Origin of the sequence: Pseudomonas sp. RIT-PI-S, assembly GCF_025642975.1 — a bacterium.
In the GTDB taxonomy this organism is placed as follows: Bacteria; Pseudomonadota; Gammaproteobacteria; order Pseudomonadales; family Pseudomonadaceae; genus Aquipseudomonas.
On record NZ_JANZKJ010000002.1, the window covers coordinates 171721 to 229391 of the forward strand.

Here is a 57671-nt window from a genome sequence, read left to right on the forward strand (position 1 = left end):
ACGTGCCGCAAGAGCTGCTCGACGCCGGCAAGGCCTTCGGTTGCTCACGGCGCCAGCTGCTTTCGCGCATCGAGCTACCTCACGCCATGCCCAGCATCGCCGCCGGCGTTACGCAATGCATCATGCTGTCGCTGTCGATGGTGGTGATCGCTGCCTTGGTGGGCGCCGACGGGCTGGGCAAACCGGTGGTCAACGCATTGAACACCGCGGACATCGCCCTAGGGTTCGAAGCGGGCCTTGCGATCGTGTTGCTGGCGATCATGCTGGACCGCATCTGCAAACAACCCGATATCAAGATCGGAGGTGACGCATGAGCATCATTCGCTTCGAAGACGTCGACGTCATCTTTTCGCGCCAGCCCAAGGAAGCCCTCAGGCTATTGGACGAAGGCCTGCACAGGTCGGAAATCCTCAAGCGCACTGGCCAGGTGGTAGGGGTCGAAAAAGCCAACCTGGAAGTCAACAAGGGGGAAATCTGCGTGCTGATGGGCTTGTCCGGCTCGGGCAAGTCCAGCCTGCTGCGCTGCATTAACGGCCTGAACACCGTCAGCCGCGGCAAGTTGTTCGTCGAGCACGAAGGCAGCCAGATCGACATCGCCTCGTGCACCGCGGCGGAGCTCAAGATGATGCGCACCAAGCGCATCGCCATGGTGTTCCAGAAGTTCGCCCTCATGCCCTGGCTGACCGTGCGGGAAAACATCAGCTTCGGCCTGGAAATGCAAGGCCGGCCCGCTGAGGAACGGCGCCGGCTGGTGGATGAGAAGCTGGAGCTGGTGGGCCTGACCCAATGGCGCAACAAAAAACCCGACGAGCTCTCCGGCGGCATGCAGCAGCGGGTAGGCCTGGCCCGGGCACTGGCGATGGATGCGGACATCCTGCTGATGGACGAACCCTTCTCTGCCCTCGACCCGTTGATTCGCCAGGGCCTGCAGGATGAGCTGCTAGATCTGCAGCGCAAGCTGCAAAAGACCATCGTGTTCGTCAGCCACGACCTGGACGAAGCGCTCAAGCTGGGCAGCCGTATCGCCATCATGAAAGACGGCAAGATCATCCAGTATTCCCGCCCGGAAGAGATCGTGCTCAACCCGGCCGACGACTACGTGCGCACCTTCGTGGCCCACACCAACCCGCTGAACGTGTTGTGCGGGCGCAGCCTGATGCGGCCGTTGTCAGCGTGCAAGCGGCTCGACGGTGAGGTCTGCCTGGACCCAGGCAGCGGCGCCTGGCTCAAGCTCAGCGACCAGGACAGCCTCAAGAGCGCCCGGCTGGGCGAGGTGCCGCTGGACCTGCAAAGCTGGCAACCCGGCCAGCCCGTGGAAAGCCTGGGGCGGCGGCCGACCCTGGTAGGCGCCGCCATCGGCATGCGCGAAGCACTGGAAATCCGTTATCACACCGGCCACAAGCTGGTGCTGCACGAGCAGAACCGCATCGTCGGCGTGCTGGGCGATACCGAGCTGTACCACGCCTTGCTGGGCAAGAGCCTGGGCCACCCCGCCGAAGCCGTGCCAAGCAACGAAGCCGTGGTGCCGCTGCGTAAGGCCAATTGATATCCGCAGCGCTCACGTTGTCGTAGGGGGCCGGTGCTAGCCTGCGAATCTGGAGGTGGTCCAGTTCGCGGGCTTCACTCGCTCCCACGTGGCGTCTTTTTTGTTATTTGAACGATCAATCAAAATAAACTAGACTCCTTCGGCCGGTGTCGATCACTTACCCGCCGCGCCAGGAGAACACGCCGATGCCAAAGGTCGGAATGCAGCCCATTCGCCGTCAGCAGCTGATCGAAGCCACCTTGCAGGCGGTCGATCAAGTGGGCATGGCCGACGCCAGCATCGGGGTCATCGCCAAGACCGCCGGCGTTTCCAACGGCATCATCAGCCACTATTTCCAAGACAAGAACGGTTTGATCCAGGCCACCATGGGTTATCTCATGCGTGCCCTGGCCAGCAGCGTCGCCGAACGCCGCCGTTCATTGGCCGACACCAGCGCGCGGGCGCATCTGCGGGTGATCATCGAAGGGAACTTCGACGCCAGCCAGGTAAACGGCCCGGCCATGAAAACCTGGCTGGCCTTCTGGGCCGCGAGCATGCATCAGCGCTCGCTGCATCGGCTGCAGCGCATCAACGACCACCGGCTGTACTCGAACCTGTGCTGCCAGTTCCGCCGAGTGCTGCCGCTGGCCCAGGCGCGTAACGCCGCCCGCGGCCTGGCAGCCTTGATCGACGGCCTTTGGCTGCGCGGCGCGCTCTCCGGCGACGCCTTCGATACCGAACAGGCGCTGCGCATCGCCTACGAATACCTGGACATGCAATTGGCGAAACAAACGCCTGCCGCCTGAGTTGGGGCTGTTTCGCCTTCAATCCGGCGCCTGGGTCTACCCGCGGCGCCCACGACTTCGCGAGGAATGCTATGGCCCGTTTTGGCTTGCAAAAACTCTACATCGACGGCGGCTATGTCAGCGCCAGCGGTGACGGCGTGTTCGACGCCATCAACCCCGCCACCGGTGAAGTGCTGGCGCAGGTTCAGCGCGCCACCCAGGCCGACGTGGAAAAAGCCGTCGCCAGCGCGGAAAAAGGCCAGAAGGTCTGGGCGGCGATGACCGCCATGGAACGCTCGCGCATCCTGCGCCGCGCGGTGGACCTGCTGCGCGAGCGCAATGACGAACTGGCCCGGCTGGAAACGCTCGACACCGGCAAGGCGTACTCGGAAACCCGCTACGTCGACATCGTCACCGGTGCCGACGTGCTGGAGTACTACGCAGGCCTGGTGCCGGCCATCGAAGGGGAACAGATTCCCCTGCGCGACACCTCGTTCGTGTATACCCGCCGCGAGCCGCTCGGGGTGACCGCGGGCATCGGCGCCTGGAACTACCCGATCCAGATCGCCCTATGGAAATGCGCCCCGGCCCTCGCCGCCGGCAACGCGATGATCTTCAAGCCTAGCGAAGTGACCTCGCTGACCACGCTGAAGCTGGCGGAGATCTTCACCGAAGCGGGCCTGCCCGCCGGCGTATTCAACGTACTCACCGGCAGCGGCCGCGAGGTCGGCACCTGGCTGACCGAGCATCCGCGCATTGAAAAAGTGTCCTTCACCGGCGGCACGGACACGGGCAAAAAAGTCATGGCCAGCGCCTCCAGCTCCTCGCTCAAGGAAGTGACCATGGAGTTGGGCGGCAAATCGCCCTTGATCGTCTGCGCCGACGCAGACCTGGACAAGGCCGCCGACATCGCCATGATGGCGAACTTCTACAGCTCCGGGCAGGTATGCACCAACGGCACTCGGGTGTTCGTACCGGCTGCGCGCAAAGCCGAATTCGAGGCCAAGGTGCTCGAGCGTGTGCAGCGCATCCGCGTGGGCGACCCGCTCGCGGAGGCCACCAACTTCGGCCCACTGGTGAGTTTTGCGCACATGGAGAACGTGCTGGGTTATATCGCCAAGGGCAAAGCCGAGGGCGCGCGCCTGCTCTGCGGCGGCGAGCGGCTGGTAGAAGGTGCACTGGCTCAAGGTGCCTACGTGGCGCCCACGGTGTTCACCGACTGCTCCGATGAAATGACCATCGTGCGCGAAGAGATCTTCGGCCCAGTGATGAGCATCCTCAGCTATGAGAGCGAAGACGAAGTGGTGCGTCGCGCCAACGCGACCGACTACGGCCTTGCCGCAGGCGTGGTGACCCCAGACCTGAACCGCGCGCACCGGCTCATCCACAAGCTGGAAGCAGGCATCTGCTGGATCAATGCCTGGGGCGAATCCCCGGCGCAAATGCCGGTCGGTGGTTACAAGCAGTCGGGCGTGGGCCGCGAAAACGGCATCAGCTCCCTGGCGCAATACACCCGGATCAAATCCGTGCAGGTGGAACTGGGCGACTACAGCTCGGTGTTTTGAGCCTGGCAGCAGAGAGGTTTAAACATGAAAGACTACGACTACATCATCATCGGCGCCGGCTCGGCCGGTAACGTGCTGGCGACCCGCCTCACCGAAGACGCCGGTGTGACCGTGCTGCTGCTCGAAGCCGGCGGCCCGGACTACCGTCTTGATTTTCGCACCCAGATGCCGGCGGCCCTGGCGTTCCCTCTGCAGGGGCGGCGCTATAACTGGGCCTACGAAACCGACCCCGAACCCCACATGAACAACCGCCGCATGGAATGCGGGCGCGGCAAGGGCCTGGGCGGCTCGTCGCTGATCAACGGCATGTGCTATATCCGCGGCAACGCGCTGGATTACGACGGCTGGGCCAAGCTGCCCGGCCTGGAGGGCTGGTCCTACCTGGATTGCCTGCCGTACTTCCGGAAAGCCGAAACCCGCGACATCGGCCCCAACGCCTACCATGGCGGTGACGGCCCGGTGAGCGTGACCACCCCCAAAGCGGGCAATAACCCCTTGTTTGCGGCGATGGTCGAGGCAGGCGTGCAAGCAGGCTACCCGCGCACCGAAGACCTCAACGGCTATCAGCAGGAAGGCTTCGGGCCGATGGACCGCACCGTGACCCCCAAGGGCCGGCGCGCCAGCACCGCCAGGGGCTACCTGGATCAAGCCCGGGCCCGCGGCAACCTGACCATCGTTACCCATGCCCTGACCGATCGCATTCTGTTCGACGGCAAGCGCGCCTCGGGCGTGGCCTACCTGCAAGGCGACAGCCACGCGCCGGTCGAGGCACGGGCCCGCAAGGAAGTGCTGCTGTGCGCCGGGGCCATTGCCTCGCCACAGATCCTCCAGCGCTCGGGCGTGGGCCCGGCCCAGTTGCTCGAGGCTTTGGATGTGCCGGTGGTGCACGACCTTCCCGGCGTAGGCGAAAACCTGCAGGACCACCTGGAGATGTACCTGCAATACGCCTGCACCCAGCCGGTGTCGCTCTACCCTTCGCTGTTGTGGTGGAACCAGCCGGCGATTGGCGCCGAATGGATGTTCAACGGCACCGGCATCGGCGCCAGCAACCAGTTCGAAGCCGGCGGGTTCATTCGTACCCGCGAGGAGTTCGCCTGGCCCAACATTCAGTATCACTTCTTGCCGGTGGCCATTAACTACAACGGCAGCAATGGGGTGAAGGAGCACGGCTTCCAGGCGCATGTGGGTTCGATGCGCTCGCCTAGCCGCGGGCGGGTGCAGATCAAGTCACGCGATCCACGTGAGCACCCGAGCATCCTGTTCAACTACATGGCCACCGAACAGGACTGGCAGGAGTTCCGCGATGGCATACGCCTGACCCGGGAGATCATGGCGCAGCCGGCGCTGGACCCATACCGGGGGCGGGAGATCTCGCCCGGGGCACACCTGCAAACCGACGAAGAGCTCGATGCGTTCATCCGTGAGCACGCCGAAACGGCCTTCCACCCGTCCTGCTCCTGCAAGATGGGCAGCGACGACATGGCCGTTGTGGATAACCAGGGGCGAGTACATGGCCTGGAAGGCCTGCGCGTCGTGGATGCGTCGATCATGCCGATCATCACCACCGGCAACCTCAACGCACCGACCATCATGATCGCCGAGAAGATCGCCGACCGGATTCGGGGCCACGAACCATTGCCGCGCAGCGATGCCAGCTACTACGTTGCCGGCGACACCCCAGTACGCGGCAAGCCGATGCGACATGTGCTGCCGGCCGTGGCGGGCAAGGTGGCGTAACCCTGCCCGGCCCCACAAGGTAGGGCCCACAGCAGAGCGCCCCTCCTCGTGTGAATACCCCTGTGGGGCCAGGCTAAGCCCGGGAACCTGGTGAGCCAATCCCAGGGCGCCAGGTTCGCTCCCGGGCTTTGCCCGGCCCCACAGGCATAGCGCCGGCGTTACAGCAGGCGCTCTTCTACGCCAAGCAGGTACAGCACCCCTTCCAGCCCCAAGGTGGAAATGGCATGTCGCGCCGAAGCCTTGACCAGCGGCTTGGCACGGAAGGCCACGCCCAGGCCGGCAATCCCCAGCATGGGCAGGTCGTTGGCACCGTCGCCCACCGCGATGGTTTGCTCGAGGCTCAGGCCCTCGCGGGCAGCCAGCTCACGCAACAGCTCGGCCTTGCGCTGGGCATCGACGATCGGCTCCACCGCTACGCCCGTGCATTTGCCGTCCTCGACCTGCAGTTCGTTGGCAAACACATAGTCAATCCCCAGCCGTGCCTGCACCTGCTTGGCGAAGTAAGTGAAGCCGCCGGAGAGAATCGCCGTCTTGTAGCCCAGGCGCTTGAGCCCGGCGAACAACTCTTCGGCACCGTCGGTCAGGCGCAGGGCGGCCCCGATCTCGTCGAGCACGCTGACATCCAGGCCCTTGAGCAGCGCCATGCGCTCCTTGAAGCTGGCGCGGAAATCCAGCTCGCCGCGCATGGCTCGCTCGGTGATTTCCGATACGCGCTCGCCTACCCCAGCCGCCTTGGCCAGCTCGTCGATGACTTCGGCCTGGATCAATGTCGAATCCATGTCGAACACCGCCAGGCGGCGGTGGCGGCGGTAGAGATCGTCCAGTTGCAAGGCGATATCCACGTCCAGTTCGCGGGCTGCCTCTAGTAGCTCGGCGCGCAACGCTTGCGGGTCCACCGGAGCGCCTTGCAGGCGAATGTCCACGCAACCGTGCGGAACGTGGGCGGGGTTGCCATCCAGCCTAACGGGCGCCGACAGGCGGTCAATACGTTCAACTTCCAAGCCGTACCCACTGGCGATGCTGCTTACCCGGTGCAATTGCGCGGCCGTCAGGCCATGGGTCAGCAGGCTGAGCAGGTAGCGTGGCGTGGCCTGGGCATGGGCCCAGCCTTCGTAGGCCTGTCGATCCAGGCGCTGCACGTCGCCCTGGACCCCCAGGTGCTCGCAGGCCTGCACCAGCCGCTCAGCCAGCGACTCGGCCGAGCTACCGGCCGCCGGCTCTACCAGCGCGGTAAGCGTCAGCGCGCCATGGGCCACCGCCTGGGCGATGTCCAACAGGCTCGCGCCGCCCTCGGCCAGCGCCTCGACCAGCGCGGCACTCAGCCCCGGCCGGTCACGGCCGGTGATGTTGATCAGGACGAATTCGCGCAAGGCCCACCTCGGTATTGGCAAAAAAAGCGCATTCTAACCAGTTTCCATGCGCGGCGGCGCTTTGAACCCCAAGGGGCCCTCGCTATACTGCGCAGCACTTCCAGCCTCAAGAGCCGAGCGCAGTGAACCGGCCCACGCCTGTCAAAAACGATAACTTCTTTCTGCTGATCTTTCGGGCCCTGCGTCATCGCCGCGTACCGATCGCACTGCGCATTGCCACCCACAACGTGATTCTGGTCGCCGTGGCGCTGGTGATCTACGCGTGCGTCATGGGGCTGCAGTTCAAGCAAGCCATGCACGAGCAAGCCGACGCGCTGGGGCAGAGCCTGACCACCCAGACCGCCGTTTCGGCCACCGAGCTGCTGGTGTCCAATGACATCCTCAGCCTCAACGTGCTGCTCAACAACCTGGTGAAGAACCCGCTGGTGGCCCACGCGGCCATCTTCAGCGGGGATAACCGCGTGATCGCCGAGGCCGGGCAAAAGCCCAAGCCGGGGCTGATGACCATGTCTGGCGGGGTATACGAAACCCGTCTGGCGTTCCAGGACGTGACCACCGGCACGCTGCGGGTCAGCCTGAACATGGAGCAGTTCCAACAGCCGATGACCATTAGCCTGCAGAGCATGGGCATTCTCAGCGCCATACTGCTGGCCTTGGCCTTGGCGTTCAGCCTGCGTATCGGCCGTCACCTCACCACGCCCTTGCTGCAACTGCGGGTGTGGCTGAGGGATATCACCCCCTATACCCCCGCCACCGATCGCCAGGATGAAATCGGCGACGTGGCTCGCGACCTTCACGCCAAATACGCTCCGGAGCCACCGCCCGAGCCTGAGCCGGAAGAAGAGCCCGAGGCGGCACCGGCACCGGCCTTCGCCCCGTTCACCGGCGCTGCCGGCGCGCCTGCCAAGCCTGCCCCGGCTGGCCGGCGCGTGCTGGCCGACGAAGACGAAGAAGATGACGATGCCTTCGCTGACCTGGGTGACCTTTCGGTGCCAGGCCCGGCCGAAGCGGCCGCCGCCCCTGCCGCGCCCGCCGTGCCGCAACACAGTGCCGTGCTGGCCGTCCAATTGGGCTCGCAAGAGCAATTGCGCCGCCTGCCCCGGGCTCGCCTGCTGGAGCTGCTCGAGCGCTACAGGGAATGCCTGGCCCAAGCCGCCTCGCTGTACCAGGGCCATGTGAATACGCTTACCGATGGCAGCAGCCTGGTGCTGTTCCACAGCAACGACGGCGGCGATGACTACCTGACCAACGCCATTTGCTGTGGCGAGCTGTTGCGTGCGTTGGGCCACGAATTACAGATCGAGGTCGCCGACAGCGGCATCACTTTGCAACTGCAATTGGGCCTAGCGCTGGCGGACGAGCTATACGGCATGGACCAATCCGAGCTGCTGGCCACGGAACCCGCGCGAGCGGCGTTGGCGCTGTCGCAGCACAGCCGCAACCTGCTGTTGGTGGAGCGCAAGGTCAATGAGGATGCACTGGTTCGCCAGCGCGCGCGCATCCGCTCGATCGCCAGCCCGGAGGGCGCGTCTTGCGTCGAGCGGCTGCTGGAACCGTACCCTTCGCTGCTCGAACGTCAACTGGCGCGGATGGCGGATCGCCGGGTGAAGGGCTAGGCCCTTTCACAGGCTTGCCCGTTACACGCCAAAGCCGTAGCAACCGGGCTTGCCCGCGATCAGGCGCAGCTCCGCGTAACGCCTGCCGCCGGCAAGCCGCGCGGCTACGAGTCGGGGCTCGCGGGCAACCATAAAATCTCCTACGGGAGGTTGAAGCCTGCGAGCTGAAGTTGTCGGATCAGAACCGAAACACTTCCATACCCGTCCGCACCGGCGTTGCCAGTGGGATCTTCTGTTTTTCCGGCTCGTCTTTCTTTACCTGGGTGCTGCTGGCCTTGCGTGGCTCTTCCGCCAGCGCGGGTTGGCCAGCGAGCGGCTTGACCGCGGCACTCAGCTGTTCGGCCAGGCGTTGCAGCAGTACCCCCTGGGCCTGGACCTGCGCAGCGGTGTCGCCAGCATGTTTTTCTTCCAGGTGGACCAGGCGGCTGTCGCGAACCTGACCGCGCCGGTCCAGCACCCGCCATTGGGCGTCCAGCACCGCGGGCTGGGCGCCACCCGAATCCAGGCGGGTGATCGACAGCAATACCTGCACGTCTGGGGTGAAGTTAGCCGTGGTCGGCGCCAGTACCACGCGCTGGGTGTCCAGGCGCCATGCCAGCTGCCGCAGCAGCAACTGGTCGATGTCTGCGGTCAGGCTACCGGCCCAACGCCCGTCGGTGGCGGCAGTCAGGCTGCCGTCCTTCTGCCGCTGCAGGAGGGTTTCACGTTGCAGATAGTCGGCAACCGACACCGGCCCCAGCAAAACCGACATGCCGCTGGTTTGCTTGGGTTGGCCCGGGTTGCCGCTGTCGAGTTGATACAAGGCCACCGGCTGATGAACGCTGCAGCCGGCAAGGCCGAGCACACCGGTCAGGAGAACAGCGAAAGGTAGGCGCAGAAAATTCATGATTCCGTCCAGGCGGCCTGGCTTGGCCGGGCCGCAGTGATACCGATACCAAAGGGCGCCGATCGAGCAGGCGCCAGTGGGGACATATCATCCGTGAATACCGCGCCGGACTCCAGCCTCCAGTGCTCGCTTGTCTGAAAACGACCACCGGCGCCTGGCGAATCAGACGGAGGGTTCGACCAGCAATGCATCCACGCGCTGGAAGCCGCGCGGGAGCTTGTTGCCGCGCCGGCCGCGCTCGCCCTTGTAGTGCTCCAGGTCGTCGGCCTTGAGTGACAGCGTGCGCTTGCCGGCCTGGAGCACAAGGGTCGCACCATCGCTGACAACCGCAAGGTCCGTCACATACTCCTCACGACTGGCGACCCGATCACCCGGCACGCCGATGATCTTGTTGCCCTTGCCCTTGCCCAGCTGTGGCAAGTCCGCCACCTTGAACACCAGCAAGCGCCCTTCCGTGGTGACCGCCGCGACCCACTGCCGCTCACGATCGGCCAGCGGCCGCGGAGCCATTACCCGCGCACCGTTGGGCAGGCTGAGCAGGGCCTTACCGGCCTTGTTCTTGGCTTGCAGGTCTTCCCCCTTCACCACGAAGCCGTAGCCGGCGTCCGAGGCAATCACATAAAGGGCATCGTCGTCAGGCAGCAGCAGGCACTCGAATTGCGCGCCAGGGGGCGGCGTCAGGCGGCCAGTCAGTGGCTCACCCTGGCCACGGGCCGACGGTAGGCTATGCGCAGGCAGCGAATAGCTGCGCCCGGTGGAATCGATGAACACCGCGTATTGGTTCGAGCGGCCCGGCGCGGCGGCCTTGAAACCGTCACCGGCTTTGTAGGACAGCGCCGTGGCGTCGATGTCATGGCCTTTGGCGCAGCGCACCCAGCCCTTCTCCGACAGCACCACCGTGACCGGCTCGGTAGGCATCAGCTCGTTTTCCGACAGGGCGCGGGCTTCGGCGCGCTCGACGATCGGCGAGCGTCGCGCGTCGCCGTAAGTCTTGGCGTCGGCCAGCAGTTCACTGCGCACCAGCTTCTTCAGCTTGCTTTCGCTCGCCAGCAGCGCGAGGAGTTTTTCGCGCTCTTCGGCCAAGGCGTTCTGCTCGTCGCGGATTTTCATTTCTTCGAGGCGCGCCAACTGGCGCAGGCGCGTGTCGAGGATGTAGTCGGCCTGAATCTCCGACAGCGCGAAGCGCTCGATCAACTTGGCCTTGGGATGGTCCTCGGTGCGGATGATCTCGATCACTTCGTCGAGGTTAAGGAAGGCCACCAGCAAGCCTTCAAGCAGATGCAAGCGGCGCTCGACCTTGTCCAGGCGGAACTGCAAACGGCGGCGCACCGTACGCACGCGGAACTCCAGCCACTCTTGCAGCAGGGTGCGCAGGTTCTTCAGCTGTGGCCTGCCGTCCAGGCCAATGATGTTCATGTTGACCCGGTAGGTGGTTTCCAGGTCGGTGGTCGCGAACAGGTGTTGCATCAGCTCGCCGGCGTCCACACGGTTCGAGCGCGGGATGATCACGATGCGGCAAGGGTTTTCGTGGTCCGACTCATCGCGCAGGTCTGCCACCATCGGCAGCTTTTTCGCCTGCATCTGCGCGGCGATCTGTTCCAGCACCTTGGCGCCGGAGACCTGGTGTGGCAGCGCGGTAACGACCACGTCGCCGTCCTCCACCCGGTAAACCGCGCGCATGCGCACCGAGCCCTTGCCGTTTTCGTACATCTTCAGCAATTCATGCCGCGGCGTGACGATCTCGGCCTCGGTAGGGTAGTCCGGCCCTGGTAGGTGCTCGCAGAGCTGCTCGATGCTCGCGCCTGGCTCGTCGAGCAGGCGCACACAGGCCGTGGCGACTTCGCGCAGGTTATGCGGTGGCACATCCGTGGCCATGCCCACGGCGATGCCGGTGGTGCCGTTGAGCAGGATATTGGGCAAGCGCGCCGGGAGCACCGCGGGTTCGTCCAGGGTGCCGTCGAAGTTCGGCACCCAGTCTGCCGTGCCCTGCCCCAGCTCACTGAGCAGCACCTCGGAATAGCGCGACAGCCGCGCCTCGGTATAGCGCATGGCGGCGAAGGACTTAGGATCGTCCGGCGCGCCCCAGTTACCCTGGCCGTCGATCAGCGTGTAGCGATAGCTGAAGGGCTGCGCCATCAACACCATGGCTTCGTAACAGGCCGAGTCTCCGTGGGGATGGAACTTGCCGAGCACGTCACCCACCGTTCGGGCGGATTTCTTATGCTTGGAGTCGGCATCCAGGCCCAGCTCGCTCATGGCATAGACGATGCGACGCTGCACTGGCTTGAGGCCGTCGCCGATATGCGGCAGCGCGCGGTCCATGATCACGTACATGGAATAGTTGAGGTAGGCCTGTTCGGTGAAGTCAGCCAGGGACCGGCGCTCTACGCCCTCCAGGCTGAGATCGGTGGATTCGCTCATGCAAGCCTCATCGGTTGGTGTTCTGGCGCAACAGCATGTTGCCGTCGCGCAGGGTGAATTCAAGACGTTTCAAGGCACTCATGCCTAGGAGTATCTGCTCGCCCGGCAACCCCGGCACTACCACGGCGCTGACTTGCGACAGGCGAATATCGCCCAGTTCCAGGCTGGCGAGCCGCGTGCGGTAGCCCTGGGCGGCGCCATTGGCAGTGTTGAGCATCACCGGGGCGCCTTTTTCCAGGCTCAGCTGGCTCGCCACATCTGCGGGGATCGAGACTTCGGTGGCACCGGTGTCGAGCATAAAGCTCACCGCCTGACCATTGACCCGGCCATCGGCCACGAAATGCCCCTGGCGGTTGCCCTGCAGGCGGACCTCCACGAAACCCGCGCCATGGGTAGAGCTCAGCTCGCGGTTGGGGTTTTCCTGACGCTGCTCCCACTCCCCGAAGAACCGTGAGGCCAGGAACAGCCCGGCAACCCAGGCCAGCGCCAGCAGCCACCGGCCCGCCTGGCGGCCGGGCGGTGAACTCGAGGGGGGCGAGCTCATGGTGCCGCCTCCCAGCCGCCCGGCGGCGCGGCGAAGCGCCAGACGACCGGGCGACGCTCGCCATCGGCACGGGCCCAATCGTTGTTGTCCGTGCCAATCCACGCGCCCGTGTCATCCAGGGCCAACGCTTCGGTCAGCCCATAGGGCTTGTCATAGCGTCTCGATGGTTGCAGCCCCGCCTCGGCGAATGACCAGCAGCGTTCCACGGCGGCGGTCGTCGGGTCACGGCGGCATACCTTGTAGGCATTGCGCTCGAGGGTGAACAACTTGCCCTTGAAATAGGTGAGGTCGGAAAAATCCTTGGCGTAGCTCAGGCCGATGCGCATTGGAACGGGCACCTCCTCCGAGCCGCCTTCGCTGAGTAGCACGCAGGGGCCGTTACAGTCCCAACTGTCCGCGCGACGCTGCACTGCCAGAAGGCCGCGCTGCTCTCGTTCGGCGGCCAGCCACAAGCGCTGGGCCTCGGGGTCGATTGCCAGCCCTTCGAACAAGGCGTTGAAATGATGCAGCAGGCCGTTTTCCCGAGCCTCGGCAACCAATCGCATCGGCAGCGGCAACCATTGCGCCCCGCTTGGGCTGATGCGCAGTACGCTGGCCTTGGCTTCGCTGACCAGGTAGATCCGTTGCTGGGCATCGCAGGCGATGCCTTCGAAATCCAGGCTGCCGCCGCGCACCAGGCCGGCAGCGGCAGCACGGGCGACCAGGCTCCAGGGCAGGCCAACGTCAGGCGCGGGCGGGGCCTCGAAGGTCAGCGCACGGCTTTGCCACACCCCCCCGGTGCGGTCCATCCGGTACACCTGGTCGTCGTCCCGGTCAGAGACTGCCCACAGCTCACCGGCGCATAGCGCCAGCCCCGAGAGGTTGCCGCCGCGCATGCCTTCGACCGGGTATTCACCCTCCAAGGGAAGCTCGGGGACTTGAGCCGAGCCTTGAGCGAAGGCGACATTTGCGAGCAACAGCCACGCCGCGAGCGCGGCACGGATCAACTAAGCACCTCGGCAAGGTTGCCTTTGGCCTCGAGCCAACTTTTGCGGTCACCGGCGCGCTTCTTGGCCAATAGCATGTCCATCATTTCACTGGTTTGAGCGAAGTCGTCCAGCGTGAGCTGCACCAGCCGGCGTGTGTTCGGGTCCATGGTGGTTTCGCGCAGCTGCGGCGGGTTCATCTCGCCCAGCCCCTTGAAGCGGGTGACCTGCGGCTTGCCGCGTTTCTTCTCGGCCACCAGGCGGTCAAGAATGCCGTCCCGCTCGGCTTCGTCCAGGGCGTAGTAGATCTCCTTGCCAAGGTCGATGCGGTACAACGGCGGCATCGCCACATAAACGTGACCGGCGTCGACCAGCGGGCGGAAGTGCTGAACGAACAGCGCGCACAGCAGGGTGGCGATGTGCAAGCCGTCCGAGTCGGCGTCAGCGAGGATGCAGATCTTGCCGTAGCGCAGCTGGCTCATGTCGCTGGCGCCGGGGTCTACCCCAATGGCCACGGCAATGTTGTGCACCTCTTGGCTGGCCAGCACTTCGTTGCCGTCCACTTCCCACGTGTTCAGGATTTTCCCGCGCAGCGGGAGGATCGCCTGGAATTCTTTGTCGCGCGCCTGCTTGGCCGAGCCGCCGGCGGAATCGCCTTCCACCAGGAACAGCTCGGCGCGGGCGGGGTCCTGCCCGGCGCAGTCGGCCAGCTTGCCCGGCAACGCCGGGCCTTGGGTGATGCGCTTGCGCTCCACCTTCTTGCTCGCCTTCAGGCGGCGGCCGGCGTTACTGATCGCCAGCTCCGCCAACTGCAGGCCCAACTCCGGATGGGCATTGAGCCACAGGCTGAAGGCATCCTTGACCACCCCAGACACGAAGGCCGCGGCTTCGCGCGATGACAGCCGCTCCTTGGTCTGCCCGGAGAATTGCGCATCCTGCATTTTCATCGAGAGCACGAAGGCGATCCGCTCCCACACGTCTTCGGGGGCAAGCTTGAGCCCACGGGGGAGCAGGTTGCGGAACTCGCAGAATTCGCGCATGGCGTCGAGCAGCCCCTGGCGCAGCCCATTCACGTGAGTGCCACCCTGGGCGGTAGGAATCAGGTTGACGTAGCTTTCCTGAACGCTGTCGCCGCCGTCGGGAAGCCACAGCAGGGCCCAGTCCACCGCTTCCTTGTTGCCGGCGAGGCTGCCGCAGAAGGGTTCCACCGGCAGGCGCTGGAATTCGCTGACCGCGTCGGCGAGGTAGGAGCGGAGGCCGTCTTCGTAGTGCCACTCGGTTTTCTCGCCGCTGGCTTTGTCTTCGAAGGTGACCGACAAGCCGGGGCACAGCACAGCCTTGGCCTTGAGCACATGCTTGAGGCGGCTGATGGAGAATTTGGGGGAATCGAAATACTTAGGGTCCGGCGCGAAGTACACGCTGGTGCCGGTGTTGCGCTTGCCGACGCTGCCGATGACCTTCAGCTCGCTGGCCTTGAAGCCGTCGGCGAAGGTCATTTCATATTCCTGGCCGTCGCGCTTGACCCGCACCCGCACCAGGGTCGAGAGAGCGTTCACCACGGAAATGCCTACGCCGTGCAGGCCGCCGGAGAATTGGTAGTTCTTGTTGGAGAACTTGCCGCCGGCATGCAGCTTGGTGAGGATCAGCTCCACCCCGGGTACGCCCTCCTCTGGGTGGATGTCCACCGGCATGCCGCGGCCGTCGTCGATCACTTCGAGCGAATGGTCCGCGTGCAGGATCACTTGGATCGCACTGGCATGGCCAGCCAGGGCTTCGTCGACGCTGTTGTCGATGACTTCCTGGGCAAGATGGTTGGGCCGCTGGGTGTCGGTGTACATGCCCGGGCGTTTACGCACCGGGTCGAGGCCCGAGAGGACTTCGATGGCGTCGGCGTTATAGGAGCTAGCGCTGGGAGTGGCCATGGGTTCTCTTCGTCAATCGTTATAAAAAGTCACAGGGCGCCGAGGTCGATCAGGGCGCAGCGAGCAGGCGCTACGCCGGCCAGTTTCAGCAGCTCGGGTATACGCTCGGCGAAACCTTGATAGCTGTGGTCGCCGCCTTGGCGTACTTCAACCCTGCAGCCCTGGTAGAACGCTTCGGCATGGCGATAGTCGAGGGTTTCATCCGCCGTTTGCAGCCACACCTGAATGCGCTCGCCAGCTTGTGGCGGTGCCACTTCAAGGTCGGCCAGCGCCTGCACATGGCCCTCGGTGAGCTGCCACTCTTCCTGGGTATAGAGGTTTCGTTGCACGCCAAGGTGGCCGTCGAACAGCCGGTGCGGGTTGACCGCCGGGTTGATGAGCACCGCTCGCAGCCCATGCCGCTGTGCCAGGTGGGTCGCATAGTAGCCGCCAAGGGAGCTACCGACCAGCAGCGGTTCACCCAGGGTTACGATTGCCTCTTCCAATTGGGCCATCGCCTCGCGGGGATGGTGGTGCAGCGCAGGTATCCGCAGTTGGCCCGCCAGCCCTAGCTGGGCCGCTGCGTTGACCAGCTGCATGGCCTTGCGCGAATCAGGCGAGCTATTAAGCCCATGGATGTACAAGATAGAAGCGGTCATGCGGCCTCCTGCGGTTCGATCGGTCAGCGAGTGTATCCCAGGCGCGCTGGTCAATAACCGCTGCCGCCAAACTCCGCGGCGAATTCGAAACCGGGCACGCGGGAAATTCCAGTATCCAGCTGCCCGTTCGGGTTCAACCGCAGCCAGCGATATCCCGGTGCGATGCGATCCAGGGAGAAGTCCTCGCTCAGTGGCTTGAACTGCACGCAGGTCGACGGCGAAGCCAGCAACCGCACGCCGTTGCGCTCGCGCTCCAATTGTTGATGGATATGCCCCCACAGCACCGCCCGCACTTGCGGGTAACGGTCTATCACGGCCAGGAAGGCCTCGGCGTTACGCAAGCCGATCGGCTCCATCCATTTGCAGTCGATAGACACTGGGTGATGGTGCAGGCACACCAGGTGATGGCGATCAGGCGCCCCCTGGAGCGAGGCCTCGAGCGTTTGCAGCTGGTCTTCAGCGAGCCAGCCGGGCACCGACCCGGACACGGAAGAGTCCAGCATAGTGATGCGCCAGTTGCCGATATCCACCACTTGGCGCATCAGCTCGCTACCGCCGTAGTGCTCCGCCATGACCGCGGCTTCGTCGTGGTTGCCTGCCATCCAATGGTGCGGCGCGTCGATGCAGGCCGTCATCTCGCGGAACCGCTCATAGGACGCCAGGGTACCGTCCTGGGACAGGTCGCCCGTGGCGATCATCAGGTCCACGGTGGGCTGCTCGGCCATCACCCGCTCCACCACCTGGCGCAAGCTGTCTGCGGTGTTCATGCCCAGCAAGGTGCCGTCGGCTTCGGCAAAAAGATGGCTGTCGGTCAGTTGCAATAACAGGACCGACGATTCACGAGTGCTATGGCGGTTCGGCAAGGCCGTCTCCCGGTACGGATACAGCGAGGATTATGGTGCGGTCGGGAGGAAAAAGGTAGGCGCCGCCGGCTCGCGCTACCTTACATGCTCATACTCATGCCCACAGGCCAGGCAATGACTCAACCACTCACCCAGGAAGAGATTGAGCTGAGCTTTTTCGTCGGGCTGGTGCATGGCGGCGTTGGGGTAAGGGTAAATGCCACGGAAGCGCCGCGCGTGTTGCGCACCGATCACCTCGGCCATGCGCGCGTCGTGGTAAACCTGCACCTCCATGCGCGGCACCGGCAGCCAGGGCAGGCTGTGCTTCTGGCTGACGCTCAGGGTGGTGGTGTAAGGGCTGGCCTGGATCACCTCGATGCTCAACACACCGAGCATCTGGTCACCCTGGGTCATGCCAATCTGGCGCGAACGCTGTTCGCCACGCATGCCGGGCAGCAGCCGCATCAGGCGTGCGTAGTTGGCCTCGCACGCCGCTTGCAGCGCGGCGAGGTCGACCCGGTAGCGTTCGCGCAACAGATTCACTTCCACAACCCCCTGACTTCTTCGCGGTTCAGTGCCAACCATTGAATGGCGATCAGCGCGGCCGCGTTGATGATCCTGCCATCGCGCACGGCCTGCAGTGCATCCTCGAATGCCCAGACCCGCACGCGGATGTCCTCGCCCTCGTCTTCCAGGCCGTGCAGCCCCCCGGCTCCTTCACTGCTGCAGCGGCCCAGGTACAAATGAACGTATTCATCGCTGCCGCCCGGCGAAGGGAAGTACTTGGTTATCGGCCACAGCGCCTGGAATTCGAGCCCAGCTTCCTCCTCTGCCTCGCGGTGCGCAACCGCTTCGGGCGTTTCGTCCTTGTCGATCAGACCAGCAACCATTTCGATCAACCAAGGGTTGGCCACCTTGTTCATGGCACCCACGCGAAACTGCTCGATCAACACCACTTCGTCTCGCTGCGGGTCGTAAGGCAATACGCAAACCGCGTCGTGGCGCACGAACAACTCGCGGCTGATTTCCTTGCCCAGGCCACCGCCGAACAGCTCGTGTCGCAGGAATAGCTTGTCGACCTTGTAGAAGCCGGTGAAGCAGTTTTCGCGCCGGGTGATTTCCACTTTCGTCGGCACCGAATGGTTAGCGTCTGTCATACGAATCCTCTTAATCCATTATCAGGGTTGCATATCCTGCAACCCGCGTGCCCGATTCCGAGCGCCCATAGCCTATGGCGAACTCGTCGCTGCGTTTATAGTCCAACCCCGACGTTATCACCGCCAAGGAATTCCATGTCACGTCTGAAAATTTCAGCCCTGGCGCTCATTGCGTTGAGTCTTGGCGCCTGCCAGAGCCTTTTTCAACCCGGCTACGACAAACCGCTCAAGACCGAACGCGAAGCCTGGGAACACATCAAGCCCGGTTGCACCCGCGACGACTGCCCCTTGGTCAACCTGGACACCGTGCACTTCCCCGATGAGCCGGTGCTGGACACCTTGGTACAGCACCGGCTGCTTGAGATGACCCGGGACAACCCGGACGTCGCCCCGGCGCCCACCTTGCAAGCCTATCAGGAGCAGTTCCTGAGCGCGGCCCAAGCGAACAACTCCACGTACCTTCAAGCGAAAGTAAGGGAACAGCATGACGGGCTGGTGATCGTGGAACTGTCCAGTTATCTGGACACCGGCGGCGCCCATGGCATGCCGGGCCGGGGTTTCATTACGTGGTCACGCCAGCAGCACAAGGCGCTGAACCTGGCCGACATGGTCGTGCCAGGCCAGGAGGCCACCTTCTGGATGGCCGCCCAGGAAGCTCACCGGGGCTGGCTGATAGCCTCGAAACTGGACCAGGACGCCGAATTCGTCAAGAACTGGCCGTTCCAGCGCACCGAGAATATTGCCCTGGCGTCCGATGCAGTCGTGCTCAAATACAATGTATATAGCATCGCGCCGTACGCCATGGGGCACATCGAGCTGAAGATTCCTTACGCCCGGCTCAACGGCGTGATCCGGCCGGAACTTCGGCCGGGGCGCGGTTGAGCAGCCGGGCCAGGGAAAGGTGCAGCAGCCCTGCGGCGACCAGTGACGGCAGGGTCGCGCCGAGGTCTGGCCAATAGGTCGCCAATGCCTGGTACAGCCCGATACCGGTGAGCCAGGCGACCAGCGCGCTACCCCGCCAGCCTGGGTTGACGCTCACCGCCCGGCGTTGGCGCAGCAGGTAATGGTCCACCAGCACTACGCCGAACAGCGGCGCAAACACCGAGCCAATCAAGAGAAGGAAGTTCTGGTATTGCGCTAGCGGAGCGAAGGCGGCGATCAGCGTGCACAGCAGCCCTACCAGCCCGGCCAGATGCTCGACCTTGAACCGAACCAGCAAGCCCACGGAAACCGCGGCGGAATGAATATCGGCGAAGGCGTTTTCCGATTCATCCAGCAGAATCAGCAGCAACGGAACGCCCATGCCCGCGCCCGCCAGTGCCATTAGCAAGGCGTTGGCTTCTCCGCCCGGGGCAAAGGCCAGTGTGTAGGCCACGCCCAGGCTCATCAGCCACACGTTACCTAGCAGAAAGCCCAGGGCGGTCCCTCTGAACACCTTGCCCGGCGCACGGCCGAAGCGCGAATAATCGGCAATCAGCGGCAACCAGGACAGCGGCATGGCAATCGCGATGTCGAAACCCGCGGCGAACGCCAGCGAGCCATCCCCGGCACGCGTCCATAGGGCGCCCAGGTCGGCCCGGGCAAACAGATTCCAGGTCAGCCAGGCACAGGCCGCCAGCAACAGCCAGATCCCCCATTTGCGCAGCACTCGGCGCACGAACGTCAGGGGGCCGCTGACCGCCAGCAGGGTCGCCAGCACGCCGAAGGCGACTGTCCAGGCCAAAGGGCTGGCCCAGGCGCTGCCCTCGCCCCAGCGTGTGGCGGCCAGGAGGCTGGCGGCGTCGCGCATCACGATCAGCTCGAACGCACCCCAGCCCACCAACTGCAACAGGTTGAGCAAGGCCGGCAAGGCCGCGCCATGCCGGCCGAGGCTGGTTTTGAGCGAAGCCATGGCCGAAAGGCCGGTGTCGGCGCCGATAACCGCGGCCCCAGCGAGCAGCAGCACGCCCACCAAGGTGCCGAGCACGATCGCTAGCACGCCGTGGGCCAGGCCGAGGCCCGGGGCCAGCAAGGCGCCGGTTTGCAGCACCATCAGGCCCACGCCCAGGGAGAACCATAGGCTGAACAGGTCTCGGGCGCCGAGGACGCGGCGCTCATGGGCGACGGGAAGGTCAGGTGAGTATTGGGTCAATTTCGTCGAACTCAGGATGAAGTATTAGGTAAAGGGTTGTAGCAGCGCGGCTGCTGGCGACCGGGCATGACTCGGTAGTAGAGCCCGCCGCGGCCAAGGCCTGCTGCTACGGGAAAATACATCCCCCGCGTAGCAGCACGCCGGCCCGCAATTACAACTTGTGGTACAGCTGGCTACCCTCGGCCCTGAACCGTTTAGCCTGCTGGCGCATGCCCTCGTCCGCGCTGACGTCCACGCTGGGGATCTGGCTGGCGGCGTATTCACGCACTTCCTGGGTGATTTTCATCGAGCAGAACTTCGGCCCGCACATGGAGCAAAAATGCGCAACCTTGGCAGACTCTTTCGGCAAGGTTTCGTCATGGAAGGCTCGGGCGGTGTCTGGGTCCAGGCCAAGGTTGAACTGGTCTTGCCAGCGGAACTCGAAACGCGCCTTGGACAAGGCGTTGTCGCGGATCTGCGCCCCGGGATGGCCCTTTGCGAGGTCAGCGGCATGCGCGGCGATCTTGTAGGTGATGATCCCGGTTTTCACGTCATCTTTGTTGGGCAGGCCAAGGTGTTCTTTGGGCGTGACGTAACAGAGCATGGCGCAGCCGAACCAGCCGATCATCGCCGCGCCGATGCCGGAGGTGATGTGGTCATAGCCGGGTGCGATATCGGTGGTCAGCGGGCCAAGGGTATAGAACGGCGCTTCGTCGCAACATTCGAGCTGCTTGTCCATGTTCTCCTTGATCAACTGCATGGGCACGTGGCCCGGGCCTTCGATCATGCACTGCACGTCGTGCTTCCAGGCGATCTTGGTCAGTTCGCCAAGGGTCTCCAGCTCGCCGAACTGCGCTTCGTCGTTGGCATCGGCGATAGAACCAGGGCGCAGGCCGTCGCCGAGCGAGAAGCTCACGTCATAGGCCTTCATGATTTCGCAAATCTCTTCGAAGTGCGTGTAAAGGAAGTTCTCCTGGTGATGCGCCAGGCACCACTTGGCCATGATCGAGCCGCCGCGGCTGACAATGCCGGTCACCCGTTTGGCGGTCAGTGGCACGTAGCGCAGCAGCACGCCGGCATGGATGGTGAAGTAGTCCACGCCCTGTTCGGCCTGCTCGATCAAGGTGTCGCGGAACAGCTCCCAGGTCAGGTCCTCGGCCACGCCACCGACCTTCTCCAGCGCCTGGTAGATCGGTACGGTGCCAATCGGCACGGGGGAATTGCGAATGATCCACTCACGGGTCTCGTGGATATGCTTGCCGGTGGACAGGTCCATCACCGTGTCCGAGCCCCAGCGGATGCCCCAGGTAAGCTTGGCCACTTCTTCTTCGATGGACGAACCCAGGGCACTGTTGCCGATGTTGCCGTTGATCTTCACCAGGAAGTTACGCCCAATGATCATGGGCTCCAGCTCGGTGTGGTTGATGTTGGCCGGAATGATCGCCCGGCCACGGGCTACCTCCTCGCGCACGAACTCCGGGGTGATTTCCCCAGGAATGCTCGCGCCGAAGCTATGCCCGCGGTGCTGGTGAGCCAACAGCCCAGCGGCACGCGCTTCCTGCACCTTCATGTTCTCGCGGATGGCCACGTATTCCATTTCCGCGGTGACGATCCCCTGGCGGGCATAGTGCATCTGGCTGACGTTCGCGCCGGCCTTGGCCCGACGCGGGTTGCGCAGGTGAGCGAAGCGCAGCGCGGCCAGGGCCGGGTCGTCCAGGCGTTGCTGGCCGAAGTGCGAGCTGAGCCCGGGCAGGCGCTCGGTATCGCCACGGCTGTCGATCCAGCCCGAGCGCACATCAGCGAGCCCCGTACGCACATCGATCCGCGCGGTGGGGTCGGTGTAGGGGCCGGAGGTGTCATACACCAACACCGGCGGGTTGATCTCGCCGCCGAAGTCGGTAGGGGTGACGTCGAGGCTGATTTCCCGCATGGGCACGCGGATGTCCGGGCGCGAGCCCGACACATAGACCTTGCGCGACCGAGGGAAGGGTTGCACGGACTGCTGGTCGACCTGAGCCGACTCGCTGAGGTGGGGCTTGGTGCCTTGTTGTTCGCTCATACAGGTTCTCCAGCCAGGCAAAAAAGGGCGTCGGAGCGAACCTGAAAACGGAAAAACCCTATGGCAGCGGAGCTGTGCCGGAGCGGGGCCGTTTAGCAAACGACATCCCGGACCGAGCACAAGAGGACTCGCCGGGAAGCGAGAAATCTTGTTCCCTACGCAGGCATCAACCTGATCAGGTTCAACGGGATCCGGAATTATCCGATCTCAGCCCCTCGCTTGGGGCACCCCGACAAGAACGGGGCAGAGTCTAGCCACATGCGGCTGGTAACGCCAACTTCCCTGGATAATACTTGCCTGCCAGCGGTCCGAAGCCTGGCACTTGAGGCAGCGCCAAGCCACACAGGGTAAGCTGCAGCGGCAGAATTTATTACAAGGGATTGTCTATGCCCCACGCTTTATGGGTCGCCATTGCTGCAACCAGCCTGCTGGCCGCCGGTGCCCAGGCGGCCCCCGCCCCGCTGACCAGCCAGACCGACCTGATGAGCGTTTATCAGCAAGCGGTCGAGAACAACGCCGACCTGGCGGCGTCGCGTGCGGATTTCGCCGCCCGCCAAGAAGCGGTGCCGCAGGCCCGAGCGGGGCTGTTGCCCAACCTTTCCGCCGGCGCCGACGTCAATGACACCCGCCAGGCGCTGGACAAGCCCGCGATGACCGCCAGCCGCAGCGGCACGTCCTACCGGGCTACGCTGAGCCAGCCGATCTTCCGCGCCGACCGCTGGTTCCAGCTCAAGGCCGCGCAAGCCAGCGACGAGCAAGCGGGGCTGGAGCTTTCCGCCACCGAGCAGAACCTGATTCTGCAAACCGCCGAGCGGTACTTCGCCGTATTGCGCGCCCAGGATGGGCTGGCGACGGCGCGTGCCGAGGAGAATGCCTTCCGCCGCCAGCTGGATCAATCCAACGAGCGCTTCAACGTGGGCCTGACGGACAAGACCGACACGCTTCAATCCCAAGCCAGCTACGACACCGCCCGGGCCAACCGCAGCACTGCCGAGCGCCAGGTGGCTGATGCCTTCGAGGCGCTGGTCACGCTGACCAACCGGGAGTACAACGCGCTCCAGGGTGTGGTCCACAGCCTGCCGGTGCTACCGCCGCTGCCCAACGATGCTCGTGCCTGGGTCGATACCGCGTCGCAGCAAAACCTGCAGCTGCTGGCTAGCAACTTCGCCGTGGATGCCGCCGAGCAGACCCTGCGCCAACGCAAGGCCGGGCATGCGCCCACGCTGGATGCCATCGCTCAATACGAGAAAGGCGACAACGACAACTTCGAGCTGAGCAACCCCTCCTCCCGCGATGGCCTGGTGTATGGCAGCGACGTGGAGCGGCGAACCATCGGCCTGCGCCTTGAGATCCCGCTGTACAGCGGCGGCCTTACCAGCTCGCAGGTGCGTGAGGCTTACCAACGCTTCAGCCAGAGCGAGTATCGCCGCGAGGGGCTGCGCCGGCAGGTGGTGGAAAACACCCGCAACCTGCACCGGGCAGTGAACACCGACGTGGAGCTGGTACAGGCGCGCAAGCAGTCGATCATCTCTAATCAGAGCGCGGTAGAAGCCACGGAAATCGGCTATCAAGTGGGCACGCGCAATATCGTCGATGTACTCGACGCCCAGCGCCAGCTGTACGCCTCGGTGCGCGACTACAACAACAGCCGCTACGACTACATCCTCGACAACCTGCGCCTCAAGCAAGCTGCCGGCACCCTCAGCCCGCAGGACTTGCAAGACCTGGGGCAATACCTCAACCCCAGCTACAACCCCGACAAGGATTTCCTGCCCCCGGACCTGGAGCAACAGGCCAAGGCACTGCTCAAGCCGAACCGGTAGGCGCCAGGGGAGATTCGCGAGGTTAGCGCGTTCCTGTAGGAACGGGCGAAGCCCGCGAACCCTGCGCGCTTAATGGGGCCAACGCTTCCAGCAGACGCTCCAGGGCACCCTGGTTGGCCCGCATCACCACCAGCCCCGCCTCGCCCATGCGCTGGGCGGCCTGGGGCAGTTCGATCAGGTTGCGCACGGCATCGGCCAGGCCGCTGGCGTCATCGATGACGCTCAGTGCCTTGGCATCGCGCAAGCGCTCGGCGATGTCCTGGAAATTGAACAGGTGCGGCCCGCTCAGCACCGGCTTGCTCAAGGCAGCGGGCTCGAGCAGGTTATGGCCGCCGCTGGGCACCAAGCTGCCCCCCACGAAGCAGATGTCCGCCAGGGCATAGAGGAACAGCAGCTCGCCCATGGTATCGCCCAACAGAACCTGGGTATCGACACTGACATCGTCGGTTGAACGCCTGGCCATGACGAAGCCCGCCTGCTCGACCGCACTGCCCACCGGCCCGAAGCGCTCGGGATGGCGCGGTACCAGTATCAGCAGGGCATCGCTGTGGCTGCGCAACAGTTCCCGGTGCGCCGCCAGAATGATTTCGTCCTCTCCCTGATGGGTGCTGGCGGCGATCCATACGGGGCGCTGGCTAGCCTGCCAGTGTTCGCGCAGGCTGTGGGCGCGCGCTGCCAGGGCGGGGTCTGGGTTCAGGTCGAATTTGATCGAGCCGGTGACGGTAATCGTGCTCGGCCGCGCGCCCAGGTCACGGAAACGCTGGGCCTCGGCTTCGGTTTGCACCGCCAGCAGGCTCATCTGCTCGAGCATGGGCGCGGTGAGCCCGGAGAAGCGCGCATAGCCCCGCGCGGAGCGGGCGGACAAACGGCCATTGGCCAGCGCCACCGGGATGCCACGGCGCGCGCATTGGTCCACGAGGTTAGGCCACAGCTCGGTTTCCATGATGATGCCCAGCCGCGGGCGTACATGGTCGAGGAAGCGCCCCATGGCCCATGGCAGGTCGTACGGCAGGTAACAGTGTTGCACTCGAGCATTGCCGGCGAACAACGCCTGGATGCGCTCCGAGCCGGTCGGCGTCATGCAGGTGAGAGTGATCGGCAGGTCCGGGTAACGCTCCAGCAGCTCGCGCACCAAAGGGGCGGCGGCGATGCTTTCGCCGACCGACACCGCATGCACCCAAAGGCCACCAGGGGCCATGGGCGGCAGTTGCCGGGCGAACCGCTCGCCAATGCGTTGCGCGTAGGCCGGTGCCTTGCGCGCACGCCACCACAAGCGCAGGGCGATCAGCGGCAAGGCCAGGTGAAACAATACGGTATAGAGGGGTCTGTTCATGGCGCGGCAGTGTACCGCATGGGAGATGAATGTGGAGCCGCCCGCCTCCCGGCCAGTGCCCGCCCCACAGATATCTACTCCCTATGCCCTGTGGGGCCGGCGCAGCCCGGGAGCTGCACCGCTGTCGACTCACGCCGCCAAGGTAGCCCCACCGTCCACCACGATGTCCTGCAGGGTGATGTGGCTGGCAAGGTCCGAAGCGAGAAACAGCACGGTGTTGGCGATTTCGTTCACCGTAGCGATCTTGCCCAGCGGAATGCCCAGCTTGTACTGCTCAGGCAGGCCCGCCACCAAACCCTGCAAGCGGTTGGCATCACCCACCATGGCGCGCAGCATCGGCGTGTCGGTAGACCCCGGTGACACCAGGTTGCAACGCACCCCATGGCCGGCCAGCTCCAGGCCGGCGCAGTTGTTCAAGGCCACCAGCGCCGCTTTCGAGGCGCAATAACCGGCCATCTGCAGGCGCGGCACATGGGCGGCATTGGAGGCGATACTGACGATAGCCCCGCTACGCTGCGCCTTGAACACCGGCACCAACTGGCGGAATAGCAGGAACGGGCCGGTCACGTTCACCGCCATGCAGGCGTTCCAATCCTCCAGGCTGAGCTCATCACTGTTGCCCAGGCGCAGAATGCCCGCGCCGTTGACCAGTACATCCAACCGGCGGCGCTCATTGAGCAACTGCTGGCACACCTGCTCGACCTGCTGCGGGTCGGTCACATCCATCACTACCGTGCGGAACGGGTAGTCAGCCTCGGGGAACTGCCGGTCCAGCCCAACCACTTCGGCACCAGCGGCTTGAAAGCGCATGGCGGTGTGCAGGCCAATGCCTTGGCCGGCCCCGGTGACCCACACGCGTTTACCGGAAAAATCCAGGGTATTCATTTGCAATTGGCTCCCGACGGCCCGGCGGCACTGCCAGGCCGTAGACAAATAACAGTCAAGCCGCGGCGTGGCGCTTGCTGGCGATGATGTTCAACCAGCCGTCGAGGGTCGGCTGGGCAGCGAGCTCGGCGAAGCTGACGTCTAGCCCCATGCCTTGCCAGGCGGACACCAAAGTCATCACCTGCACCGAATCCACGCCATAGTCCATCAGGTTGTCGGGCCCTTCGGGCAAGTCATCGTCGGCGTCCAGGTAGGGTTCGAGCTGGCTCAGCAGCCAGGCTTGGTCGAAACGCGGGGCAACAGCGCCGATCACCGCCTGGTAACCGAGCACGCTGCCGCAGCGGGTGGCCACGTAGCGCAGCGCCATACGGTGTTCTTCCTCGGAGAAGTCGCCCATGGCATCGCCGATGAAAAACGGCTGAATGTCGCGCATGAAGGCGTCCGTCGCGGTCACCATGCAACCGATGTGGGCATACACCCCGCAGATCAGCAACTGGTCGCGGCGCCACTCTTTCATCAGGTCTTCAAGGTGCGAACGCTGGAACGCGCTGTAGCGCCACTTCACCAGTACGGTGTCTTCGCGGGCCGGCGCCAGCGGGGCCACCACATCTTGCAAGGCGGGGTCCGCGGTGGTCAGGCCAGGGCCCCACATGTCGTTGAGCAGCGCACGGTCCTGGGGGCTTTGCTCGGTGGGCTGCGCGGTATAAACCACGGGAATGCCCTGAGCGTGGCACCAGTCGCGCACCTTGCCGATGCGCTCCACCAGTGCTTTCACCAACGGGCTGTCGTCACCATAGAAGGCGGTGAAGTACGCCTGCATATCGTGGATCAACAGCACCGCGCGGGACGGCTCCAGCGCCCAGTTCACCTTGTTCGCGGGAAAGCTGTCCGGCGTTGGCAGGGGGTAGGAAGCGAGTTTGGGAATAGCCATGAAACGAACCTTATACCTGTTCTGATTGAGAGGCCCGCAGCGCATCACGCAAGCGCTGCTTGTCGATCTTGCCGACGGCCGTAAGGGGAATCTGCTCCAGGAACTGGAAACGATCCGGCAATTTGAACTCGGCCACGCCCTGGGCGCGCAGGTACTTGCGCAAGGCCGCTGGCTTGAGGCCGGTATCGCTGACCACCACGCAGGCACAGCTCTTCTCGCCCATCAGTTCGTCTGGGATGGCGACCACGGCCGCATGGGTGATGCCAGGGTGCTGCAACAGCAGGTTCTCGACCTCGGCGGCGGCGATCTTCTCACCGCCACGGTTGATCTGGTCTTTCACCCGGCCCACCACCCGCAGGTAACCCTGGGCATCCTGTTCGACCAGGTCACCCGAGTAGTAGAACCCTTCGGCGTCGAACACCTGGCTGTTGTGCTCGGGGCTCAGGTAGTAACCCTGGAAGGTGTAGGGCCCGCGGGTCGCCAGCATACCGGGCTGGCCCTGGGGCACCTGGTTGCCGTCGGCATCCATCACCCGCACTTCGTCATCGGGGCTCATGGGGCAGCCCTGGGTGGTGAAAATGCGTTCGGCGTCATCGTCCAGCCGGGTGTAGTTCACCAGCCCTTCGGCCATCCCGAACACCTGTTGCAACTGGCAGCCCAGCTCGGCGGGAACGCGTCGGGCCAGGGCTTCGGCGAAGTTGGCGCCGCCTACCTGGATCACCTTCAACGAAGCCAGCCGATGCAGGTGCGTCGGCGCTTCCTTGAGCCACAGTGCTACCGCGGGCGGCACCAGCGGGACCCAGTCCACCTGGTGGCGTTCGATCAGCGCAAAGCAGTTCAGCGGCTCTGGGTCGCGCGCCATGACCACGCAGCCGCCAGCCACGAACACGCCCAGCACCCCGGGGGAGCTCATGGTGTAGTTATGGCCGGCAGGCAACGCGCAGAGGAAGCGCGTGGCTGGGGTCAGGTGGCAGATTTCCACGCTGCGGCGCACGCTGTAGTAGTAGTCATTGTGGGTGCGGGGAATGAGCTTCGGCGTGCCGGTGCTGCCTCCCGACAGCTGGAAGAAGGCCACCTCGTCAGCAGCGCTTGGCTGCGCCACGAAATCGCCCACAGGCGCTGCCAGGCATTCGGCAAGGTCTAGGCAACCGGCCAGGGCACCGCTGGTGCCGCTGTCGAGCACCACCGTGCCCAGGCCCGGCGCCACCTCGCGCAGCTCACCGATAAAGCGTTCGTCGGCGAACAGCCCGTGCTGGGCAGACGCGATCAGCAGCCGCGGCTGGATCTGCCGGGCATAAGCCAGCAGCTCCAGCCGCTGGTGGCTGAATAACGCATTCACAGGGGCGACGCCCAGCTTCAGCAAAGCGAAGTAGGTGACGAAAAACTCCGCGACGTTGGGCAATTGCACCAGTGCAGTGTCATGGGTGCGTAGGCCCTGACGATGCAGCGCGGCGGCCAGGTTGCTCGAGCGGTTGTCGAGTTCGGCGTAGGTGAACGTGCGCTCCCCGCAGATGATCGCTGGCGCATCCGGACGAGCCTGCACCTGCTGCTGCAGGATGTGGGTCATCGGCTCGTCCCGCCAATAACCCTTGGCGCGGTAGCGGGCGGCGAGTTCGGCGGGCCAGGGGGTGAAGGCAATGCTCATCGCTGATCCTCCGCGTTCAACCCGCAGGCGGCCAGCATGGTGCCCAACTTGGCTTGGGTTTCGGCCCATTCGGCGGCCGGCTCCGACGCCTCGACGATGCCCGCGCCGGCGAACAGCCGCAGGGTGTTTTCTACCACCGTGCCGCAGCGGATGGTCACCACCCACTCACCGTTGCCGGCGGCGTCACACCAGCCCACCATGCCGGTGAACAGCCCGCGCTCGAAGGGCTCGACCAGGTTGATCAGCTTGCGAGCAAGGTCGGTGGGCGCGCCGCACACCGCCGGGGTCGGGTGCAACTGGCAAGCCAGCTGCAACGAGGAGCGGCGCGGGTCGGCCAGTTCGCCTTCGATAGCGGTGGACAGGTGCCACATGGCCGCGGTGCTCAACAGCGAGGGCTGCTCGGGGATCGCCAGGCTGCTGCACTCAGGGGCCAACACCCGACGGATCTCCTCGACCACCAGGCGGTGCTCGTAGTGGTCTTTCTCTGAATCGAGCAGGGCATCGGCCGTGTGCCGATCTTCCTCGGGGTTCGCCCGGCGCTTGGCCGACCCCGCCAGTGGGTTGCTATATACCCGGCCGCCGCGCTTACGCACCAACAGCTCCGGGCTAACCCCGATCAATTCGCCCTTCTCGGCCAGGGGAATACGGAAGTGGTAGCCATTGGGGTTCTGCGCGGCCAGCCGGGCCAACACCTGCTCGACCTTGACCGGCTGGTCCAGTTGCACTTCGAGCATGCGCGAGAGCACGGCCTTGCGGATGGTGCTGCTGCGGAAGTTAGCAATGGCCTGGCCGACCGCAGCCTTGAAGCCCGCCTCGTCCGGCACACTGCGCTGGCTGATAACGACTGGCGCTGCCCCGCCATTATCAGCTTCGCTGCGGGCGGGTTCGCCGTCGATCCAGCGATGCCGGCGCGGTACATAAAGGCAGGACGGCTGGGTGGTGTCGAAGGGAATCGCCCCGATCAACACCGGCTGCTCGATGCCCGCCGCATGGGCGTTTGCAAAAGCCTGGCTGACCGCGGCGTGTAGTGCGCTGCCTGGCTGGTCGCCGCCGGCGGCTGGCGTGGTGATCGCCGCGAAAATCCCTTGACCGCGCAGGCAGCGGGTGCCTGAGCGGAACAGAAATTCACTGTGCTCGGCCGCCCCGTCAGCGTTCGCAAAAGGGGTGTCCGACGTTAGTTTGGTCATAAAATGTCACCAAAAGCTTAACGAGAATTGTTATCAATCCGTTTCAGAGTATGAGGGAGAATACCGACTGTCAATGCTGGCACCCCTCGGAAGAGCATGAAACAACTACGTAACACATTGATTACAAAGCGCTATACCTCATCGGGCCTGTTCCCCTTGCGGCCGGTTGCGCTGCGCGCCCGCGGCGATGAAAATGAGAGACTTTCGCGTATCTGGAGCCAATATGACCGCCCGTACCGCTCGCTGCCTGTGCCGCACCGCCCTGGGCTTGGCATTCGCCGCCCTCGCCAGCCTCGCCCTGGCCGCTCAAGCCGAAGAAAGCTGGCCGCGGCAGGTCGATAACTTCAACGGCCCGCTGCGGCTGGAACACCCGCCGCAGCGGATCGTTTCCACCAGCGTGACCCTTACCGGCTCGCTGCTGGCTATCGACGCACCGGTGATTGCCAGCGGCGCTACCGCCCCGAATAACCGCTTCGCCGACGGCCAGGGCTATTTTCGCCAATGGGGCGAGGTCGCCGCGCAGCGCCAGGTCAAGCGTTTGTACATCGGCGAAGCGAATGCCGAAGCCGTTGCCGCCCAGGCACCAGACCTGATCGTGGTCAGCGCCTCGGGGGCCGATTCGGCACTGGCGCTGTACGAGCAGTTCTCCTCGATCGCCCCTACCCTGGTGATCAACTACGACGATCACAGCTGGGAAGAGGTCGTCCAGCAACTGGGCCGCGCCACTGGTCATGAGGCACAAGCGGCCCAGCGCATCGAAGACGTTGCCGCGCGGGTGACTGCCCTGAAGGGCCGCTTGCAGTTGCCAGCGCAGCCGGTGTCCGCCTTCGTCTACAACGCCCCCGCCCGCCAGGCCAACCTGTGGACGGCCGCTTCGGCCCAAGGTCGGCTGTTGCAGTCGCTAGGCTTCACCCTGGCTCAGCCCCCGGCGGATTTGCCTGCGCTGGCCAGCATGGGCAAGCGCAAAGACATCCTCCAGCTAGGTGGTGAACACCTGGCGGCCGGCCTTACCGGGCAAACCTGGCTGCTGTTCGCCGGCGAAACCGCCGACGCGGAAGCGGTCAAGGCCAATGCCCTGCTGGCGCACCTGCCGGCGGTTCGTGAGCAGCGGGTCTATGCCTTGGGCGCAGATACCTTCCGCCTGGACTACTACAGCGCCGGGCACCTGCTCGACCGCCTGGAAGCCCAGTTCGCGGCCCACTGACCGCCCCGGAGCAGAGGCTGCGCTTGCCCCTGCAACATGGTTGACGGCAAGCCCGGCCTTACGCCGCCGGTTCGAAGCGCAGCCGGCGCAGCCCCGTCATGCTCGCTGCGATCATTACCCCAGCCAGCGCCGCCGCCAACCCGAACGCGGCGGCTGCCGGTGCCGGCATCAGCAACGAGCCCAACGTTCCCAGAAGCGCGGCGCCGATGGCATCGCCACACACGTTCTGCGCCGTCCACAGGCCATTTACCCGCCCCAGCATCGCGTCCGGGGTTTGCGCCTGGATGACCGCGTATTGCAGCAGCGAGTTGACCGAGCTCAGGTAACCGAACGCCGCCAGGCAAAGCAATGCGAGGCTGTAGGCCGGCATCACCCCGAACAGGGCAATACAGGCGAAGGCTGCTATCGCCGTGAGCAGCATCAGTTGCCCCGGCCGGGCATGGCCACCCACCCGGCCGCTGGTGATCGCACCCAGCGCAGCGCCAAGAGGCGTGGCGGCGTACATCAGCCCCAACTGGGTAGCGTCTGCTTGCCAGTGTGGCGCCAGCGCCGGATACAGCACCCGCACCGCGCTGGCCATGGTCACCAAGGCGCCGATCAGGGCCACGGCGCCCACTATGCGGTTGGCGGCCAGGAACGCGAACCCGTTGGCGAGCGCCCGCAGCGGATGCTCCTTTTGCGCCGCGGGCGCCGGCAACGGTGGCAGGCGCAGCAACAGCAGCACGGTGAACAAGGTGCCCAGGGCCGCCGCCAGGTAGTTCCAGAGCACGCCGCCCTTGGCGATCAACAGCCCGCCAACCACGGGCGACAGGATGGTGCCCAGGCGTACCGTAAGCATGCTGATGGCGGCGGCGCGCACCATGTTCTCGCGCCCTACCAGGGCCGGTGTCGCCGCCAGCAGCGCGGTTACGCCAATGGCACCGAAGAACCCGTCCCAACAGCCGAGCAGGTAGATCGCCAGCAACGACGGGCTAGGCAGCGCAGCATTCAGCGCCAAGCCGAGGAAGCCTAGGCCGCAGCTCGACCGCGCCAGCAGGATCAACCTCCGCCGCTCGTGACGGTCGGCCATCACCCCACCGAAGACCAGGCCAATGAACATACCGGCGCCAGTCAAGGTGACCGACAGCCCCACCTGCGCGGGTGAGCCGGTCAGCACCTGCACCTGAACGGCCACGGCGATGCCCAACAACCCGAGGGACACGATGGACAGCAACCGAGCGATGAATACCGCCCGGAACGCGGCGTGGGTTTTCAGCAGGCTGAGGTCGATAAACAGTGAAGGTTTGCTCATGGGCACCACGGGTGGGGAATGGGTTCTACCTTGGGGGTCGCCGGCCATGTTAGCATTTGGCAAATTTTCTCAGAAGATAATGCTTCGTATTAACGAAGTTACACTCGTACCCAGCCGAGCATCGCCATTTCATGCGTTTCGTCTTTTCCCTTGCCGGCCTGAGCGTTGCGCTGCTGATCGCGATCGCCCTTAGCCTGCAAGCCGGCGCCAGCTATGTACCACTGACCGATGTGGTGCAGGCGCTGAGCGGGCAGTGCGCCACGCCGGTGTGCACCCTGGTGACCGATGCTCGCTTGCCACGCACGCTCGCCGGGCTGGTGGCAGGCATCGCCCTTGGCACCGCCGGCGTGTTGATGCAAACCCTCACCCGCAATCCCCTGGCTGACCCAGGCATCCTGGGCGTCAATGCCGGGGCCAGCTTTGCCATCGTGGTAGGTATCGCGTTCTTCTCCGCTCACACCCCTTTCGCCTACCTGGCCTTCGCCTGCGCCGGCGCCCTGGCCGCCGCGTTGCTGGTCACCTTCACCGGCATGGCCAGTGGGCGCCGCTTCAGCCCGGTGCGGCTGTTGCTGATCGGCGTGGCCCTTGGCGCGGCGCTGGAGGGCATTGCTTTGGGGATCGCCCTGCTCAACCCGCTGGTACACGATCAAGTGCGGTTCTGGCAGGCCGGCTCGCTGGACATCCGTGAGCTGTCACTGCTGCGCTGGGCTGCGCCGCCAATCGTTGCAGCCGTGCTGCTCAGCCTGGGCCTGGCCCGGGCGCTGGATAGCCTTGGCCTGGGCGACGATCTGGCAGCAGCGCTGGGCACTGGCGTGCTGCGCACGCAACTGCTAGGGCTGGGCTGCATCACTGTGCTGTGCGGGGCGACCACCGCGCTGGTGGGGCCAGTCGCCTTCGTTGGCCTGATGGTGCCGCATATGGCGCGGCGCGTTGCAGGGCCCAGCCATGCGCGGCTGCTACCCGCCGCCCTGCTGATCACCCCATTGCTATTGTTGCTCGCCGATACCCTGGGCCGTGTGTTGACCAGTACCGAGCTGCGGGTATCGATCATGACCGCGGTGCTCGGTGCACCCGTGCTGGTGCTGCTGGCCAGGCGTACGCGGTTGGTGGCGCTATGAGACTGGGGCGGCAACGGGTGTTGTGGTGTGCGTTGGGGCTAGGCTTGGCCTGCCTCTGGCTGAGCGTTTATTCCCTAGGCAAGGGCACGGTGCCCTTGAGCCTGGGCCAACTGTTCGACGCCTTGCTGGGGCAAGGCCCGGGCGGAGCGCGGATGATCCTGCTGGAGTGGCGGTTGCCGCGAATCGTGTCGGCGCTGGCGCTGGGCGCGGCGCTGGGCGTCAGCGGGGCGATTTTCCAGTCTTTGTTGCGCAATCCCCTGGGCAGCCCGGACATCCTTGGCTTCAACCTGGGCGCCTATACCGGTGTTCTGGTGCTGGTAGTGATCTTCGATGGCAGCATTCTGGCCAGCACCGGCGCGGCGTTGGTCGGCGGCGTGGTCACTGCCGGGCTGGTGTATCGCCTGGCCTGGAACGGCGGCCTGAGCGCGCTACGGTTGATCGTGATCGGCCTGGGCGTACGTGCATTCCTGCTGGCGGTGAACAACTGGCTGGTGACCAATACGCCATTGGATACCGCGGTATCCGCCGGGCTGTGGAACGCCGGCTCGCTCAATGGCGTGACCTGGGCCAAGGCGCAGCCAGCGCTGCTGATCGTAGGGCTGGCGCTGGCGGCGGCCTTGCTGCTGAGCCGGCGCATGCGCTTGCTGGAGATGGGCGACGACACCGCTTGCGCGCTGGGCGTGCCGGTGGAGCGTTCGCGCCTGTGGCTGATGCTCACCGGGGTGGCGTTGACTGCGGCGGCAACCGCGGTGGCCGGGCCGATCGCCTTCGTGGCCCTGGCCGCGCCGCAGATCGCCCGACGCCTGAGCGGTAGCCAAGCCCTGGGCCTGCCCATGGCCGCCCTGGCCGGCGCGTTTTTGCTGCTGTGCGCCGACTTCGCCGCCCAACACCTGCTCAGCCCTTACCAAGTACCCGTCGGCCTGATCACCGTCAGTGTTGGCGGCCTGTACCTGATCGCCCTGCTAATCCGCGAGGCCCGCAAATGAACCCTCCTTCCAGCCAGCTCTCGGCCACCGAACTGACCCTCGCCTATGACGGCAAGGTGGTAGCCAAGGACCTGTCGGTTAACATCCCCGAAGGCGAGTTCACCGTGATCATCGGTCCCAACGCCTGCGGCAAGTCCACTCTGCTGCGCAGCCTCAGCCGCCTGCTGAAACCGGCCAGCGGGCAAGTGTGGCTGGATGGCCAGGCTATCGGGCAGTACCCGACCAAGGAAGTGGCGCGGCGGCTGAGCCTGCTACCGCAAAGCGCCAGTGCCCCGGGCGACATTACCGTGAAGGACCTGGTTGCCCGTGGCCGCTATCCGCACCAGGGCTTGCTCAGCCGCTGGCGGGCAGAAGACGAACAGGCGGTGCACAAAGCCATGCAGGCCACCGGCGTGGACGGCCTATGGGCTGAACCGGTGGACACCCTCTCCGGCGGCCAGCGCCAGCGGGTATGGATCGCCATGGTGCTGGCGCAGCAAACGCCGCTGGTGCTGATGGACGAACCTACTACCTGGCTGGACATCACCCACCAGATCGAGCTGCTGGAGCTGCTCCAGCACCTGAATCAGGACCACGGCCACACCCTGGCGGTGGTGCTGCATGACCTGAACCAGGCTTGCCGCTACGCCACGCATTTGATCGCCATGCGCGACGGCCAGATCGTCGCCAGCGGCCGCCCCCGGGACATCGTCACGGTCGAGCTGATCCAGCGGGTCTATGACCTGCCCTGCATGATCATCGAGGACCCCGTGGCGCATACGCCTTTGATCATCCCGCTGGGTAGCCGCTGAGCCACCCACCAGGATTGCCTGCAAGGAAGATTTCTTACCTATAGGCGCGTGCGATGCTCGCGAACCCTTGGCGCCTAGGGCCCGCGGGCTTCGCCCACTCCTGTAAAGTGGGCGGAACAGATGGCCGCTCTAAAGCGCTTTTAACGCCCGGTTGATCATCGGCCCCACCCGCGCAAGCAGGGTGGGCGAGATGATGTCCACGTGCGCGCAGTCTAGCCGCTGCACTTCCAGCGCCTGCACGAAGCGGCCCCAGGTCTGGGTGACGTCCATGCCCGCGGGCAGGGTTTTCTCTGCCACGAACAAGGTCGCCGTGCCTTCGAAACGGGCGCTGCGCGCGGTGGCCAGCAGGCGCACGGCGTCAGCGTAGTTGGCTTCGATCTGGTCGAACAGCTGGCTGCCACCTTCACCGCCAACTGCCCCAAGCACACCACGTTGCGCGGCGAGGAACTGCTCGCGCTCGCGGTTCACCTCGGCGAGCACTTCAGGGTTGAGCTGGTTCTTACCCGCGCGCTCGTCCCAATTCTGGGTTTCCGGCGGGTAGGTATCGAGCAGCCCGAGGAAAGCCACCTCCTCGCCTTCGGCGCGCAGGCGCGCGGCAATGCCGTGGGCCAGGGTGCCGCCCAGGGAATAACCCAGGAAATGATACGGCCCGTGCGGCTGCACCTGACGCACCCGCTGCAAGTGCGCGTCGCACACTTCGGCCAGGTGCTGGCATTGCTCGAGCGGCCCGCCCCCGCGCGGCGATTGAATCCCCATCAAGGACCAGTGCGGGTCGATATAGCGTTGCAGCACGCTGAACTGCCAGGCAAAGCCGGAGGCCGGGTGGAAACAGAACAGCACCGGGCCGTTGCCCTGGCGCAGCGGCAGCAGGCTTTCGGTTCCCGCGGCCTGTGCTTCGGCTTCGCTATGCTGGGCGCCGAGCAGGCTGGCCAGCCGCGCCACGGACGAGGCGATCATCACCTGGCCCACGGACACCGGCCGCTGCAACTGGCGGCGCAGCGTGGCGGCAAGGGTCATGGCTAGCAACGAGTGGCCCCCCAGGGCGAAGAAGTCATCGTCGGCGCTGACCTGCTCGCGTTCCAGGATGTGCGCGAAAGCTTCGGCGATCTGCTGCTCGAGCCCGGGTGACGGCGCCCTGCCCTGGGCCCGGCCCTGCACGCTGGGGAGTGGCAGGGCCTTGCGGTCGAGCTTGCCAGTAGCCCCTAGAGGGAACGCTTCCATTTGCACCAGCGCCACCGGCACCATGTGCGCCGGCAGGCGGTCGCCCAGGGTGGCGCGCAGGGCCGGCAAATCCAACTCGGCGCCCGGTTGAGGAGTCAGGTAACCCACGAGCTGGCGCGCATCACCGCCGTCGCCATTACCGGCTTCGCCCAATACCCGAGCGTGGGTGACGGCCTGGGCCACACCCGGCAGCGCCAGCAAGGCATGATCGATCTCGCTGAGCTCGATACGCTGGCCGCGGATCTTCAATTGGTCGTCGCTGCGGCCCAGGTACTCCACAGCACCGTCGGCCAGCCAGCGAGCAACGTCGCCGGTGCGGTACATGCGCTGGCCGTCGCCGTAGGGGTCCGCAACGAACCGGCTGGCAGTCAGCTCGGCGCGGCCAAGGTAGCCGTGGGCCAGCTGCACGCCGGTGAGATACAGGTCCCCGGCCACGCCTGGCGGCACCTGGCGCAGGCGCCGGTCGAGGATGCGCAGGCCGGTGTTCCACACTGGATAACCGATGGGCACGCTGGCCCCGCGAACCGCAGCCAATGCTTCACCATGAGCCGGATACCAGCTCACATCCACGGCGGCTTCGGTCGGCCCATAGAGGTTATGCAGGGCCACGCCGGTGCGCCGCTGCCAGCGCCGGCCGAGGTCCGCCGGCAAGGCCTCGCCACTGCAGAACACCTGCCGCAACGGCTCGCACCGGGCTACGGCGGCAGGGTCTTCCAGGCTGCCAACGAAGGCCGCGAGCATCGATGGCACGAAGTGCATGGTGGTCACCCGCTGCTGCTCGATCTCCGCCTGCAAGGCTTCCGGATCGCGGTGCGCCTCGGGCGGCGCCATATGCAGGCGCGCGCCGACCATCAGCGGCCAGAAGAACTCCCATACCGAGACATCGAAGCTGCTGGGGGTTTTCTGCAGCACCACGTCGGCAAGGCCGATTGGGTAGTGGTGCTGCATCCACAGGAGCCGGTTGACGATGGCCCGATGGCCCACCACCACGCCTTTGGGCCGGCCCGTGGAGCCGGAGGTGTAGATGATATAGGCGGCGCTATCCGGCCGCGGGCCGCTGAACGCCCGTGGCAAGGTTGGGTCCGGTTGCAACAGGCTTTCGTAACGCAGGGTCGGGCAGGTACAGGCACCGCCCAGGCGCGCTGCCTGGTCGGTAGAGGTCAACAACAGCCGCGGCTGGGCGTCTTCAAGCATGAACGCCAGGCGCTCGTCCGGGTAGCCGCTGTCCAGCGGCAGGTAGGCGGCCCCGGTCTCGATGATGGCCAACAGCGCCAGCGAGAGAAACACGGACCTGGGCAAGGCCACGGCGACCGAATCCCCTGGCCGCACGCCTTGCTGCACCAGCTGCTGCGCCAGTGCCGTGACCTGTTCGCGCACTTGGCGGTAGTCCAGCTGGTGCTGCGCGTCGGACAACGCCGGCGCCCCCGGCGTCAGCTCGGCCTGGCGGCGCAGCAGGCTGACCAAGGTGTCGTCGGCCAAGGCCCGGGCGGTGTCGTTGACCTTCGCCAGCAGCGCGTGATCGGCGGCGTCGAGCACATCCACCGCATCGCAGGTTCGCTGCGGATCGGCGGCGAACTGCCGCGCCAACAGCCCGAAGCGCTGCACGTGCCGGCCCAGCTCTGCGGCGTCGTAGCGCTCGGCATTGGCCAGCACTTCAACCGTGAGCTGTTGCGCTTGGTCGAGGTACAGGGTGATTTCCAGGTCCCGCACCGGGCCCGCGGCCAAGGCATGGGTAGTGCCGGCCACGCCGTTGAAGTCCAGGGCGAAGTCGAACAGCTTCAGGTTGATCACCGCGCCGCACAGGGGTTCAGCATCGCCCACCCGGCCAAGGTCACGCTGGATCTGCTCGGCCTCGTAACGCTGCCGTCGACGCAGGAGCTTCGTTTCCCGGGCGACCGCCTTGGCGACGTCGAACAGGGTGTGCCCGGCACTTACGCACATTTGCATGGGCAGCACATTGATCACCGCGCCAGCGCTGCCGGCCGCCGCCGAACCCATCCGCCGCATGAAGATGAACCCGGCGGTGAACGCCTCCTGATTGCCCAACCGTGACAGCCACAGCGCGACCAGCGCCACGGCGATGTCCGCGGCGCCCAACCGGGCAGCTTCACCGGCGGCGAGCAGTGGGCGCAACAGCGCTGGCTCGATCACGCAGCGCTCGCGCAGCAGTTGGGTGCTAGGCACCTGCCCGCTCAAGGGCGCGGCAGACAGCGTTGCTGGCGGTGGCAACTGCCGGGCCTTTTCCAGCCAGAACTCGCAGTCCTGCTGGCAGGTAGGCGAGCCTTGGTAGGCCTGGTATTCCCCGACCACTTGCGCGAAGGGCGCCCACGGCGACGGGCCGGGGGCTTCACCACGCATCGCCGCGGTGTAGCGCTGGGCGATGCGCCGGGTCAGCGCGGCGAAGCTGTAGCCGTCTAGCACCAGGTGGTGATAACGCTGGTACCACAGCCACTGCTGTTCGCCGGTGCGCAGCAGCACGTTGGCCCATTGCAAGCCTTTGGCCTGAGCGCGCAGGTCCTGCCCGAGGTCCGCCTGCATCCATGCCAGAGCGGCGGCGTGGGGGGCCGCCTCACCACGCAGGTCCAGGCTGAACGCGGCGGGCAATATTGCCTGCGGATCGAAGCGCTGACTGGGCACGCCGTCGCGCTCGCTGAACACCATGCGCAGGGTGTCGACCTCGGCCACACCGGCGTCGATGGCCTGCAGCAGAACGGCGGCATTCAGCTCACCGTCCAGCGCTACGTAGTGCGCCACCGCGTAGGCGTTGTGGTGCGGGGACAATTGGTCGGCCACCCAGATACCCGGCTGCGCGGCCACCAAAGGCATGTCCTGGAGAAGCGGGGTTTGCAAGGTGCTGTCACTCATCACATGGCCTCTGCGGTGGTTGGCGTTAGGTCCTGCCAGTTCAGCTCTACCCATTCCCCGCACGCCTCGCGGCTGGCCGGCCCATGCACCAGGCGCCAGCCAGCGGGTATCGGCGCAATGTCCGGCCACAGGCTGTATTGGCCTTGCGCGTTGGCGAGGACGAAACAGACCTGTTGGGGATCATCGAAGGGGTTGAGCTGCTCCACGTGCGTATCCTTTTAAAGTGACGAAACAAAAACCAGCTACCGAGGCAGGTCGGCCCAGAGCGCGGCGAGGCCATCGAGCAAGCCGCCGCGCCAGCACAACGCGTCATGCCCGCCATTGAACCGCCGGTAGGCGTGAGGCCAGCCATGTTTGGTGAGCACCTGCACCAAGCGCTGGTGAGCGCGATCGATCAACGGCTCGCGACTGCCCGCTTCCAGGTACAGCTTCAGGGCCGTACCTTCACCCAGCCCCTGCTCGATCTGCTCCACCAGCCAACCGCCGGCGTCTGCCTCGGCGCTGGCGGCACGGCGCGGCCACCAGTAAGACCCCGACTGGCTCAACACACAGCCAAACCGCTGCGGCCAATGCAGCCCTGCGTACAGCGCTGACAGCCCGCCGAAGCTTTGCCCAGCGACTACCGTGGTGGCCGCTGCCTCGCTGAACTCGGCCAGATCACGCACCAACGGCAGCAGCTCTTCCTGAACCGCGAGCCAGAAATCCGGGTTGCAGGTCAATTCTCGCCCGCGGTGGGCACTGTCGATGTTGTCGATCAGAACGTAAAGCGCTTCGGGCAACGCACCGGCCGCGGTCAGCTGGGTAAGTGCGGGGCCTACCGGCACCGTTTCGGCCCAGAAGCGGCCGTCGAGGAGGATCGCCAAGGGGCGGCGAGCCGCATCGCGGGCGCCCGTGCCGCCTACCCATACCCGGCGACGGTTGCCCAGGCGCGGGCTGTCCCATTCAAGGCCATGCAGTTCGGCAAAGCCGGGCGCGGGCCATGGCTGGCGCTGGTCGAACGGGGCCCAGGCAGGTTGCGCCGGTGCTTCGGGCAGTTGCGCCGTGGACACCTGCACGCCGCGCTGGCCAACCCAACCGCGGTGGAGGTTGAGCGGATCCTGCCGGGCAAGGGAAAACCGGCTGGCCCACCAGGCCCGCAGCGCCTCACGGCCTTCGGCGGGAGTGTGTTCGTCGGTACTGGGGATCAGGCTGTAGCTGCCGCGCCAAGTGGCTTGCAATATCACTTGGAACTGCCACACATCGGTGCCCGCCAGCCGCTCTAGGCTTTGCGGGCCAGTGGCCTGATGGTGATCGGTGACCCCAGTGATGTTGATCCACACCCGCCGCGTGCTGGAGTGCTCGGCGCTGCCTTCGGGGTCTCGCCAGAGAAACGTGAGCCGGCAACTGTCGTGGCCTGCTGGTTCGATCAGCGGCGTGCCCTGCCGAGCGATGGCTTGCCACCACGGCTCGGTGCCTATGTTCGCTTGCAGCATTGGGTTTTGCATCAGCTCGTTCCGGCTGTAGCCAACGCCGGCAACCGTGCCGGCATTGGCCCATTGGGCGGTCAGAAGTCGTAGCGCGCGCCGACGGTCAGGCTACGTGACGGGCCGTAGAAGTTGAACGTGGACACCGAACCCACCCGCGAGTAGTAGTCGCGGTCGAAGAGGTTGTTCACGTCCAGGGTCGCGGTCAGCTTCTTGGTCACCGGGTAGGCCAGCTTGGCATCCACGGTGGCATAGCCCGGCGCGCTGACGCGAATGTTGTTGCTTTCGCTATAGAAGTCGCTCATCCCGGTAATCCCTCCGCCCACGCTCAGGCCAGACAGCAGGCCGGCATCGAGGGTGTACTTGCTCCACAGCGACGCCTGGTGGCGCGGCATGGTCATGAAGGTGGTGTTAGGCGCGCCTTCGAGGGTTTCGGTCTTCATGTAGGTATAGCCGGCGATCACGTCCCAGTTAGGCGTGAGGTTACCGCTCACCTCGAACTCAGCGCCGCGAATCCGCGACTTGCCGGCAGCCACATAGTAAGTGGTGATGGCGTTGCCGTTGGCGTCGACCGGGTTGACCGCGCGGTTCTTGTCGTTGAGCTGGAAGGCCGACACCCGGGCGTTCAGGCTGCCGTCCAAATAGCTGCCCTTGATGCCCACCTCATACTGCTCACCCTCGTGCGGCTTGAGCAGCTGCTTGTTCTGGTCCACCTGGGACTGCGGCTTGAACACCTGCGAATAGCTGGCGTACAGCGAGTGGTGGTCGTCCAGGTCGAACACCAGGCCGCCATAAGGGGTCACGTGGCCGTTGACATCGCGGTCGCTGCCGGTTTTCACATCGGTGGCCAGAGTGGTGGTGTAGCCCTCGCCCTGGTAGCTGCTCAGGCGCGCGCCGCCGATCAGTGCCAGGCGGGCGATGGGGCGGAAGGTGAGCTTCGAATACAGGCCCAGCTCCTGTTCGTCGGTATCCACCTGGGTGGTGTAGAACTTGGCTGGCTTGGCGATATCGGTCGGGTCGTAGGTATTGACGTTGATCGTCCCCAGGACCTTGCTGCCGTCTTTGTAGGTGGTGTTGTAGTGCTTGTAGTCAGTGCCGACTACAAACTCACTTACCTGCCCCAGCGCCGCGAAGGGCTGGCTGTAGCTGGCGTCCATGGAGAACGTATCTTGCTCGAAGTCCCGGCCGGTCGCGCGCAGGCTGGTGGCGCCATTGGCGGCGACGGCACCACCGGTGAAGGCGTACATGTATTCGGTGTCGCGCTGCGAACCGCGCAGGGCAACCCGGCCGTAACCGCCGTTGTCGAACCGGTGGGTCAGTTCGGCCACGAGGTCGGTGGTCTTGCCGTCGAAGTAGTTCCAATCCGCGCCGAAGAACCTCGAATGGCTGAAGTCCAGCAGGTTGCCCTTGGCGTCGGTAGGGTAGCCGTTGTTCGGGGTGATGTTCTTCACCTCGTGCAGCAGGCCGAAGGACAACTGCGTGCTGTCGTTGAGGTCCACGTCCAGCGCGCCGTAATAGGTGTTGCTGGTGTTGGCGTTGTAGTCCACTTCGCCATTGGTATCGGCGCGGGAGGCGATGAAGCGGCCGCGCACACGCCCCGCCTCATCCAGCGGGCCGGAGACGTCCACCTCTTCGTAGTTCTGGTCCCAGGTGCCATACCGGCCGCTTACATGGCCTTCGAATTCGGAGGTGGGGCGCTTGCGCACCATGTTCACCACGCCGCCCAGTTCGCTGGTGCTGTTGAACAGGCCGGACGGGCCACGCATGACCTCGACCCGGTCGAACGCCACCAGCGACGGCACGGTGCCGAAGATGCTGGTCATCGGCGCGGGCAAGCCGTCGATGTTGAACTCGTCGTATTCGTAGCCGCGAGCGTAGATGGACGACCGGCCGCTATCGTTGGTGAGCGTACGCAAACCGGCGGTGTACTTGGCCAGGTCATCGAGGTGCACGAACTGGCGGTCCTGGATGTACTCGTTGGTATAGCTGGTGGTGGACTGGGGAATGTCACGCAGGGCGGCGGGCGTTTTCGAACCCACGGTGGCGGACTCAACGGTGTAGCCGCCGGTTTTTTCCGAGGGGGGCATGTCGTACAGGCGGTTACCCTCGACGGTGAGGGTGTCCAATTCGACGGCAGGCTCCTGCAGGGTGACCGTCTCGGCCAGCGCGGTCAGCGGAAACGGTACCAGCAAGCTGGCCAACAGCAGGCGCTGCGGGCCATTGCCCGTGAATAGATGCGTGATTCCCCGGTGAGCGTTCATCGTTTGTCCTTGTGTTGGGCGTGCGAGCGGTAAAGCGAGCCGGCTTCGCGGGCCTCAAGCGAAACCCGGAGGCCTTGCCTTGGCGCTGCGGCAGCGTCCAACCCGTCTTGTCAGGCCGGCGAGCAACTAGGTTCTGGCCCAATGGGCCGCTGCAAAGCGCAGTAGCTTGCATCCGCCCCATTGGCGCACGGAAACCCGCGCGCCAAGGCCGGCCGGGATGGTAATAAATCTCAATAACATCCGCAAACGGATTAGCCTCTATTTGCAGTTTGTTACATTGGCCCGCTCGCCCTGGCCACCTAGAATGATCGGTCTATAAAAAGAGGGATCTCCATGACTGCCTATTACTACCTGGCTATCGCCATCTGCGCCGAAGTCATAGCCACTGTTTCGATGAAAGCCGTGAAGGGCTTGAGCACGCCCCTGCCCCTGGCCTTGGTCGTGCTGGGTTACGGCACGGCGTTCTTTATGCTCACCCTGGTGGTGAAAACCATCCCGGTTGGCGTGGCGTATGCGGTGTGGGCAGGGATGGGGATCGTGATGGTCAGCATCGCTGCACTGTTCATTTATGGTCAGCGGCTGGACCTGCCTGCCATGGCCGGCATGGGGCTGATCGTGGCAGGCGTGGTGGTGATTCAGCTCTTCTCGCGCACCGCAGGGCACTAGGTAGCACTGCGTACGGGTATACTGCCGGCCTGTCTGGCGCACCGAGGTACCCCATGCCCTCCCCTATTTCCACTGATGTGCTGATCGTTGGCGGCGGCGTCGCGGGCCTTTGGCTCAACGCGCGCCTGCGCCTGGCTGGCTGGTCGACCCTGCTGGTGGAGCAGGGCAGCCTGGGCGGCGGGCAGACGCTCAAGTCCCAGGGGATCATCCACGGCGGAGCCAAATACGCCCTGCACGGGGCGCTCACCGGTGCGTCCGAGGCCATCGCCGACATGCCACGGCGCTGGCGTGAAGCGCTGGCTGGCAGCGGCGAGCTCGACCTGCGCGGCGTACGCCTGCTATCAGAAGCACATTATTTGTGGTCGCCAGGTACGCTCGCCGGCAACCTCACCAGCTTTTTCGCCAGCAAGGCGGTGCGTGGCCGGGTAGATGCCGTCAAAGGCGAACAGCTTCCACCCGCCCTGCAAAACCCCGCATTCAAGGGCAAGGTCTACCGCCTCGCTGAATTGGTGGTGGATGTGCCGAGCCTGGTAGCGCGCCTGGCCGAGCTGGCCGACGGGAGCCTGCTGGCCGCTGAGCGTATCGAGCCGCTGCGTGAAGACGGCCTCCTGGCCGGCCTGCTGATCGATGGCCGCGAGGTTCGCGCGCAACGGATCGTGCTCAGCGCGGGGGCCGGCAATGAAGCTCTGTTGGCTGCATTAGGCGTGCAACAGCCGGCCATGCAACGCCGGCCGCTGCACATGGTGATGGCCAAGGGCGAAGCGCTAAAGCCGCTTTATGCGCACTGCCTCGGCGGCGGGCCCAAGCCGCGGATGACCGTCACCACTCATCCGGCCGCCGATGGCCAGTGGGTCTGGTACTTGGGCGGCGATCTCGCTGAAGCAGACGGGGTCGCTCGCACGGAAGAACAGCAGATCGCCGCCGCCCGGCGCGAGGTCAGCCAGTTACTGCCGTGGGTCGACCTTACCCACGTGCACTGGGCGACCCTGCGGGTGGATCGCGCTGAGCCGGCGCAGTCAGGCCTGGTACGCCCGGACAACGCCTTCCTGGCCGCCGAAGGGCCGTTGCTGGTGGGCTGGCCGACCAAGCTGGCACTGGCGCCGGACTTCGCCGATCGGGTGATCGAGGCACTTGCCAGCGCCGGGCTGCGGCCAACGCCCAATACGCCCCTGCCGGCGCTGCAACCACCACCACTCGGTACCCCCGCCTGGGAGGTGCTGCCATGAGCCTGCCCTCACTGCATGCGCTACATCGCCCGCTGGGCGACACCGGTCTGACGATATCTCCCTTGGGCTTGGGCACGGTGAAGTTCGGCCGCGACCAGGGAGTGAAATACCCCAGCGGTTTCACTATCCCCGACGACCAGCAGGCCGAGGCGCTGCTGCGCCAGGCGCAAGCGCTGGGCATCAATTTGCTCGATACCGCGCCGGCCTACGGCCACAGCGAAACGCGCCTTGGCCCGCTGTTGCGCGGCCAGCGCGACCAATGGGTGATCGTTAGCAAGGTGGGGGAAGAATTCGAACACAACCAGTCGCGCTTCGACTTCAGCGCAGAGCACACACGCTACTCGGTGGAGCGCAGCCTGCGCCGGCTGGAAACCGACTGCATCGACCTGGTGCTGGTGCATTCCGACGGCAACGACCTCCACATCCTGGAACACACTGCGGTGTACGAAACCCTGGCCCGGCTCAAGCAGGAAGGCAAAATACGCGGCTATGGCTTTTCCGGAAAAACGGTGGCTGGTGGGCTCAAGGCACTGGAGCAAGGGGACTGCGCCATGGTCACCTACAATCTGAACGAACAGGCAGAGCAGCCGGTCATTGAATACGCAGCGTCACATGGCAAAGGCATATTGATCAAAAAAGCCTTGGCCAGCGGCCATGCTTGCCAACAGCCGGGCATCGATCCAGTGCGGGCCAGCTTCGAGGCGCTGTTCAGCCAAGCGGGGGTCACCGCTGCCATTGTCGGCACCATCAATCCTGTGCACCTGGCCCATAACGTGGGCACCGCCGCCGCGGTTCTGGGCAAGCGCCAGGGGCGCGGTGGTCTTTTATAGGGACATTCAATGCCACGCACCCTTCGCCGCACCAACCCCGCCAACTTCAAAACCATGCCCCTTGCCGTTGAGGCCAGCCCCGAAGGCCTTGCCTATCAAGGGGTCGGCATGCCGATCAATTTCAGCCAGACCTTGGACAAACGCCGGCCTATCTCCGTCGAGGACCCCCAGCGGTTTCGCCTGGAGCTCGCGAACCTGGGCGTATCGGTGCGTCTTACCCTGGCCTGGCAGGGTCACGATTACTGGGTGCTGGTGCGGCAACAGCGCCTGGACCGAGGCGATGTAGTCCTCAAGCTCATTTCCGGCTACGTGCCCGCGCAGGAGTTGAACCTGCCACTGCACACCGCGGTGCAGGAAATCGCCGAGGAATGCCTGCTGGAAACCCCTGAAGGCTGGCTCAACGGGCGCTTCAAGGACACCTGGCTACCGGCACCCTACAGCGACGCGCTGCGCTATCGAGAAAGCGCGCCCTTCATCCTGCGCCCTGGCACCGGCGAGGCCCTGCCGGTGCGCAGCGGCAGCCTGACCCTGATCGAGCGCCCACGCGCCTACGTTCACCTGCCTACTGCGTCGCTGCAGCTGGTATACGACATGCGCATGGAGATTCCCAAGGAAGTGCGCGGGCTGAGCCTTTACCACGTGGATGAGCGCCTGGAGAAAGGCGAGCTGGTGACGCGACTCAGCCGCAGCCACCCGGACCTGTACCTCATTCCTTTGAAAAACGGCGCCCCGCTGGCCGAGCTGTATACCCTGCGCAAAGGCAAGCTGCTGCCAGCCCCCACCCGCGGGCTGTACCTGGCCGAGAGCTTCGGCCGCCAGGAAGGCTGGGTGGTGAAGGAAGAGCGCGTGCGCTGGCGGGAATGGCTGTCGCGCGAGGGCGTCCCGGCGCCAGCCAAGCCGAAAACCCGGCTGGGGAGGATCACCACTCGCGCCAAGGCGCTCATGCGCCTGGCGCGGCTGGGGCGCAGCAGCGATCGCTAGCGGCTGCGGATTTTTTCCACGATGGCAGTGGTCGAGCTGTTCTCCACCAGCCCCAGTACCTTCACGGTGCCGCCATAGCCTTTGACGATGTCCGCGCCTACGACCTGGTCCACGCTGTAGTCACCACCCTTGACCAGCACGTCCGGCTTCACATGGCGCAGCAGGTTTTCCGGAGTGCCTTCGGCAAAGCTGACGACCCAATCCACGGCCCCGAGCCCGGCCAGCACCGCCATGCGCCGGTCCACGCTGTTGATCGGCCGCCCCGGGCCTTTCAGCGCGGCCACCGAGGCATCGTCGTTGATCGCGACCACCAGCCGATCGCCCTGAGCCCGCGCCTGCTCAAGATAGGTCACATGGCCAGCGTGGAGGATGTCGAAGCATCCGTTGGTGAACACGATTTTTTCGTGATGCGCGCGGGCATCATCGATAGCCAGCAGCAACTGTTCGAGGGTGAGCACGCCGCGTTCGGACCCCTGCTCACGGGAAATGGCCCGGCGCAGTTCAGGCGCGCTGATCGCCGCGGTGCCCAGCTTGCCCACCACGATGCCAGCGGCCAGGTTCGCCAGGGCCACAGCCTGAGGCAATTCCTCACCAGCCGCGATCGCCGCGGCCAGCGTCGAAATTACCGTGTCGCCGGCGCCAGTGACGTCGAACACTTCGCGGGCACGGGCCGGCAAGTGCAACGCCGGATGGCCCGGGCGCAACAGGGTCATGCCATGCTCGCCGCGGGTAACCAGCAACGCCCCGAGCTCCAGTTCTGCCATCAGCTGCGCGCCCTTGGCGACCAGCTCCGCCTCGTCGGCGCAACGGCCCACGATCGCCTCGAATTCACTGAGGTTAGGGGTGATCAAGCTTGCCCCTTTATAGCGGGAGAAATCTTTGCCCTTGGGGTCGGCCAGCACTGGGATGCCACGCTGGCGGGCTGCGTTGATCAACACCTGATGGTTTTGCAGCGCACCCTTGCCGTAATCGGACAACACCAACACTTTGACCCCAGCCAACAGCGCCTCGACGTCACTGCCCAGTTGCACAGGGTCAGTGGCGAAGGGTTCTTCGAAGTCGATGCGCAGCAATTGCTGGTGACGGCTCATCACCCGCAGCTTGACGATGGTCGGCTGGTGGCTGATCCGCTGGAACTGAGCCTTCACGCCCGCGGCGCGCAGGCTGGCGGCGAGGCTCTCGGCGGCTTCGTCCTCACCGGTTACGCCTACCAGCGAAGCCGGCGCGCCAAGAGCGGCGATGTTCAAAGCCACGTTGGCGGCGCCACCTGGGCGGTCCTCGATCTGCTCGACCCGCACCACCGGCACCGGTGCTTCCGGGGAGATCCGCGAGGTGCCGCCATGCCAATAGCGGTCGAGCATCACATCACCGACCACCAGGACAGGCGCTTGATCGAAACGCGGCATCGACAACTTCATGGCCCAACCCATCTAGCAATTAACAGGGCGGCGATAGTAACACAGGGAGGGGATGAGGCCCGAGGGCCGGCCGCCTGGCGCATCAGTCGTAGCCAAGCAGCTCATAGTCGCGGGCATACACCTGCCTGATCCGCCGTCGAGCCCAAGCGCTGACGGCATAGCGGGCGCCGGGCGTACGCTCATAAGCCGGCGCCGACCAGGGCAAGGTGGCAGGGATGCAGAGAAAATCACGCAGTGAACCGAAGTCTCGCTCGAGGGTTTCATAGCGTCCGATGAAGTCGAGCGTCAGCCTATTCTGTTTATCGGTCAAGAAATCAGCCTGCGGCGCGAAGTCCGCATGGTCATGGATATGCTCTTCATGCATCCAGCGATCGACAAAACCATCAAAGCCCTCTTCCAGGTCAACACCCTCTCCACACTCCGCTGTCACAAACAGGCGAGCCTCCATCCATCGCGCCCAAGCGACATAGACGCGGTCCACTGGATCACGCACGAAGGCGAATTTGAAGCTGGCCGCATACTCTTTGGGAAATTGCCGCTCATACCAGCGAAGCGGTACATGCCCCGGGTTCCAGCGGCCAAAAAGAGAAGCGTGGATAGTGCATCCCTCGCAGCCTGGGATGTTGATGAACAGGCAGCGATTCTCGCGAAACGGCTCGGGGAAACGGCCGGGCTCGGCAGATGGCTTGGCACCGATACGGTTTTTTAGCAACGCTCCGGCGACATGCCTGATGTCACCAGAAAAAGGCCGCTTTGTCAGGGCATCAGACAGCATAGTGCTTCACCGTCACCGCTAGGTTCAGGCGAGACTAGCAAATAGCCATCCTTGCAACATCCTCACTTCGTCAGAAACGTGTGTCGGTTTCGATACGCGCTCTAGCCAGAGCTATTACCGCAACCGACGGTCCAGCAATGTGCGAAAGCGGGCGAGTGGATGGTAGAAGCGGTTTTCCCGCTTGCCAAAACCCCGTTTAGGGGAAAAACACTCGTCAACTATTTTTCCGTCAATGCGTACGCGGGAGGCGCGAGTCGATACCACACAGACTCTCGCCCTGTCTCGTTGCAGTACATATTTCAGGAGCCGTTCGGAATGCAGCTTGCGGCCGGTTGCCCGGCAAAACTCGAAGACCCGTTCGATACGCTTACCATAGCTTCGATAGATGTCCTTCCCGCATATGGCGAAACGGTCGTTGAGACCACCCCACCATTGCCAGTTAGGAATATAGACCGTGCGGGAACGCGCCTGCGCCAGGCTAAAAGGATAAGCAGGCAGAGGATCGTGATAGAGCAGGTCGGGCCGAGCGAAAATGACGAAATCCGGATCGTAGGCTTCAACCAGTTCAGTAACGGCCCTCAATGAGGCGAGTTGATAAACCAGGTTACGGAGAGAGGCGAACTGGTCCCCCCAAGTATCTCCCAGCTCCTGAATCCGATCGAAATTCCAGCGCTCGAGTATCCCATCGGTGCTACCGAGGACGCCGGTCATCGTTTCGAAAACGCGATAATTATCCTCAGCCAAGGCCCCGTTTTCACCGGAGCGCTCGTTCTGCACTTGATCGATTTTGTATAAGTGATAGAAGCAACGAATCTCGCAGTCAGCTGGTAGTTGACTGAGAATGTTCGCTTCAATCGAAGCGAAACACTTGTCCGAGTTACGAGGAATACCAAAAAACGCAACTGCGACTTTTAACACACGTCCCACCTTAAGTTAAGCCTAGCTGGCCATCAATTTCTGATGTAGCCAATAAACTTTCCCAACCAGCTGAAGAAACCGCGACCGCGCGTGGCCCCCAGGCTCACCGTTAGCACATCCGAGTGCAGCAACCACTTACGCTCGTAGCTCCAAGCATGCCCGCTCCATAACTTCCCGGCCTCATTGGAAAAGCCTAGAGCGATGATCTGGTAGCCATACCCCTGACGTTGCCGCAGGGCATCGAACAATACCATCGTGTTGAACCCCGTTGAGGGCCCCACATAGCGTTTGCCACCTGGACGATCTATCGGGTAGTTCCACAGCGCCGGCAAGGGAATGCGATCCCGCAACAGCATCACGCCGGGAACAGGGGACATAGGTGCAGCGCAGCCGACCAGGATGGTGAAGCAGCGCGGGCCAGCACGTACCAACAGATCGTTGATCTCGCCGCGATAGGGCAGGCCGAAGAAATAGCGGTCCGGAGCATTGAAGCCGTGAACGAAGACATTAGTGCTGTCACTTTGCAAGAGGTCGGCCTTGATGCAGGCGTTGAAGGACACCACCACGTCATCCTGGCCGATGCGCAATGCTTCAAAATCCCCGCGGCAGATGGCTGGATTATTCGCTACCAAAATCACCCGGCGCGTTGTTGCCAGGCGGCGAGCCAATGCCGGCGGCAAAGCCGTGACGATGTCCTGATCACCACCGGGCAAAGCCGTCAGATCCATGCGCTCCAAACCGGGGTGATCCTCATGCATATCAGCTTGGCACCTTCATGCCGTGGCGCAGCTTGACCCACACCCTTACCAGCGCCGAAGGCGCGGACCAAGGCCGCATCTCGCGCTCGATTTCCCGGGCAAGCTCACGCCCGACCTGCGAAAACGCGTATCGGCTTTCAGCGAAGACCTGGCCGTTCCGGGCAATTCGCTGCGCGAGGGCAGGATCGTTGCGAAGCATTTCAAGCTTGGCAATGGCATCCTCTTGGGAGCGATAAAAGACAACGTTGTGCATATCTTCGAAACCCAGCAATCGGTCTTCTTCACCCTGACTCCAGGCCAACAATACGCACCCACATGCCATGGCTTCAAAGTTCTTGATCATAAACTCGCCCATGCCAATATCAGCACTGACGAAGATTTCGATCCGATTGAGCATTTGCAGGTATTCATCACCTGATGCTGTGCGGGTGACCAACATTCCCGTGCGCTCGGCCAGTGTTGTCAGCAAAGCTTTGCGCTGGGCGTACTCGGTGCTTTTCAGACTGCCGAGGAAACCCACGGGGATATCCCGCGGTTGGCCAAGGTTACGAAGCATCTGATCGTCATAACCCTTGGACACGAATACAGCGTCGATACCCTCGCCCTTCAGTTTTTCCGCTACTACTGCGCCTGAAACCAGAGCCCTGCACCAAGGCAGACGCCGGTACAAACGGGAATACCCACCTTTGTATTTACTATCATCCATGTAGTTCTGATAAGCATCATGCTCAAGAAAAACCAATCCTGGAATACACTTGAGCACGCTCAACTGGGGTGCCAGACGCTTGAAACGGAAAAACACGACGACTCGGTCATAGGACTGATAATCCACGGATGCCAAGAAAGAACCTAGGTTGAGTTGCTGGTGCTTGCTCAGCCGGAAAATCGTGCAGGATTGGCAATGCTGCTGGGCGATTTCATACAACCGATCCAGAATGACGCGTTGCTCGTCCATTACCAAAAGCATGACTTTCATAGTCAGATCATCACCTGCGATGCTGGCGCTGCCCACGGCAGCGGAAAAAGGCTGCGGATTCTAGCACAGGGGCCAATGCCCTCCGTTCGGCCGTGCAGCTAAAGTCGATGCACCCAAAACAACTCATGCCGTCTTACGGACTTGCGGAAGAACTCATTTTCCCCGGTCCGGGGCCACCGCCGGCCTGCGAGAAGCCTTTGAATCAGGCGCCGTACTTGGCGTTTCCAAGGCAGCGGGCCTGCCAGGTCGTGTTGCATCCCAAGCGCCATGGCTTTGTCCAGTTGTATCGCGGCCGGTAATACCGGGCTCCATAAAGGATACGCAGCAAGCGGCTCGATACCGGGTGGGAGCGCTATGCCACTGCCCGCCGGGCCCATGGGCCAACGATCGTTATCGTGCAAATGGTTGGCGTAATAAAGTGCATAACTGGGCTTCCATGTGCTGGTGCTCATAGCCTCGAACAACGCCTTGGTTCCAGCTACATGGTCGGGGTGGGGGTCCAATTCAGGGTGAGGAGTAATCAGGACCTCCGGGCGAAAATGCTCCATCAATGCTACGAGATCGGCAACGAGGTTAGTCCAGGTTGGCTGACCGTCCCGATCCGCAGGTAGTGCCAATGGGTTGCATTTGCGTACTGAACGCACGTCCGTTTCGCCAGAGACCGTCGAGCCGAACGCGTCGGCCGGAGCCGCAGCCATGCGTGGCAATTGCAGGCAGTAATAGCCAAGCTGCACACAATGTGTTTGCTTGACGCCACCCCACAGAGGCGCCGCCAAGCTGTCCCAGCTACGCAGCCGCCCCTTGAGTTGCGCAGCTTGTTGGGGCGAAAGCCCAAACGCTTGATAGGCCTCAGCCTCAACCTCGCCCTGGGTCAACGTGACGATGCTGGCCTCGGCACAGCGTTGGTATTGGCCAAAGGCGGACAGTTCGGCATCGTCGGCGTGTGGTGCAACAACCATAAGGCGGTGGTTGGCAAAATCGGGATTGCCCATCACGAATAGGCGCGCAGCTCCGGCTAGATGGCAATGCTTCCCCTTCAGCCGTAGAGTACCGCCCTCCAGCGCTTCACGCTGCCCGGACAGGTTCAGGTAGCGAACCCCTCGGACACCCCGTTCGAAGTCCTGGCGGTCATCGCCGATTTGCACCCACGGATCAAGCAACCACCCCAGGAGGTGGCCGTGAAGCTTCACCTCGAGAATCAGCGTTTCACCGGGGGGAAGACGCATCGACGCTATCGGGAGACCCTCGTGCAGGTTCAAGGGCAGCGGTTGGACATCTGCAGGAAAGGCGTACTGGTAATCATCGGCGGGGCTATAGAACAGATGATCCGCGAACCAGGCCTCGTGACAAAGCCAGCACAATATGACCATGGCTAGCGCGGCCCATGGACTCACTAAAGCGCCCACGGCAATAGTCACCACTACAAACACCAAGAGCCCTACGCGTTTGCGACGACGATGCGCCCTAAGCAAGACCTGTTTACGCTCGGCCATTTTCATACCTCGAACACTGGCACGCTCTCACACCAGCGATCCTTGTATTCCCGATCGCCGCGCCCAAATGAGTAACGTAGCGTTTTCCCAAGGGCGCGGGCACGGTCCCACTCTTGCTGGGTATTGATGAAACTAAGCACGCTACCCGGGCTGAACGCCCGGCTCAGCGGATCGACACCGCCATTAATGTACTCGACCGATACCCATGCAGGGCTGTCCACCCGGTAAAGGACTTGGATCGCAACCGGAGCTGATTCGAGCAGAATTACGGATCCGGTCATGAACTCTCGTAACAGCCCGAACACTTCCGGCAACCGATCACTAGCAGGTACCGGGCGCTCCCAACGCCGTTGAAAAAGGTCCGCGTAGATACCGGCGAGTTCGCCAGCTGTGAACGATGCGATAGGCACCACCGCTCCGCCTGCCTCTTCGAGCAAACGTAGCTCGCGACGCTGGTTGTAGCGAAACTTCTTCGAATAGTCTTCCGGCATGCGCGCCATCGCTAAGGTTTCTGCCTGAGGGCGCAATGTGCTCACGGTCGCTTCGTTCAGCGCTGATACATACCTCCCGCGTTGACGAACAGGCACGCGGGTATCAGGTGCGACAGGAATGATCACCTCGGCATTCCCTAAGTCGAACAACCCACGTTTGCGCAAGCGTTTAAGCACATCCTTGCTAAGCGCCAGATCCCTCCCCCAACAAGGTATACCCGCGATCAAGGTGCCCGCTTGCTCGTAACCTAAATAGCGCAGCGGGATATCAGCGAGGCCTGAAAGGCGCTCGACTATCGAGGGGTGAGTTGCGACGCTGCCACCAAAGGCCGACCAAAGCGTTGCGTAGTCCTGAGCAGAGATTTGCGTCCAGCCGCGCTCTCGCCAACAGCGCAACGCGTTCAGCATGGATCGCTCACCGCTTGCCCTTGCGCCGACCCGCCCTCCTCGAACTGCCGGGCATGAAGCCTTGAGTAGTAGCCGTTCAATGCCAGCAACTGCGCATGTGAGCCTCGCTCGACGATCCGACCTTGATCCATGACCAGGATCAAGTCCGCTTTCTCGATTGTCGTCAAGCGGTGAGCGATAACCAGGGTGGTCCGATTCTTCATGACTTCGTCGAGCGCTGCCTGGATGTGCCGCTCAGACTCGGTATCAAGCGCCGAAGTCGCTTCGTCGAGGATTAGCAAAGGCGCGTTTTTCAACAAGGCTCGTGCGATCGCTAGCCGCTGCCGCTGGCCACCGGAAAGGAGCACACCGTTCTCGCCCACAAGGGTCTGGTATCCCTCGGGCATCCGATCAATGAACTCATCGGCATAAGCGGCCTGCGCGGCACGCTTGATCTCTTCCAGCGGCGCATCTGCCAAGTCGCCATAGGCGATGTTGTTGGCCACAGTGTCATTGAACAGCGTCACCGCCTGGGTAACCAATGCCGTATGTCGGCGCAGATTACGAAGGCGATAGCTCTGGACCTCTACGCCATCAAGAAGAATTTGACCCTCACTATGCTGATAAAAGCGGGGCACAAGGCTGGCGAGAGTCGACTTGCCGCTCCCGGAGCGCCCCACAAGCGCCACCATCTGCCCAGCCTCAGCCACAAAGCTGATTCCATCGAGTACGGGCCTGTCGGTGCCTGGATAGCTAAAGCTCAAGTTCCGTACTTCCAGCCTGCCGGTTACCCGCTCTACCTCAACGGTCCCGTCATCGACTTCCGGTGCTTCATCCAACTGTTCGAAAATACTCTCCGCGCCCGCTACGCCTTTCTGAATGGTAGAACTCACTTCCGACAACTGCCGAATCGGCTTGGGCAACAGGCCCGCCATAGTGATATAGGCCACTAGGTCACCGGCTGAAGAGTCGCCACGTAAATAAAGCACAAGGAACATGACAATCGCCATGCCGGTATAGGTCACCAATTGCAGCATGGGGGTGTAGACCGCTCCGGTCTTGGTCATTTTCAATTGCCTATCAGTGTTGCTCTGGCTGGCTTTCTGGAACCGTGATTGTTCGTATTCTTCGCCGCCGAAACTACGCACCACTCGATAGCCTTGGATGGTTTCAGAGGCGACATGGGTGACATCTCCCATCGCCACCTGAACCTTCTTGCTCTGTTTGCGGAATTTCCGACTGGTGCTGTTCACCATCAATGCGATCAACGGCAGTATGGCCACCATCACAAGTGTAAGTTTCCAGTTCATCCACAATAGCGAAACGAATAGAAATACAACCGTCATGCCTTCTCGAATGACGACTTTGATCGCGTCCGTCGCAGCGCCGGTCACCATAGTCACGTTGAATGTGATGCGGGAGATAAGGTGCCCGGAGTTGTGGTTGTCAAAATACCGATTCGGCAGCTCGAGCAGCTTGTTGAACAGGACGATTCGCAGGTCCTGAATCAAACCCAGCGAGACTCGCGCCAGGAAAAAGTTGCCGATGTAGGAACCGACTCCCTGCCAAATCGCGATGATCACAATCATCAATGGCACCGCCTGAACCAGTTGCAACTGTCCTAGCCAAGGGTTGCCAGGGAACAGCGATGCCTCCGGGTTCGATAGCCCGTCTACAAAATATTTTAGGATGTACGCCAGCATTGGCTGGGTGGATGCGAAGATCAGGAAGCCCACAATACTCAGCAAGAACAGGCCTATGTACGGCCGTACATAGGTCAGCAGGCGCATGTAGATTTTCAGGGTCGACTGAGGCTGAGTGGGAAAATTGCTCATGGTGTTCCGTGAAGAAAAAAGAGCCACTTTAGCACAGCCTCCCCAGGGCATGGATGAAGCAGGCGGGCCAAGTGACTCCATCTCGGGTAAGCTATTCGACCCCTTTTCCGAGGAGCATCAATGCAAGCGCTCAATCATCCAGCCTACCTGGCCCTACGCGAGGGTGCGGAAGTCATCGAGGCCGATGGTTCTGGGGATAAGGTGTTGGGGCTACGCGACGGCAGCATGCTTAAATTTTTCCGCCGAAAACGCTTGGTCAGCTCAGCGCTGCTGTTCCCCTATGCGAAGCGATTTGCTAGCAACGCTCGTGCCCTGCATCGTCGACAAGTGCCTTGCCCCGAGGTCATAGCGGTTTATCGGATTCCAAGCATCGAGCGTGACGCCGTGCACTACCTGCCCCTGGCTGGGCGTACCGTGCGTCAGCTGTTCGAAGGTGACGCGCCCCCCGCCCTGCGCTTTGAGCTGGGCCAATTTGTCGCGCGGCTTCATGCGCATGGGGTGTACTTCCGCTCACTTCACTTGGGCAATATTGTGCTCACCCCAGATCAGCAGCTTGGGCTCATCGATATAGCGGACTTAAGTTGCCAGCGCAGGCCATTGTCCACCGGCAAACGGCTACGCAACTTTCAACATATGGTGCGCTACAAGGCCGATATGCACTGGTTGCTCGCCGACAGCGCCGGCAGCCCATTCCTTGAAGGATACAGACTCGTGTTGGGCGATAGTCCCGCAAGCCACACGCTGATGCCACGCCTTAGCACGTTGTTTGGCTGATCAGCACCACCACCCCCTTACAGTAGGTAGCGCATAGGCGCATCGATCTCAGCGCCTGAAGACTATGCGGCTCAATTTCTTGAAGTAGTCCCAGCGCAACGCTTGTGCTGGGCTCAGCCTGAACGCAAGCCAGTAGTAACGCCTGGCGCCCGCCCAGTCCTTGGCGAGAATGGAGTTACGGAACAGCGAAAGGTAGCGCTGGGCTTTATACCGGCAGCGTAGCGGCTGGCAAGGTGCCGGGAGCGTGGCGAAGACCTCCTCGACAATGGCCAGGGCCGTCCGCTCTTCATCGCGAGTATTGCGCAAACTATCGGAATGCCTATGAATCCTGGCGATTGGTTGCGCAATAGTTCCCACCTGCCCGCTCACGAGAACGTAGGCAAATACCGGTATATCCTCACCCGCTTTCAGGTTTTCCGGATAAGGACGAGCGAGCAAACAGGCTCGCCTGAACAATGTGCAGCTGTGCGAAATGGCGATGCGCTTTTCCAACAGATACTGCCGCGCCATTGCGTATTCAGGCATCGCTAATACCGCGGCCGGCATCCGGGATTTTTCTTTCCCATCTGGCCCTACCGATATATGACCGCCTAACACAACATCCAGCTCGGGCCTCGATGAGACCGCCTCCTTGAACGCCGCCAACGCAGTAGGGGTCAGTTCGTCATCGGCATCCAGTGGCAGGATATATTCACCGCGAGCCCTGCGTATGCCCGCATTACGTGCGGCGCCGGCGCCGGCGTTGCTCTGCGTTACCACATCAACCACCGGCCAGCGGCTAGCGTATTGACGAAGCAATTCCAATGTTCCGTCGGTCGAGCCGTCGTCTACAACAATGACTTCAATATTTTCCATTACCTGAGAAGTAATGGAATCTAATACCCGGGTTAGATAATGAGCGTAGTTATAGGTGGGTATAACCACGCTGATCAGGATATTCCTTGGACTCATCCCAGCTCCGAATCCTTGACCACCAACACATCCTCCATGATCAAGT

49 protein-coding genes and 1 riboswitch (2 of these 50 only partly in view) are annotated in these 57671 nt (G+C 63.7%); of the genes, 17 read left to right on the top strand and 32 right to left on the bottom strand.

All coding sequences use genetic code 11. The features are described 5' to 3' along the window. The 5 genes from choW to betA form a co-directional block, all read left to right on the top strand. Nucleotides 1–314 carry the final stretch of a choline ABC transporter permease subunit gene (gene choW / locus OGL93_RS04865; RefSeq protein WP_263261251.1) on the top strand. It extends 532 nt beyond the left edge of the window, so the window shows 314 of its 846 coding nt (coding positions 533–846); the start codon falls outside the window, past its left edge; it ends in the stop codon at nt 312–314. Next, nucleotides 311–1546 carry a choline ABC transporter ATP-binding protein gene (choV, locus tag OGL93_RS04870; RefSeq protein ID WP_263261252.1) on the top strand — a complete coding sequence of 412 codons (1236 nt, stop codon included), beginning with the start codon at nt 311–313 and terminating at the stop codon, nt 1544–1546. The genes choW and choV overlap by 4 nt, the downstream gene beginning before the upstream one ends. A gap of 185 nt (nt 1547–1731) precedes the next feature. After that, nucleotides 1732–2331, top strand: coding sequence for a transcriptional regulator BetI (gene betI, locus OGL93_RS04875; protein ID WP_263261253.1), 600 nt, complete (start codon nt 1732–1734; stop codon nt 2329–2331). Nucleotides 2332–2402: 71 nt separating this feature from the next. Beyond that, nucleotides 2403–3875, top strand: coding sequence for a betaine-aldehyde dehydrogenase (gene betB, locus OGL93_RS04880; RefSeq protein ID WP_263261254.1), 1473 nt, complete (start codon nt 2403–2405; stop codon nt 3873–3875). A gap of 24 nt (nt 3876–3899) precedes the next feature. Beyond that, nucleotides 3900–5612 carry a choline dehydrogenase gene (gene betA / locus OGL93_RS04885; RefSeq protein WP_263261255.1) on the top strand — a complete coding sequence of 571 codons (1713 nt, stop codon included), beginning with the start codon at nt 3900–3902 and terminating at the stop codon, nt 5610–5612. Between the two features lie 158 nt (nt 5613–5770). Here betA and serB read toward each other — a convergent pair whose 3' ends face one another. Next, the gene (gene serB / locus OGL93_RS04890) at nt 5771–6982 is read right to left on the bottom strand and encodes a phosphoserine phosphatase SerB (RefSeq protein ID WP_263261256.1); all 1212 of its coding nucleotides are present in this window, start codon (nt 6980–6982) and stop codon (nt 5771–5773) included. A gap of 122 nt (nt 6983–7104) precedes the next feature. Between serB and OGL93_RS04895 the strand changes: the two genes are divergently transcribed. Next, nucleotides 7105–8598, top strand: a complete 1494-nt coding sequence (locus OGL93_RS04895) for a histidine kinase (RefSeq protein WP_263261257.1) — start codon at nt 7105–7107, stop codon at nt 8596–8598. A 178-nt stretch (nt 8599–8776) separates the two neighbouring features. Here the strand turns inward: OGL93_RS04895 and OGL93_RS04900 are convergent, their stop codons facing one another. The 9 genes from OGL93_RS04900 to OGL93_RS04940 form a co-directional block, all read right to left on the bottom strand. Beyond that, nucleotides 8777–9484, bottom strand: a complete 708-nt coding sequence (locus OGL93_RS04900; RefSeq protein WP_263261258.1) for a PqiC family protein — start codon at nt 9482–9484, stop codon at nt 8777–8779. 162 nt (nt 9485–9646) lie between these two features. After that, on the bottom strand, nt 9647–11905 hold the full coding sequence (gene parC, locus OGL93_RS04905) for a DNA topoisomerase IV subunit A (RefSeq protein ID WP_263261259.1): 2259 nt from the start codon (nt 11903–11905) through the stop codon (nt 9647–9649). Between the two features lie 7 nt (nt 11906–11912). After that, entirely contained in the window at nt 11913–12449 is a 537-nt protein-coding gene (locus tag OGL93_RS04910) for a TIGR02281 family clan AA aspartic protease (RefSeq protein WP_263261260.1), read from the bottom strand. Further along, entirely contained in the window at nt 12446–13432 is a 987-nt protein-coding gene (locus OGL93_RS04915; protein ID WP_263261496.1) for an esterase-like activity of phytase family protein, read from the bottom strand. The genes OGL93_RS04910 and OGL93_RS04915 overlap by 4 nt, the downstream gene beginning before the upstream one ends. After that, a complete protein-coding gene (gene parE, locus OGL93_RS04920; protein WP_263261261.1) occupies nt 13432–15336 on the bottom strand; it encodes a DNA topoisomerase IV subunit B in 1905 nt (634 codons plus the stop codon). Before parE ends, OGL93_RS04915 begins: the two co-directional genes overlap by 1 nt. A gap of 29 nt (nt 15337–15365) precedes the next feature. Next, nucleotides 15366–15974, bottom strand: coding sequence for a YqiA/YcfP family alpha/beta fold hydrolase (locus tag OGL93_RS04925; RefSeq protein WP_263261262.1), 609 nt, complete (start codon nt 15972–15974; stop codon nt 15366–15368). A gap of 50 nt (nt 15975–16024) precedes the next feature. Beyond that, the gene (gene cpdA / locus OGL93_RS04930) at nt 16025–16837 is read right to left on the bottom strand and encodes a 3',5'-cyclic-AMP phosphodiesterase (protein WP_263261263.1); all 813 of its coding nucleotides are present in this window, start codon (nt 16835–16837) and stop codon (nt 16025–16027) included. A gap of 75 nt (nt 16838–16912) precedes the next feature. Next, complete coding sequence (locus tag OGL93_RS04935) at nt 16913–17365, bottom strand: DUF1249 domain-containing protein (protein WP_263261264.1); 453 nt, start codon at nt 17363–17365, stop codon at nt 16913–16915. Beyond that, complete coding sequence (locus OGL93_RS04940; protein WP_263261265.1) at nt 17356–17973, bottom strand: NUDIX domain-containing protein; 618 nt, start codon at nt 17971–17973, stop codon at nt 17356–17358. The genes OGL93_RS04935 and OGL93_RS04940 overlap by 10 nt, the downstream gene beginning before the upstream one ends. A gap of 135 nt (nt 17974–18108) precedes the next feature. Here OGL93_RS04940 and OGL93_RS04945 point away from each other — a divergent pair, with 135 nt between their 5' ends. Continuing rightward, a complete protein-coding gene (locus OGL93_RS04945) occupies nt 18109–18855 on the top strand; it encodes an RsiV family protein (RefSeq protein WP_263261266.1) in 747 nt (248 codons plus the stop codon). Here the strand turns inward: OGL93_RS04945 and cytX are convergent. Then, a complete protein-coding gene (cytX, locus tag OGL93_RS04950) occupies nt 18812–20119 on the bottom strand; it encodes a putative hydroxymethylpyrimidine transporter CytX (protein ID WP_263261498.1) in 1308 nt (435 codons plus the stop codon). The two genes, OGL93_RS04945 and cytX, sit on opposite strands and share 44 nt — an antisense overlap. Before the next feature lie 136 nt (nt 20120–20255). Further along, entirely contained in the window at nt 20256–22142 is a 1887-nt protein-coding gene (gene thiC, locus OGL93_RS04955) for a phosphomethylpyrimidine synthase ThiC (RefSeq protein WP_263261267.1), read from the bottom strand. 135 nt (nt 22143–22277) lie between these two features. After that, nucleotides 22278–22384: riboswitch (TPP riboswitch) on the bottom strand. A gap of 144 nt (nt 22385–22528) precedes the next feature. Between thiC and OGL93_RS04960 the strand changes: the two genes are divergently transcribed. Further along, a complete protein-coding gene (locus tag OGL93_RS04960; RefSeq protein WP_263261268.1) occupies nt 22529–23965 on the top strand; it encodes a TolC family outer membrane protein in 1437 nt (478 codons plus the stop codon). Between the two features lie 22 nt (nt 23966–23987). On the opposite strand, the gene waaA is transcribed toward OGL93_RS04960, so the two are convergent. The 5 genes from waaA to OGL93_RS04985 form a co-directional block, all read right to left on the bottom strand. Continuing rightward, nucleotides 23988–25298 (bottom strand): lipid IV(A) 3-deoxy-D-manno-octulosonic acid transferase, encoded by a 1311-nt coding sequence (waaA, locus tag OGL93_RS04965; protein ID WP_263261269.1) that lies wholly within the window; start codon nt 25296–25298, stop codon nt 23988–23990. Between the two features lie 129 nt (nt 25299–25427). Further along, entirely contained in the window at nt 25428–26183 is a 756-nt protein-coding gene (dhbA, locus tag OGL93_RS04970; RefSeq protein WP_263261270.1) for a 2,3-dihydro-2,3-dihydroxybenzoate dehydrogenase, read from the bottom strand. Between the two features lie 55 nt (nt 26184–26238). After that, nucleotides 26239–27114: an isochorismatase family protein gene (locus tag OGL93_RS04975; protein WP_263261271.1), complete on the bottom strand. Its 876-nt coding sequence runs from the start codon at nt 27112–27114 to the stop codon at nt 26239–26241. Between the two features lie 10 nt (nt 27115–27124). Further along, a complete protein-coding gene (locus tag OGL93_RS04980; RefSeq protein ID WP_263261272.1) occupies nt 27125–28759 on the bottom strand; it encodes a (2,3-dihydroxybenzoyl)adenylate synthase in 1635 nt (544 codons plus the stop codon). Further along, entirely contained in the window at nt 28756–29946 is a 1191-nt protein-coding gene (locus OGL93_RS04985; protein WP_263261273.1) for an isochorismate synthase MenF, read from the bottom strand. The genes OGL93_RS04980 and OGL93_RS04985 overlap by 4 nt, the downstream gene beginning before the upstream one ends. Before the next feature lie 223 nt (nt 29947–30169). On the opposite strand from OGL93_RS04985, the gene fepB reads away from it, so the two are divergent. Then, complete coding sequence (fepB, locus tag OGL93_RS04990) at nt 30170–31150, top strand: Fe2+-enterobactin ABC transporter substrate-binding protein (RefSeq protein ID WP_263261274.1); 981 nt, start codon at nt 30170–30172, stop codon at nt 31148–31150. A gap of 58 nt (nt 31151–31208) precedes the next feature. Here fepB and entS read toward each other — a convergent pair whose 3' ends face one another. After that, nucleotides 31209–32441 (bottom strand): enterobactin transporter EntS, encoded by a 1233-nt coding sequence (entS, locus tag OGL93_RS04995; protein WP_263261275.1) that lies wholly within the window; start codon nt 32439–32441, stop codon nt 31209–31211. 131 nt (nt 32442–32572) lie between these two features. On the opposite strand from entS, the gene OGL93_RS05000 reads away from it, so the two are divergent. The 3 genes from OGL93_RS05000 to OGL93_RS05010 are packed head-to-tail and all read left to right on the top strand — an operon-like array spanning nt 32573 to nt 35336. Continuing rightward, the gene (locus OGL93_RS05000) at nt 32573–33559 is read left to right on the top strand and encodes an iron chelate uptake ABC transporter family permease subunit (protein ID WP_263261276.1); all 987 of its coding nucleotides are present in this window, start codon (nt 32573–32575) and stop codon (nt 33557–33559) included. After that, on the top strand, nt 33556–34545 hold the full coding sequence (gene fepG, locus OGL93_RS05005; RefSeq protein ID WP_263261277.1) for an iron-enterobactin ABC transporter permease: 990 nt from the start codon (nt 33556–33558) through the stop codon (nt 34543–34545). The genes OGL93_RS05000 and fepG overlap by 4 nt, the downstream gene beginning before the upstream one ends. Beyond that, nucleotides 34542–35336, top strand: a complete 795-nt coding sequence (locus OGL93_RS05010; RefSeq protein ID WP_263261278.1) for an ATP-binding cassette domain-containing protein — start codon at nt 34542–34544, stop codon at nt 35334–35336. The genes fepG and OGL93_RS05010 overlap by 4 nt, the downstream gene beginning before the upstream one ends. A gap of 129 nt (nt 35337–35465) precedes the next feature. On the opposite strand, the gene OGL93_RS05015 is transcribed toward OGL93_RS05010, so the two are convergent. Genes OGL93_RS05015 through OGL93_RS05030 form a run of 4 tightly spaced genes read right to left on the bottom strand, consistent with a single transcriptional unit; the run spans nt 35466 to nt 43146 of the window. Continuing rightward, a complete protein-coding gene (locus OGL93_RS05015) occupies nt 35466–39422 on the bottom strand; it encodes an enterobactin synthase subunit F (RefSeq protein ID WP_263261279.1) in 3957 nt (1318 codons plus the stop codon). Beyond that, the gene (locus OGL93_RS05020) at nt 39422–39628 is read right to left on the bottom strand and encodes an MbtH family protein (RefSeq protein WP_263261280.1); all 207 of its coding nucleotides are present in this window, start codon (nt 39626–39628) and stop codon (nt 39422–39424) included. Before OGL93_RS05020 ends, OGL93_RS05015 begins: the two co-directional genes overlap by 1 nt. A gap of 36 nt (nt 39629–39664) precedes the next feature. Continuing rightward, nucleotides 39665–40906, bottom strand: coding sequence for an enterochelin esterase (gene fes / locus OGL93_RS05025; RefSeq protein WP_263261281.1), 1242 nt, complete (start codon nt 40904–40906; stop codon nt 39665–39667). 59 nt (nt 40907–40965) lie between these two features. After that, nucleotides 40966–43146 (bottom strand): TonB-dependent siderophore receptor, encoded by a 2181-nt coding sequence (locus tag OGL93_RS05030; RefSeq protein WP_263261282.1) that lies wholly within the window; start codon nt 43144–43146, stop codon nt 40966–40968. A 333-nt stretch (nt 43147–43479) separates the two neighbouring features. Between OGL93_RS05030 and OGL93_RS05035 the strand changes: the two genes are divergently transcribed. Genes OGL93_RS05035 through OGL93_RS05050 form a run of 4 tightly spaced genes read left to right on the top strand, consistent with a single transcriptional unit; the run spans nt 43480 to nt 46849 of the window. Beyond that, the gene (locus tag OGL93_RS05035; protein WP_263261283.1) at nt 43480–43812 is read left to right on the top strand and encodes a multidrug efflux SMR transporter; all 333 of its coding nucleotides are present in this window, start codon (nt 43480–43482) and stop codon (nt 43810–43812) included. Between the two features lie 53 nt (nt 43813–43865). Next, entirely contained in the window at nt 43866–45038 is a 1173-nt protein-coding gene (locus OGL93_RS05040) for an FAD-dependent oxidoreductase (protein ID WP_263261284.1), read from the top strand. Further along, nucleotides 45035–45868 carry an aldo/keto reductase gene (locus tag OGL93_RS05045; RefSeq protein ID WP_263261285.1) on the top strand — a complete coding sequence of 278 codons (834 nt, stop codon included), beginning with the start codon at nt 45035–45037 and terminating at the stop codon, nt 45866–45868. The genes OGL93_RS05040 and OGL93_RS05045 overlap by 4 nt, the downstream gene beginning before the upstream one ends. 9 nt (nt 45869–45877) lie before the next feature. Next, nucleotides 45878–46849 carry a metal ABC transporter ATPase gene (locus OGL93_RS05050; RefSeq protein ID WP_263261286.1) on the top strand — a complete coding sequence of 324 codons (972 nt, stop codon included), beginning with the start codon at nt 45878–45880 and terminating at the stop codon, nt 46847–46849. Here the strand turns inward: OGL93_RS05050 and hldE are convergent. The 8 genes from hldE to msbA all read right to left on the bottom strand — a co-directional run bounded on the left by hldE (nt 46846) and on the right by msbA (nt 55900). Further along, the gene (gene hldE, locus OGL93_RS05055) at nt 46846–48267 is read right to left on the bottom strand and encodes a bifunctional D-glycero-beta-D-manno-heptose-7-phosphate kinase/D-glycero-beta-D-manno-heptose 1-phosphate adenylyltransferase HldE (RefSeq protein ID WP_263261287.1); all 1422 of its coding nucleotides are present in this window, start codon (nt 48265–48267) and stop codon (nt 46846–46848) included. The two genes, OGL93_RS05050 and hldE, sit on opposite strands and share 4 nt — an antisense overlap. 82 nt (nt 48268–48349) lie before the next feature. Next, complete coding sequence (locus OGL93_RS05060; protein ID WP_263261288.1) at nt 48350–49042, bottom strand: sulfotransferase family protein; 693 nt, start codon at nt 49040–49042, stop codon at nt 48350–48352. 114 nt (nt 49043–49156) lie between these two features. After that, complete coding sequence (locus tag OGL93_RS05065; protein WP_263261289.1) at nt 49157–49960, bottom strand: hypothetical protein; 804 nt, start codon at nt 49958–49960, stop codon at nt 49157–49159. Between the two features lie 32 nt (nt 49961–49992). Next, nucleotides 49993–50718, bottom strand: coding sequence for a hypothetical protein (locus OGL93_RS05070; protein WP_263261290.1), 726 nt, complete (start codon nt 50716–50718; stop codon nt 49993–49995). A 1-nt stretch (nt 50719) separates the two neighbouring features. Then, complete coding sequence (locus OGL93_RS05075) at nt 50720–51694, bottom strand: glycosyltransferase (RefSeq protein WP_263261291.1); 975 nt, start codon at nt 51692–51694, stop codon at nt 50720–50722. A 98-nt stretch (nt 51695–51792) separates the two neighbouring features. Next, nucleotides 51793–53187 (bottom strand): PIG-L family deacetylase, encoded by a 1395-nt coding sequence (locus OGL93_RS05080; RefSeq protein WP_263261292.1) that lies wholly within the window; start codon nt 53185–53187, stop codon nt 51793–51795. A gap of 2 nt (nt 53188–53189) precedes the next feature. Then, nucleotides 53190–54086, bottom strand: coding sequence for an antimicrobial resistance protein Mig-14 (locus tag OGL93_RS05085; protein WP_263261293.1), 897 nt, complete (start codon nt 54084–54086; stop codon nt 53190–53192). Continuing rightward, nucleotides 54080–55900 carry a lipid A export permease/ATP-binding protein MsbA gene (gene msbA, locus OGL93_RS05090; RefSeq protein ID WP_263261294.1) on the bottom strand — a complete coding sequence of 607 codons (1821 nt, stop codon included), beginning with the start codon at nt 55898–55900 and terminating at the stop codon, nt 54080–54082. Before msbA ends, OGL93_RS05085 begins: the two co-directional genes overlap by 7 nt. 120 nt (nt 55901–56020) lie before the next feature. Here msbA and OGL93_RS05095 point away from each other — a divergent pair, with 120 nt between their 5' ends. Then, nucleotides 56021–56674, top strand: coding sequence for a toluene tolerance protein (locus tag OGL93_RS05095; RefSeq protein ID WP_263261295.1), 654 nt, complete (start codon nt 56021–56023; stop codon nt 56672–56674). Between the two features lie 48 nt (nt 56675–56722). Here OGL93_RS05095 and OGL93_RS05100 read toward each other — a convergent pair whose 3' ends face one another. Then, nucleotides 56723–57625, bottom strand: a complete 903-nt coding sequence (locus OGL93_RS05100; RefSeq protein ID WP_263261296.1) for a glycosyltransferase family 2 protein — start codon at nt 57623–57625, stop codon at nt 56723–56725. Next, nucleotides 57622–57671: the 3' end of a carbamoyltransferase gene (locus OGL93_RS05105; protein WP_263261297.1), read on the bottom strand. 1693 nt of this gene lie beyond the right edge of the window; only the last 50 of its 1743 coding nucleotides appear in the window; the start codon falls outside the window, past its right edge; its stop codon occupies nt 57622–57624. Before OGL93_RS05105 ends, OGL93_RS05100 begins: the two co-directional genes overlap by 4 nt.

Excerpts from the sequence above, each read along its gene's own strand:
- choV (WP_263261252.1), top strand. The coding sequence starts at position 311 with ATGAGCATCATTCGCTTCGAAGACGTCGACGTCATCTTTTCGCGCCAG.
- betI (WP_263261253.1), top strand. The coding sequence starts at position 1,732 with ATGCCAAAGGTCGGAATGCAGCCCATTCGCCGTCAGCAGCTGATCGAA.
- betB (WP_263261254.1), top strand. The coding sequence starts at position 2,403 with ATGGCCCGTTTTGGCTTGCAAAAACTCTACATCGACGGCGGCTATGTC.
- betA (WP_263261255.1), top strand. The coding sequence starts at position 3,900 with ATGAAAGACTACGACTACATCATCATCGGCGCCGGCTCGGCCGGTAAC.
- OGL93_RS04900 (WP_263261258.1), bottom strand. The coding sequence starts at position 9,484 with ATGAATTTTCTGCGCCTACCTTTCGCTGTTCTCCTGACCGGTGTGCTC.
- parC (WP_263261259.1), bottom strand. The coding sequence starts at position 11,905 with ATGAGCGAATCCACCGATCTCAGCCTGGAGGGCGTAGAGCGCCGGTCC.
- OGL93_RS04910 (WP_263261260.1), bottom strand. The coding sequence starts at position 12,449 with ATGAGCTCGCCCCCCTCGAGTTCACCGCCCGGCCGCCAGGCGGGCCGG.
- parE (WP_263261261.1), bottom strand. The coding sequence starts at position 15,336 with ATGGCCACTCCCAGCGCTAGCTCCTATAACGCCGACGCCATCGAAGTC.
- OGL93_RS04925 (WP_263261262.1), bottom strand. The coding sequence starts at position 15,974 with ATGACCGCTTCTATCTTGTACATCCATGGGCTTAATAGCTCGCCTGAT.
- OGL93_RS04940 (WP_263261265.1), bottom strand. The coding sequence starts at position 17,973 with ATGACAGACGCTAACCATTCGGTGCCGACGAAAGTGGAAATCACCCGG.
- OGL93_RS04945 (WP_263261266.1), top strand. The coding sequence starts at position 18,109 with ATGTCACGTCTGAAAATTTCAGCCCTGGCGCTCATTGCGTTGAGTCTT.
- thiC (WP_263261267.1), bottom strand. The coding sequence starts at position 22,142 with ATGAGCGAACAACAAGGCACCAAGCCCCACCTCAGCGAGTCGGCTCAG.
- OGL93_RS04960 (WP_263261268.1), top strand. The coding sequence starts at position 22,529 with ATGCCCCACGCTTTATGGGTCGCCATTGCTGCAACCAGCCTGCTGGCC.
- waaA (WP_263261269.1), bottom strand. The coding sequence starts at position 25,298 with ATGAACAGACCCCTCTATACCGTATTGTTTCACCTGGCCTTGCCGCTG.
- dhbA (WP_263261270.1), bottom strand. The coding sequence starts at position 26,183 with ATGAATACCCTGGATTTTTCCGGTAAACGCGTGTGGGTCACCGGGGCC.
- OGL93_RS04975 (WP_263261271.1), bottom strand. The coding sequence starts at position 27,114 with ATGGCTATTCCCAAACTCGCTTCCTACCCCCTGCCAACGCCGGACAGC.
- OGL93_RS04980 (WP_263261272.1), bottom strand. The coding sequence starts at position 28,759 with ATGAGCATTGCCTTCACCCCCTGGCCCGCCGAACTCGCCGCCCGCTAC.
- OGL93_RS04985 (WP_263261273.1), bottom strand. The coding sequence starts at position 29,946 with ATGACCAAACTAACGTCGGACACCCCTTTTGCGAACGCTGACGGGGCG.
- fepB (WP_263261274.1), top strand. The coding sequence starts at position 30,170 with ATGACCGCCCGTACCGCTCGCTGCCTGTGCCGCACCGCCCTGGGCTTG.
- entS (WP_263261275.1), bottom strand. The coding sequence starts at position 32,441 with ATGAGCAAACCTTCACTGTTTATCGACCTCAGCCTGCTGAAAACCCAC.
- OGL93_RS05000 (WP_263261276.1), top strand. The coding sequence starts at position 32,573 with ATGCGTTTCGTCTTTTCCCTTGCCGGCCTGAGCGTTGCGCTGCTGATC.
- fepG (WP_263261277.1), top strand. The coding sequence starts at position 33,556 with ATGAGACTGGGGCGGCAACGGGTGTTGTGGTGTGCGTTGGGGCTAGGC.
- OGL93_RS05010 (WP_263261278.1), top strand. The coding sequence starts at position 34,542 with ATGAACCCTCCTTCCAGCCAGCTCTCGGCCACCGAACTGACCCTCGCC.
- OGL93_RS05015 (WP_263261279.1), bottom strand. The coding sequence starts at position 39,422 with ATGAGTGACAGCACCTTGCAAACCCCGCTTCTCCAGGACATGCCTTTG.
- fes (WP_263261281.1), bottom strand. The coding sequence starts at position 40,906 with ATGCAAAACCCAATGCTGCAAGCGAACATAGGCACCGAGCCGTGGTGG.
- OGL93_RS05030 (WP_263261282.1), bottom strand. The coding sequence starts at position 43,146 with ATGAACGCTCACCGGGGAATCACGCATCTATTCACGGGCAATGGCCCG.
- OGL93_RS05035 (WP_263261283.1), top strand. The coding sequence starts at position 43,480 with ATGACTGCCTATTACTACCTGGCTATCGCCATCTGCGCCGAAGTCATA.
- OGL93_RS05040 (WP_263261284.1), top strand. The coding sequence starts at position 43,866 with ATGCCCTCCCCTATTTCCACTGATGTGCTGATCGTTGGCGGCGGCGTC.
- OGL93_RS05045 (WP_263261285.1), top strand. The coding sequence starts at position 45,035 with ATGAGCCTGCCCTCACTGCATGCGCTACATCGCCCGCTGGGCGACACC.
- OGL93_RS05050 (WP_263261286.1), top strand. The coding sequence starts at position 45,878 with ATGCCACGCACCCTTCGCCGCACCAACCCCGCCAACTTCAAAACCATG.
- hldE (WP_263261287.1), bottom strand. The coding sequence starts at position 48,267 with ATGAAGTTGTCGATGCCGCGTTTCGATCAAGCGCCTGTCCTGGTGGTC.
- OGL93_RS05060 (WP_263261288.1), bottom strand. The coding sequence starts at position 49,042 with ATGCTGTCTGATGCCCTGACAAAGCGGCCTTTTTCTGGTGACATCAGG.
- OGL93_RS05070 (WP_263261290.1), bottom strand. The coding sequence starts at position 50,718 with ATGCATGAGGATCACCCCGGTTTGGAGCGCATGGATCTGACGGCTTTG.
- OGL93_RS05075 (WP_263261291.1), bottom strand. The coding sequence starts at position 51,694 with ATGAAAGTCATGCTTTTGGTAATGGACGAGCAACGCGTCATTCTGGAT.
- OGL93_RS05080 (WP_263261292.1), bottom strand. The coding sequence starts at position 53,187 with ATGGCCGAGCGTAAACAGGTCTTGCTTAGGGCGCATCGTCGTCGCAAA.
- OGL93_RS05085 (WP_263261293.1), bottom strand. The coding sequence starts at position 54,086 with ATGCTGAACGCGTTGCGCTGTTGGCGAGAGCGCGGCTGGACGCAAATC.
- msbA (WP_263261294.1), bottom strand. The coding sequence starts at position 55,900 with ATGAGCAATTTTCCCACTCAGCCTCAGTCGACCCTGAAAATCTACATG.
- OGL93_RS05095 (WP_263261295.1), top strand. The coding sequence starts at position 56,021 with ATGCAAGCGCTCAATCATCCAGCCTACCTGGCCCTACGCGAGGGTGCG.
- OGL93_RS05100 (WP_263261296.1), bottom strand. The coding sequence starts at position 57,625 with ATGAGTCCAAGGAATATCCTGATCAGCGTGGTTATACCCACCTATAAC.